The organism is Spirosoma litoris (assembly GCF_054776755.1).
In genome coordinates, this window is sequence record NZ_BAAHBI010000021.1 from 1 (window position 1) to 48,375 (window position 48,375).

Consider the following 48,375-nt stretch of genomic DNA (forward strand, 5'->3'; position numbering starts at 1 on the left):
GAATACCGGCAGGCGGCTTAAATTCCAGTCAAAACTGGCTCACCAAATGGGGTAAGGACAAAATCACTATGATCCAGTGTTAGATCGCTGGCTCTGGATATTAGTATTAATCCAAGTTGCGAGATATGAACCCCGTCCGCCAGTGAGGTCGTTTTAGAGTAGCTTACACTTTAAACGATCACTCACATGACTGACAAGGCACTGGCAATTTACTGCCTACTTGATGATATGTTTCAAATTATGGGCCTAAAAACAGACCCTCATTGTAAACTCAATGATGCTGAGGTAGCTACCACCGCCCTGATGGCAGCCCTGTTCTTCTATGGTAATCAAACCACGGCTTGTGACTATATGCAACACCATATGGGTTGCCAAATGATTGATAAATCTGGCTTCAATCGCCGACTGCATCGATTAGAAAACACCTTGCTGGTTGTCTTCAGGGCATTAGGCCTAGCCCTAAAAGAGCTTAATACCTCTGCTCGCTATATCATTGATTCTTTCCCAGTGGCTGTCTGCCGCAATTGCCGTATTCCTGTTTGTAAGCTGCTAAAGGGCAAGGCTTATCATGGCTACAATCAGGCTAAAAAGGAGTATTTCTATGGTTTTAAAGTCCAGCTTATCACGACGGCGGCTGGTCAACCAGTGAATTACTATGTTAGCGCAGGTAGTTTCCACGACAGTACAGCCTTCCAATCGATGCAGCTTGATTTACCAGCGGGTAGTATGCTATACGGGGACAGCGGCTACACCGACTATGAGCAGGAGGAGCTGTACGCTGATTGCGAACAAGTTACCCTGCTAATTCATCGTAAGCGTAATTCAAAACGACCCGATGAAGCTTGGCAACGATTTCTCAAGAAATATTTTCGTAAACCTATCGAGACGGTCATCAGTCAGATCGAGACGCTTTTTCCTCGCAAGATTCATGCTGTCACTGTAAAAGGGTTTCTGTTGAAAGTCTTCCTATTCGTGCTAGCCTACGCTATTGACGAGGCTTATATCAGTCCAAGCAATCACGCAACTTAGATTAGTATTACCATTTTGTGCAGTTGAGGTAGTACTAGTTCGGCCAGTGGAAAAGTAAATAACTTGGTGAGGATGGTTTAGACAAGCTTATTGATTCAATAGCTTTTTCTTCTGGGTAGAGTTGCTTCATGGCGTGGTTATTTCTTAATCAATCGTTTCAACTCCTCAATTTCAACCTTCATCTCTTCAATCGTCTTTTCCTGCTTGATCTGATGCAGCGTCAACTCCTCCACTTTCTCAAGTAGCTTCGCATTCATCTTAACCAGGTCAACGCCATCTTTCGCCACCTGCTCGGCCGAGGGTACGCCTGGTAAATGTTGATTTGCATCAATGTATTTCTTTACCTCGGCTAGGGGTGTCAATCGGTAGCCTGGCATAAACACCTTATCACTCCACTCTGACGGATTGCTTATACGTAACTGATACCGAGCTTTGACAACCTCCCCTTTTTCATTGACGGATAGGAACTGGTCGGTTGACTGAGTCGCAGGACTGGAAGCGGTTAGATTGGATAGGGTTAGGCCGCTGGCATTGGGGGTTTCGCTGACGACTTCTAATCGGTTTGTGGGCGCTGATGTACCGATACCGACATTAGCGTTATTTCCCAGTATTAGGGCGTTACTGATAGCGACGTGTGAACCAGATCCGATAGCTGTGGCATTGTGGAGGCCATCTTCTGCCTGGCTGTTGTAGCCCATCAGTATGTTATCGTCTCCTGTGGTGATGTTGGTTCCTGCATTGGGACCAATGATAATATTGTGGGAGCCTGTAGTATTGTTGGAACCAGCCCCATGGCCATGAAATATATTATAACTACCGATGGTAGTATTGTACCCAGAATTATTACCAATGAATGTATTAGAATTTCCATCATTTCTGTATCCGGCACCATCACCAATAATGACATTATTGCCTCCAACTTCATTCATTGCCCCAGCAAAACTTCCAACAAATGTATTCGAGGAACCAAACTTATTACTTGTACCAGAATAACTTCCAATAAGCGTATTGTTAGAACCTGGACCAGCCTTAAACCCTGCATTAAATCCAAAAAAGCTATTATCTGAACCCAATAAATTGGTAGATCCAGCACCAGTGCCAACTAAGGTATTTTCAAAGCCAGGCGTATCAGAATTAGACGTGTTTGCTACATAATTCCTCTGCGCCTTAACAGAGTAAATGGAAATTAATAAGAGGAAGGTAAAGAGTTGTTTCATGGCATAGTAAGATTTAGATGGAAGGAAGAAGAGAAGCGTAAAACTTGTCTTTTGGGTATGAACATTAAAGGATTGTCATTTAATTTTGATCTATTGCATCTTTAGAAAAACTTTTCATCATGAACGTCGAAGCCCCTATTCAGGAACCTATACGGGAGGATTGGCAAGCCGATCTGGAAAACCAAAAGAACGTTTCGCTGGATGATCTGAAGTTTATTTTCGCCCAGGCCGAAAAGCGGCTGGATGATGGTATAAAGAACTTCGATGCCACAACTACTAAGTCCATTTCCTTTATCAGCTTAACCGCCACACTGCTGACAGCCCTTACCGCTTATTTTTTCGCTAACCATGACCCCCAAGGCGTCTTTAGCCCAAAGCTTTTTACGGTCTTCTGCTGCTGCCTGTACACATTCTTTGTGCTTTACCGATTTGTTCGGATTGTATTACCGACATCCTATCAGCCAATTGGAAGTTACCCTCAAGATCTTTACCAGGATAAGTTCTTTACGGATCAAATCAAGGAAAAAAGCAAAACGATCAGCCTATCCACTGTTTATTTGTACTTAGGTGAATTGGAGAACTACAATTGCCGAATCCATCACAACTCAGAAGCGAATAAAGTACGACTAGCGATATTCAACAACTCGACCAAACTGATGATTTTCATGCCCGCTGTTGGGATGACCATCTATTCGGTAGTGCTTTTGTTGTCACCTTTGTTTTGATCGTCTTTATATCGATGGGTGGGTCGATTGGTCTGGGGCTTGGGTCGCTCTTCTTTTTGATTAAGCTACCCAGCTTTAGTTTCCCTGGTTGACTTTACAGGTTTGTGTGTTTTAGCCATGTGTGGATAGGTTCAGAATTATTTGGTACGCCGTTCTACTGGGCGCGGATCGTTTCGTTGCTCCTGTCGACTGGTGTCCGTGCGTGGACGAGGCTGATCAACCGGCCTGGGAGCCTGTTGGCTTGGCTGCTGCGTTGCGGGCTTAACGGATTCGTTTGGCATAAAAATTAATACTTTCGCCTTTCAAACCAACTTGAAAACGTTCGAGGCCTTTCATCATCCTTTTCCTTGTCTCTTAATTTTTGCAGCAAAAGTTCGTACTCGGACTGACTAAGATGGCCCTTGTTTAGCCTCTCTTTCAAATTCTTTACTTTATCTTCAAAGGCTGACATGATTAAAAAAGATTGAGGTTGAAGTAAGAAGTCTGTTAGTTAAAGTTGGTGTGTGGGATGGTCCTATTTATCCGGACAGTCAAGTAAGCAAGTTTTGATTTAAATTTAAATAGTAATTCTGTTCAAATTGCTCAGGGCTTATATTGCCCAGCGACGAATGTCGCCGTTTACGATTGTAATAGCATTCAATATAATCGAACAATTCTATTCTGGCATCTTCTAAGAACCAGAATACGCCATTTTCAATTAGTTCGGCTTTTAAACGCGACCAGCAGGACTCCATAAATGCATTATCATAGAGATCATCAGGTCGGCTCATACTTTGCCTAAATTGATGATCGGTTAAAGTTTGGCGGAATTCTTTGCCAACATACTGGCCACTCCGATCCGAATGAATAATACTGCCAGCTGTTAATTGATTAGAGTTAATCGCTTTCCGTAAGGCACTGTGCACCAACTCTTCTTCCATATTGTCTGCCACAGACCACCCTTTGATCTTGCGGCTGAACAAATCCATCCAGGCGGCCAGATAAACCCACTCACTGCCCGCCAGTGGGATATACGTAATGTCACCAACTAGGACTTTACCCGGTGCTGTAGGAGACTCCATTTCCAATAACAAGTTGGGGCTAAAGGGCCCATTGTGCCAGCTATCCGTATGTCCGTAGTGCGTGGAATAAAGCTACGGGGCTGAATGGCTCGTAGCCCTTCGGCTTGCATAAGTCGCCTAAGCTGGTGACGCCCTACTTCAAAGCCCTGCTCCTGTAGTTCAGTTAACAACCGTCTACTTCCATACCGCCGACGATGATCTGTAAAACTAGTGAGCATTGCTTGCCGTAATTTTTCTTTCCCTTCAGTCAGTTGATAGCTTTGTCCGCTCTGATAGGCGTAATAGGCGCTTCGCCTAATACCAAGCGTATTACAGAGTCGTTCTATGGGGAAATCACCTGCCAACTCGGCCACAAGTTGATAAGTCAATGTCAAGTCATGCGACTGAAAATGGCTAAGGCTTTTTCTGTACAACTGGATGCTACGTCACTGATAACGAGTGCTTTGAGAATAGCTTTTTTAACTCTTCCTGGGTTAATTGAAGAGCATGCAGTTTCTTGTCTAAGTGCCTCAACTTAAGGCCACGCTGCTTTTCCTGATTGAGCGCCACTCGCTCTTTTTGATAGGCCGCCCCTTTACTAATCATATTCCAGATGATAACCGCCAACTTACGCGCCGTGGCGATAATGGCAGCAATCCGACCTTTCTTGAAGGCAATGCGCTTAAAGAAAAGTGTTAGCTCATGGTCTTTCTGGTTGCCAATTGAATTGGCCGCATGGCGCAAGGCCTTGGCAATCGTATTGCGACCCGAAGGCCTACGATTACTGATGACTTTTCCTCCGCTGACTTTATTATTGGGCACTAGGCCCAGCCAACAGGCAAAACTCTTGGCATTGGGAAATTTATGAATATCATGACCTAGGCTGGTCAGCAAGCATAGCACCGTATTATAGCTGACGCCGGATACGGCAAACAGGTCGGTTCGGAAATACTGATAAACTAACTGCGAGAGATTAAATCCTGGAGCATGTTTACTCGCTCGCTTGCGATGAGTTTTTAATTGCTTCTGTTGCTCTGCCCTTACTTCAATTTGGGGAGCATATTTGACCAAAAACGTTTCGATGACCCGGTCGCATTCTTTAATCTTGCTTTCGTAAAGCCGATAAAAATCCAGCGAGGCCTCTAACTCGAACAGCAACTCCGGCCGCCACCAGCCTTGTAGAGCATCAGCAATCTCCTGACGAGACTTTTTGAACCGATCACCCACCCGCGATACCAACTCATCAGCGTCCCGATGCCCAGCCAAGATGGCTTCAATAACAGCCATGCCTGATTGACCGGTGATATCACTCAGCACCACATCCAATCGGATATTCATTAGCCGGAGCGCCTTCTGCATCTTACTGGAGTAGCGAGCCGACTGCTGAACCAGATGCTGACGATGGTAATAGTAAGTTCGTAGCTGTTGAAAAGTGTCACTTAGCAGCAAACTGCCTGATAGCAAACCCAATGAGTGAAGTTTTTGAATCCAAATGCAGTCGATGACATCGGTTTTGCGCCCTTTCACATTTTTGGTCTGGCTACCGCCCACTAGCAGCACCTCAAAGCCAGCCTGCTGAAGAGCATTGAACAAGGTTTGCCAGTAGCTGCCGGTACTTTCCATAGCGATCGTAGTGATGCCGTGTTGACGAAAATAGTCAATAAGTTGCTGATGGTCTTTGGTGTAAACGCCAAATTCGCGAACGTTGTCTTTGTTGTGGTTAGGCCACCAGATGACTGCGTGAGTCCACGTCAATGCCAGCGGCATGAGCATGGATAATGGTAAAGGATGCTTGACTGTTTCCCATAGTACAGTAGAGGTTAGTGACTTCTAGGAGCGCACTGGGACTGTAAGAGTTTTCTGTACGGGATTCGCCGAAGCGATCACCAATTCATTCACCAAATGCTTTTCAAGAAGAAAAGGCATCGTGCGCTCCAGCCCAGATTTTAAGGAAGGACTCGGTTAGGTACCAGTAAAAGCGGGAGGCTTGGTTCAGAAAGTCGGCCAAAGGTAGAGCTTCTAATGGGGAGATAAGTTGTAGTGGCTATTCAACTAGGGCAAACGCATGAAGGCTAACAAATGACACTTAGTTGATAGCTTTGGCCTATGAGCCAATCTATTCGCCACTTTTTCCTTCAAATCGAAGACTTCCGCCAGCCGGGCAAATGTTCCTATCGACTGGCTGACCTTCTACTCACCGGTCTTTGTACCCTACTTAGCAATGGACAAGACTACCAAGACATGGTAATTTTCGCCCAAACTCGCGCCCCCCAACTGCCTGAGCTGATTGACCTTTCAGGCGGTATCCCCTCTCATGATACATTCAATAGAGTTTTCCAACTCCTTGATCCAGATAGGCTTCGCTCATGCCTGGAGCAACATGGTAAAGCTATTTTGGATCTGTTAGCCCAAAAACAGCTCTGTCTGGATGGTAAAAAGTTACGCGGGGCTGCCCCTCGCAGCAAAGGCACTGAAGGCCTCTGGATCGTCAATGCTTGGGTGGCTGAGAATCGACTCTGTATTGGCCAACAACGGATAGAGGATAAGAGCAATGAGATCGATGTGCTGCTACCACTGATTCAACGAATCGACAGCGAAGAAGCTATTGTTACGATTGATGCCATCGGCTGTCAAACGGCTGTTGTTCAGTAAATTATTAAGCAACGCGACCACTATCTATTGGCTCTCAAAAGCAATGGCAGCGGCCAACCGTCAGGAAACCCTGTGGGAAGAAGTCCAGTGCGCTTTCAAAGCCAATGCCGGGCTCAGCGCAGAAGAGGAATGGTGTTATGATCGTGCTCGTTTTGAACAACGCCGGTGTCGTATCCTAGTGGCTGCTCAAGTGCTTGACAACTGCTTTATTGAGCAATGGCCAGGCTTGCAAACTATAGTGTAGATCGAAGCTAGCCGGCATGTAGGGGGCAAACGGCAAGGGGAAGTTCGGTACTATATCAGCGACGAATTAGAGTTAAATCCATTGTATTACAGCAAATTGGCTCGTGGTCATTGGAGCATAGAGAACCACTTGCACTGGCATCTGGACGTGACTTTTACCGAGGATGCCAGCCGGGTACGTCGGGGAAATGGTCCTGAAAATCTCTCTACACTTCGCAAGTTAGCTTTGCAGTTATTGACTCAGCAAACAGACCGCCTAAGCTTACAAAAACGGCGCGTGAAGGCATCGTTTGATCTGACATATTTAAAGAAGATCATTTCTTAGCATTCATGCGTTTGCCCTACTATTCAACAGCGTGCGCGCTGTATACTGATTTTAATATATCGCGTTCTTGTTCGGTTCGACGAAGTTGGTCGTATTCTTGTTGAGAGACACCATTTTGGGGGTCATTCGGTTTACCATGCCCTTTCCAACGATACAGGATATTTTCTGAAATATCCAGGGCACGGGCCACATCGGGGACACTCCGTTGCCCAATAGTCACTAGGCGAACGGCTTCATTTTTAAACTCATAATCGTACTTTCGGCGTGGCTTTGCCGGGTTGTGCTTTTTGGTCATGGTACAGCTAAGTTAAGCAACTCAACTGTCCGTCAAAACCGGGCCACCCCATTGAGCTTTTTATTCTGCTCTTGAGCCCAAATAGATTTTCCCTTAAACGTTTGGTTCTCGGGTCCCATTGGAATTCTCAACATTCAATATGTGGAGATCCAAATTCATCACATTCAGCATTATAGGTGACTTGCATTTGGATAAAGCCTTGTGAGTCTTCCAGGTTGTTATCATTAGAGGTGGGTACTTTTTTAATGTCGGTGAGTAATTGATTATTCGTGGTGGATTTACGAAACCAGAAAAGAACGCACATTCTGTTAATATGGTACATGGTAAGCGAGCTGTGCACCCTCAGGTGGTCGCTATACCAAAATGATGCCTATGTAACCGAGGTGCTAAATGTAACCCAGCGCGCTACCGAGTTAAAACCGCATGGAAATGCAGTGAAGGCGGAAAATGTGGCTTTAAACAAAAATAGCCGCACTTTTGGGGGTGCGGCTCGGTACTAGTCAATGAGTTAAAAAACCTTTCAGCAGAGAGCGAGGCATTGGAACCCCTCCCCTCTAAAAATCTATAACAGTCTCATTTTAACCGAGTCACGGAGCTAACAGCTCTATGACGAATTTCGACGTAACCGCATCTGTAACCGCGTCGCGAGCAAAAAAAGGGTCTCCCCTCTTTTTAAGCAACAGCTCCTGTTGTCTCAACCAATAGTTGAGTTGCAGGATGCATACGAATAACAGACCGGCGTGCAGCTACGTCGTTAAGAAAATTTCCGGATGGCGTAACTGGCCGACTAATAAGAGCGTCAATAGTACGCTGTAAACCTTCAGCTCTTTTGTCTGCTGCTTCTAACTGGCGGTCTTTTATAGCAAGTTGCTCACGAAGTTTTGCAAATTCTTCAAGTAGCCGGTCTGCAACTTGATTGCCGAATGATTCCGAGCTTATTACCTTTTTTGTTTCTGTTTGGCTAACTCCTCTAAATTGATCAACAGTCATCTCAAAAAACTCGGCAATTTGCTCTAATCTACTGGCTGTATACGAGCTATGTTTTACCATGTAATCAAAGCCCGGAGCTGTCATACCTAAAAACTCATAAAGGGCCTTCTTAGTCTCCTTCTTTTCTTTCAAGAGTTCTTCAATTCGATCTTTAATTGGGTAAATCATTGCATTACAAGTCGTTAAGTGTAATTAATGAAAACTAAAGAAATATATTTAAAGAGAACTTTGTTTTTAAATTAAAGAACTCTTTATATTTGCCTTGTAATTAATACAAGGTCTGCTACAATTCTTGTAACAAATCTTGCAACAAATAAAGGTAAATACAAAGAAATGTTTGTAAACGGTTAAAAAAGCCTATGAACGAGCGTATTGATCCACACTATCATTTTCTAAAAAAATATGATAAGGAACGCTGGAATAATTTTAGAGCTGAATTGATGAGGTTAGAGTTGTTTACGACTTTTGAACGCTCAATCCTTAAAAATGAGAAGATTACGCTAGTAAATATTCCTTCCTGGGTTCGCACCTGCATGGTGCGTTTTATGCCGTGGTGGAGTCAAGAAAATTTTGATTCACTAACCTGGCCAGCGCTGCCAGCGCTAGAAACAGTCGAGTAATTTTAAAATCCCTTTTAACATGTTTCAACAATACTACCTAAGTCGGGAACAGATTGCTGCGCTTTCCATTGACGAATTAGGCCAAGAGTACGAGAAAGCAAAGAATCACTTAGATGGTTTGCTTAAAATCGTGGAAACGAATAACGCGGCCAAAGTACCGCTGTTGGAACTGATTAAAAAGGCACGAATCCAGTACGTGCTTTTGCGTAGTCGGGAATATAGCCCCATCTATTTCAGACATTTAAAACTAGCTGCCTAGTGTCACGAGTTGCGGCACTGGCAGAGATGGAGAGTAAGCTGCAAAGTGGGCTCTCCGATATAGGGAACGAACATAAACAGAGGGTAGCTCTCCAGGCCATCATAGTAAAGGCCAGCATGGCCAAAGAGCCCGTACTGGAATGGCTGGCAAAGCAACTTGCAGGCCAGCCGATTAGCCAGGGGCTACCCACTGTTAAACAGTTTAAGTGCCCGATTTGTAGCCGTGAGTTCGGCTCTCATCATGCACTTTGTGGCCATCAAAAAAGCCACAAATGAGTCAAGGCAATCAGCTCCGGCGGGGAGCGCTCCAGCTAAAACTGGTGTATGTAGGTTCGACTCCTGCACTGCCTGCAATGGCATAGGGCCATGAGGTTAAGAGTTTAGGAATTGAGTATGGTGTTAACGGCCTGGCAATGATCCAGGCCATTAAACTCTCTCTTCTAAACGATAACGTATATCCTATACCGTTATAAAATCTATCACCTGCCTGGTGCACCTGGCAGCAATCCCTTTACAGTTTCGCCCCGAACAGTCCTAAACGGCTGACGGTTAGACTATTGCCCAAAAATTATTTTTTTGATCCTGGGCTTTCTATAGAGACTCTAAAGAAATACTTACGGTAAATCTATAGACCGTTAAAGCGATGGATGCTGGATAGTGCTTTAAATACTATAGAAAGAAAAAAACTCAATTCCACCATGAAGCGCGAAAAGTCCTCAAAATCAGCACTTAAACCCGATTTAGAGCAATCATTATTCAAATTTCGGCTATTCTTTCACGAATCCACCGACGAATACAAAGCCAAAAACGGCAAACCCTGGCTCTGGTATTCTTACGACATGCCAGAGGAGCGGGACATGTTCCCTCCAGGCCTGGCTCCAGATCTCAGATACCTCCATACAGAACTCCTGAAGCGAGCGTATAAGTGGCCGGATCTGTTCAATTTCCTTAAAGAGTGTTATCCTGTTTATCACCTGAATGCCAATACAGATCCAACCCTAAAGTATTACCTGCCAAAGCACCAGATTCCGTTTCTAAATGATATTTCAACCCGTTACGCGGAAACCCTGGAGGCTCTACTGGCTCAATTAGGTGTAATCGACTGGCAAATAAGACACGCAACCCAAAGCCGCACATTACCAGGCTTTTCTCCGATCAAATTACCGAACTATGAGTTTTATGGAACGTCCTATTTTGAGCGAAACCCACAGATAAGCTACTGGTTTAGCACTCGAAAACTCAAGCTGGTGGAGGTATTTGATAACCGATGTTATAGCCCTCAAAATAGAGTTGGAACCATTGGCCAGGATGAATTTCCAGAACCGAAAGGAGTGCTCTCACCACCACCCAGAATAGTACGGCCAGGCCAGGCCTCCAATGGTCGAACTAACCAGCCTATAACGGTTGGATCAATCTTAAGCCACGTTTCACAATCCTAACGTAAAGCCATGCAGGTAGAACTTTTTCCAGCAGCCACAGCTCCAGAGCCAGCAGCTAAACCCCGAAAAAAAGCGGCTTCAATTCCAATAAACCGCTCTGTATTAGGCACATTTTCCTTTGATTCCTGGGTGAGTTATCCAGCCAAAGCAGTAAACGCAGAAGATGGATTACGAATAGAGTTTTCGGTGCCTGTTCACTCGGATTTATTGGCCGCAATTAATAACCCAGAGAAAACAGAGATCCTTTGTAAGTATCGGGTAAAAAAGGGCTTTAAATGGGGCGAACTTGGCCGTAGAGCCGCTATAAAAATTGAGGCTGATTTAAGCCAGGGGCCAAAGGGAGGGCTTTATTTACACTGCAAAAGCGTTGAAATTCTCCAGCCGGTGGCCATCAATCGCTCCAAGCCATCCAGCGCCCAACTCAAAAAATGGGCAAAAGCAGCAACCGCTTAAAAGATGCCCCAAAAAAGGCCGAAAAAGTAAAAATCTCCACCAGAAACCCATGCGCTGCCGTAGTTAAGAGATCTTTTTTTGCTTGATTTCAAATAGGGGCAATAGGGTTAAATGTCTTAAAATCAATCTAACAGCCTACTTATTTCCACTATGTCAGCTCTTGAAATTGCCCGAATCACGGAAAGCCTAAACGGCCTGAACCTGGAGGGTTTAACGATCCAACAAAAGCCGGATAAAATCCACGTAGCCATCTCTCACGGCCTTATCGGTGGCACCGAATTAGACAAGATCCAGCAAATCATTAAAGGCTACTGCCTACTGTTGGAGGGAGATAGCACTGGCCTATCCTGGCTAATCTGGGGAGACTTACCAACCGCCTAAAAGATGCCTGAAAAAAAAAGCAAAAATCTCCACCTGGAGCCAGTAAGCTGCCATAGGCAAGCGATCTTTTTTAGCACCTAATAAAAAACCATGAACCAGGAAGAATTTACCAGAATAACCCTAGAGGTTCATAAGCTAAAGCTCTACGGAACACAGACAGAACGGCAAGGCAGTCAAATGTTTATAACCTTTCCCGATGGCATCATAATGAGCTATCAACTGGCTACGCTGCTAGAGATTGTAAAGGGCTACGCAATGAGCATCCAGCCCAAAGGAGCAGCCCTTTTTATAACGGTTTGGTAGGATCTTCTAACCCCTTAGAATCAAATGCAGAAACTTAAACTCCTGCTCTACCGAGAGCAGTTTAGGCAACTCGTTTTGTTTGTCCCAGATCCTGGACATATCAGCAATTGGAAAACCATAAATGAAAGCCTGGCCATCCTCCTGCTGCTAGAATGGAGAGTTAAATTAAACTCCCTCCAGATTCTTACCTGGCAAAGACGACCCGCTAACAAACGCTATCCCTTTACCATTCCGCTCACCGTTGGGCTGGCACTCTGGCAAGAACTCCAGAGACAAAGAGTAAGTCCCGAGCTGCTCGCAGTCATTGCCGAACTAGACAAAGCTCTAATGAACGCAGGCCTTAAATCTTAATCCTTTAATCAATTACCCCCATGTTCAAAATCCTGTTTACCTGTTCCCTGCTGGCAGTCCCTGCCGTAATTATTTCGGCCTGCCTGGCCATTGTCATTGCCAGCTTTATGCTCATCTCCCTGCTTATCAATCCCCTGTTCAGACTCCTGGACAACTCAATAAATCAATTCGCCAAACCAGCAAAATTTAATCCGTATGGACACGAGTAAACAAAAATTAGCGGTGAGCACATTCCTCCAGGAAATCGCTCTTTTACTGCTGGCCAGCCAGCCAATTAAGAGCAAACTTCAGGAAGCTGCTGACAAAAGCCGGGGCCGAATATTGGCCGATCTAAAACCGGAGGAGCGTGAGCTTTACCTGGCCAGCCGGGACATAATCCTAACATTATCAAGGCAATTAGCTAACTGTCAAAATATGGACATGCTAATGAAGGTACTCCAGATCGTGCAAGGCATCACAGAGGGCAGCGTAACGGAATATAAAGAGGTAGAAAGCCAACTAATAGAGGCCTAAACCGATGGCAAAGGCACGAGTAACGCCAGCACTGGATGCTATCACAAACGCACTCCAGCCAACCGGGAAGCTAACCGGCTGCATTCAGGCCGGATTTATGAAAGCCATTGTAACATCCGCACAAGCCCAAGCCCTACGGGAGCACATCCTGGCCACCGTGGAGCTCTGCAAGAGCCAGGCCAAAGAACTAGATGAGCTACGGGCTCAACTGGAAGAACAAAAGCAAATCTCACTTTTCAAATAACACCAGAATGAAATTAAACCAAATCCAGGCCATTGGCCGAATCGGCAAAGATGCTGTCATTCACGACTATCAGGGAAAGAAATTTTTAGCCTTTAGCCTGGCCATCGATGAGAGCTACAAAAACAGCGAGGGCACAAAAGTAGAGCGGGTAACTTTCTACGATTGCACCACCGAACAAGAACGCTTTTTCAAGATCGCAAGCTGGCTAACAAAAGGCCGCGAGATTCTGGTGGAGGGTAAACCATCGGTTCGGACGTATGAGAAAGATGGCAAAGCCTATGGTGCCATTAAAATCCAGATCGCTAATATCTCATTAGGAAGCTCTCCACATGATGAGCGGCCAGTGGCTGCTGGACAAGCACCCCAAACGGCAAGGCCAGCGGCCACTACGGCAGCAGTACCTTTCCCTGCCGAGGCAGAAAGCGACGACTTACCATTCTAATCCATCCACCTGGCCAGCTCCAGATCTGGAGCTGGCCGCAAACCACCAGAATTATGCCATCTGAACTAACGGTGCAATGGGCACAGGCAATAGTGAGGCAGGAGGAGGAGAAAAGGGAATTTATGGCCACCGAATTTAAGAAAATGGTGGGCAAAATGGCAAAGGCAAAACGGGCGGGTAGCCTCACGTTTTTAATCAGAGATCAGGAGCCTACGGTGCAATTAGAGTTCCCCGATTTTAACACCTTCACCATTTACCAATTTTCTGAGCTGGAGCACATTAAGGCCAGCTTTGAGCTCATCAATAAGTACATCTGTTCAGGTGAGCAAACTCAATACTACAGCTCTGTAGACGTAGGCAGGAACAAAACGACAAGCCAATACTAACAATGCTTATTGATTCACGAACAGAGGAGCAAATTCAAGACAACAAAGAAATACAGGACAGTTTATTAATCCGTTTCAATCTGCCATTAAACAGTAAAAGGAACTGCGACTGTAGCCACTGCAAACGGCTAAACCAGATCTCTGGAGAGATCCTGGATAAACCAAACGACACCTACGGGCCTGACATTCTCCCACAATTCGGAGGTAAAGTTTCTACTAAAATCCGCCGATAACCCGACCAAAACAATGGAAACCATCACAATCACTTTAGAGCAATACGTAAATACATTCCCCGATGAAGAAAAGTGGTATTTCAGATCTCCAGGACTCAAAGCGCTGGAGCCAGCCGAGGATAGTATGATAACGGCGCTACGCGGCAAATGTGAGTTTAAAGGCCAAGAGATTAACATTCCACGGATCTGCAAAAACGTAGTAGACCGAGCGCAAAAGGGAATCCTGCCAAAGCCTTACCACCTGCTTTATGTGGCCAGTTGTCTGATACGAAAAGCGCCTTTCATTAGCCACACAGATGCCTTTGAGTTGGTCATGTGGCACATTGTCCAGAATCTAAATGAGCGTTATAAAAAGGATAAAATCCAGCTAGTTCTGGAGCTTGGAGAGAAAGAAAAAGTAAGAGCCGGAATAGAATAAACCACCAGCCTGGCCATTTGTTGATGGCCAGGCACGAACCATACAACAATGATTACACGCGAACGAGTACAACAGATAACCGACGAATTAAAAGCATTTGGAAAGGAGGTAATCCAGACCCGAGATAAAAGCGAGGATGTGGATGAGATCTTTATTTTATACGGAGTCGCTAAAGAGATCGACAGTTTAACCGAATCATTAGAGCCACTACTTTAACTACCAGCCTGGCCAGAGCTAGCCAGGCTTAAACTTTACCATTATGCCAAAAGGATACAATAAAGATGGCTCCAAAAAAGTAAGGCCAGCCAACTCTGGCCGGAAAGCAAAAGAAGGCAAAAAGATTCACTCAAAGTTGGCCGCGGATGTAATTCAAATACTCTCAAAGCTGGAAAATCCAGTGGCGTTTATTGAGAATGCTATTAGGGAGAAGGCGGTAAGAGGAACCGGCAAACGTCTGACGGAGCTATCTGGCAGTATTCAAAAAGGCACCCAGATTGATTTAATAGATATGCTGGAGCAGATAAGGCTAGAAAATCAACAGATTAAATATTAATTGTAACTATATCGCCTTAGTTTGGTTGGATCTCGTGTTATTGTTACATAACCAATCGAATTTGACTCAAGAATTTGTTCATAGGGGTCATGCTCAGTCTGATTATATATTCTCTTTGAAACCCAATTATTTGAGAGAGGAGTAGTACCAGTCGAGTATATGGTATTGAATGGATAGGTAAAGACAGTAAATAAGCGCAACTCATATGAACAAGCATAAGGATTGAACTTAGACAGATCATACCTATACTCTTGCATTCCAGGCATTTCCATTGTTATATTACTATTAGCATCATATGTAATTCTAAAGTCAGCTTCTGGATCTGGGGTATAACCCGTTCTACGTAAAACTTTACGAATAGGTAAGCGATTTTCATTTAGCTCAAACAAGAAATTTAGCTTTAATCCATCAGCCTGATTTACAATAGCTATTATTGAGTCACTCGCCCATGAATAGGTGAATACAGCATTAGACGTTTTAAAATCATCCTTTATGTAGTTAAGGGTAATTTTATTTATATGCCCATTAGCATCATATTCCGCCTTATACGAATGGGAAATACTATCTCCATATACTACTCGCTTTTCAATTGGACGACCTTGTGAATCGTAATAATAATCTTCGTGATAAGTTGGATTCAATGAACTGATAGCTTGGTAGATAGAAGATAAATCTACGCCAAAGCCATAAAAATATTCGACCTTAGTTAATCGGATAGAATTAGGATCAAGATCAGGAGATTTTTTACAACCAAAAGCTATAAAAATTACGAGCGCTACCAGTAAATACTTTGTAAACATTTAATAATAAACTGTTTAATTGTTAATTTCTATCAAAAGCCTTCTTTTTATTTTTAATATCTATCAATCCTATTTACAACTACAGGAGAGGGGGTTATTATTACCAATCTTCGAGCAATAATAGGAACCGCTTCAGATTTAAGCAAAGTGTGATTAGTATAAAATAACTTCCTTTTTCGTTGTTTGAAAAAGCCACGGCCAGCCAGCCGTGGCTTTTTTATGCGGTAGCCGAACCTGTCCTTTTGGCTGGCCAGATCCGATGCCAGCTTTGGACTATGAACATTCTAAAAGCTATCTGGGAATTTATCAAAGGCAATTACAAACGCTTTGCCTGGGAGGTTGCGGCCATCCTGCTCTCCATTGTTGTAACCTGGCTTATTAGTCAGCTCACTGGCCAGGGAGAGCTCAAGGCCTGCCAGGATGAGCGTACCATTTTACTCCAGGAAAAGGCCAGCGCTCAAACCGTTTTAGACTCCATCAAATGGAGCAAGGTAATCAACCTCAAGGAAACACAAATTAACTCGCTCCAACATGAAAACAACCGATTACGGGAAAAGGCTGCTCTGGACTCTGCTGCTGCTCATTCAGAGCTGGAGGCTATGCGCTCAATCAACAAAAGGTACAAAGGCCACTGATAGCCTGGTGGTGGCCGTGGATTTCATCCAGAACGCTAAAAAAATTGAGGCTGATTTAGTCAAAGGAGATTGGGCCATCAAGCGAGAGGTGGTTTATGTGAGCCAGATCCAGCAGCAGCAAACCACCTTACAACAGCAGGCCGGTGAGCTGGCCGCTTACAAAGTGCAAAATGGCAAGCTGGCTGGAGAGCTGGCCACCAGCAAACAGCAAACCGGGGAGCAGGCACTTAAGACTAACCAGGCAAGGCTGGAAGTTTGGGCCATGCGGGTGGCCGTGGTGCTCTACATAGCAAGCAAAATAAAGGGCATTTTACCCTAGCTAAACCGTCCTTTCTGGAGCTGCCTGGCCGGTGCAACTTTGGCCAAGAGTTAAGCAAACAACACAGATGCAACTAGTCAAATTTATCACTAATTCAGACGGGCCAGTACGAGAGATCCACATTAACCCGGAGTTCGTCATGGACGTAGAGCAAAGCGTTACCAGGCCAGCCGATGAGAGTTTTATTACCCTCATGGATGGCCGCAATTATCGGGTAAATGTGTCGGTGGCCGTGGCCGTTAAACGCATTGCGTTAAATGGCAAGTAATCCCAAAACGATCACCCGTAGGGCCATGTTTGCCGAAATCCACCAGGATACCCTGGAGGGTGGAAAAAGCCATATTTTCTCGCTCAAGTACACCAAAAAAGATAGTACGGTAGGCTATAAGGCCAGAGTCAGAAAGTGCTCCAAAAACCTGCCAGGGGCTCAAGGCTACCGGGGCAACATCAATTTAAACCACGTGCTCCTACTGGAGAACCTGGATAACAACAATCCCGGCGGGGCACCGCAGCCATTCGAGATCTGCATTGATCTGATTCTGGAGTACAACGGCCAGCGAGTGGTGCACACGTATTAAATGCTATGGAGTGGATTAGTGATAATGCGGTATTGATACCGAGCGAAAAAAACGGCTCTTTGCTCCAGCTAGTCGATGGCCGGGATCAGGTGTATGGCTCCCGGTCGATGCTTTCCCAAAGCGGAGGGCGGGACTGGATACCCTGGGGAGATGCGGACAATCAGCCCAACCAGATGGCCAAACTGGTGCAGAATAACAACCAGATCAGGCCACTCCTGGAGGCCACCAGAGATATGATTTACGGCTCTGGCATCGGCTTTTTTGAGCGGATTTTTGAAGGCAAAACCATGCGGCTAGAGCCCTTTACGGATGCCAAGCTGGAGGATTGGGTGTATGAAACGGAGCTAACGAATTACATCATTGCAGCCATCAATGAGCGGGTAACAAATGCCAATCATTTTACCCGCTATGAGTTTACCGTGGATGGGACTCCAATGCTTTCCATTTCAGACAGTTTTACCACCCGGATAGGCCTGCCTAAAAATGGGAAAGTGGTCAACTACCTGCAAAATCCATACTTTGGCGAGGGCCGGGGGTTGGTAGGCAAAAGTGACTCGCTACCGGCGTATAACCGGAAAGATCCAACGCGGAACATAGTAAGTCTTTTTCACTCCAGAGAGCACATTAGTGGCAATCCATTCTATGCATTTCCCTCCTGGTGGTGTTCCCGCGATTGGATCGAAGTAGCCAACCTCATACCGCTTTTCCATAAGTCGGGGCTCAAGAATGGGTATAACATTAAGTACCTCATTCGGATGCCGAAAGACTATTTCGACCAGGAAGGGGGCAAGGATCTGCCACCCGATAAGATCCGGCAGAAGTGGGCAACCTTTGGCGAAAATCTCAAACAGTGGCTCTCCGGCGTGGATAACGTCAATAAGTCGCTCCTAGTGAGATACCTACGGGCCGACGATGGCAAAGCACTGGAAAGCATTGATGTGCAACCACTGAAAAACGAAATGTCCGACGATGCCTATGCGAAGGTTTGGGAAATGGCCGGGGTTTCCATCACGAATGCCGTGGGCATCCTGCCGGTTCTGGGTGGCGTTACGCCAGGCTCAAAAAGTGGCGACTCTGGGAGCCAGGTAAGAACCGTGGCCGATTATCAGCAGCATTTTAGAACACCCGTACAGCGGCAGATTTTGCTGGAGCCAATCCAGATGGCACTCCGAGCCATGAATTACACCAATATCATTCCCGTATTCAAGGAGGTACAACTTACCACCCTGGACAAGAATCCAACCGGCAAACAGGCCGTAGTTAATCATTCTGCATAATGCTAACCGCTGAGATCATTAAGAGCCAATTGGGCGGCATCCAGGCCTCCATCAACTTTAAAACCCTGGAGCCGTTTGCCAACTTTGCCGAGCGTTGGTTTACCGAGCTGGTGGGCAAGTCGCTCATGGACTACCTCCAGGAAATTACGACTCCAGCCGCTGGCAGTGATGCCGCCGACCTGCTGTATTTGGCTCATTCCTGCATGAGCTGGAAATGTTACGAGCTGGCATTTCCCCACATGAAATTTAAGGCCGGGGAATTAGGGCTGCAAAAGGTCAACGGCCAGAACGCGGTGGCCATTTCTAAATGGGAATACGTGGACTCAAAGGAGGCAAACCTGGCCATGTTGGATCTGGCTCTGGAGAACTTCTGGACGGCAATGGAATCCATTAAACCAGCGGCCTGGACGAGCTCCACGGCCTACGCCAAACGCCAGCAGGTGTTTATCCGCTCTGCCGGGGAGTTATCCGAACAAGTACCCACATTGGGCCGCAAAAACCGACTCTTTGAGCAGCTCCTGACCTACATCCGTAGAGCGGAACAAAACTACATTCGGCCAATCCTGACCGATGCCGATTATGTAGCCCTTAAAGTAAAGTGGCGAGATCCAGCAGCCACCTGGAGCGTAGAGGAGCAGATGCTGCTGGACTTCATTCGGCCAGCGGTGGCACATATGGCACTCTTTGAAGCCTACCCCTATTTACCCCTTACCCTGGATAGTACCGGCATCACAGAAAGCCGCTCGAAGGATGGCACACTGGAGCAGGTGGCTCCGAGCGATAACAAAACAGGCACCCAAAAACGGCAGCTCTACCAGGATGGTCAGCAGTTCCTGGCCGATCTCACCGAATACCTCCAGGCCACAGCCACGGCCAGCCTATTTCCCGCCTTTTACCAGGCCCAACTGGCCAAAGTGGGCACCCAACAAACCGACGATTTTACCAACGAGTCCTTAGTTATTTTATAAACCATGAACACACAAAACCAATTACCCGGCAACCAAGTAGGTGGCATAATACGAACGTTGAACAAGGATGAGCCACTGGCTCCCGTGCTCTCCCTGGAAGAACTGGCGCAACAGCTCCAAGCCCAAAAAGAAGCGCTCCAGGAGCAGGAGAATGAGCTGGAGCTAAAGATGCAACAGGCGGCAGAACAAGAGCAGGTCCGAAAACTGGAAGAATACAACCATTTACGGGAGGATGCTGCTGGATTCCGATTAACAGCCGCCAAAGAGGAGGATGAGGGGAACAAACGGATGTATGTGCAGTGGGCGCTGGATGCCGATAAACAAGCCAACCAACTGGCCAGAGAGTTAGGCCTGGCCGTGGAGGAGCCCGAAGAACAGCAGCAGGAAAGTAAAGCCGTTAAAGCCGTGGCCTCCCTGCTGAAACACCGTCTAGGTGCCATCGTACAGATCTCGCTGTTACTGCTGGCCATCTGGGTTGCCAATCACTATTTCAACAGTACCGGAGAGCATATCAAAGAGGCAAATAAGGTACTGCCAATTGAGCAGCAGATGAGCGCTTACGACGAAACATCTATCCAAAAGTTCTTTTTTGAGAAATGGGTGGAGTTTTGGGATCTGCCGGTGGGATTGCTCAAACTATTGATTATAGTGCCTTTTGTGGCCTTTTACATGCTGCCGTTTATACGTTCCCGTAAGGATTTTTTCACCGAGTTTTTTGAGGATTTAACCCCCTATCAGCGATGTTTAATAACGCTTTCCTTTATTGCCTTGTTTGTGTTACACTCGGCGTTAACGCATGGAGTCAAACCCTAAAGAAGCAGCCTAAAAAGGCTATCGTGCTGGCCACCTACCCAGCCAAACCCATTACCCTGGATGAAACGAAATTACGGCAGGCCATCTACGACTCAGCGGCCACGTTTTTAGGCCTTAAGGAGCTCACCGATCACAACGATGCCGAATGGATCAGCAAAATTAATCTGTCTAATGGCCTGCCTGAACGCTCCCTGTATTGTGCCAGCGGCTTTTATTTCGCTCATCGAATCAACGGGGTAAAGCTGCCAGTTCGGGCGGTGGGTATGGTGGCCAGTTACTTTGCCGATCCGAAAAAAATCATCTACCGACGAAACCAACGAGGCAACCAACGAAAGGGCATCAAACCCCGCCGAATGGATGCCGTTAGTTTGTACGCTTCACACATCGAAGGGCTTGCCGTGGAGGAGTGGGATATGGACGAAGAGGAGGTTTACCTAATCGGATTCAATACCACTGGAGGCCGTGGCACCGTTGGCGGCTGCTACCGGAATCGGCGCAAAAAGTCGGAGATAAAACTGATTGCCAACTGGATTACACCCTATTTACGTGGACAATGAGCGAATGAGTGAAAGAGTGATTGAGCGAATACCTTCAATAAACTAAGTTCTCGCCATTCATTCACTCAATCACTCATTCGCTCTTTCACTCATTAAAATATGCAAGAGATCAACTTTAACGGCCAGGCTAAAACACTACCCGAAAACTGGAAAGAGGTTAAACCGGAGCACCTGCCAAGACTTCTCCAACTGGTGTACTTTACGCCCGACACACCCGAAAAATTCCACCACCTACTCCAGATCCTGCTGGATATGGGTGGAAAGCAATGGAGGGCGTTAATGCGTAAACATTTCGGGCCAGGTATCCGCAAAAAAGTGAAAGAAGCCAATGCCATTGTACTCCACGAACTCATCCACCAAGTACGGTGGATGAGTAAGGAGCTCACCACAGAGAAACCCTTTCCTTTGCTCCAGTATAAGGAGTGGAGTCTACTACTGCCGGAGGAGGATTTTCTAACCATGAGCTTTGGCGAGTTGTCAGATGCCTACATTCATTTTTTAGTGTGGATCAAACAACTTGTACCCGGAGACACTCACTTAGATCTGTTAGTGGCCACCATCTGCCGACCAGAGCGAACGGGCGAGTATTGGCTGGAGCCCAATTGGAACGGCGACAAACGGGAGCCCTACAATGAGTTTATGGCCAGGGAAATGGCCAAGAAGCTCTCCGGTCTGGAGTTGAGCCAAAAGCAGTTGGTGCTCCTCTATTTTGCGGGGAACATGCATAAAGTGCTGGCCAGGTACGAGCTGTTTGATGGCGAGGGCGGAGATCCAGAGGAATACCCTGGCCAGGGGTGGCTCAAAAACCAGCACATTCTGGCCGAAAAAGGGATTTTTGGCACCATGCAACAAGCCAAAGAGGCCAATTTGCACGATGTACTTTTATTCCTGGAGGAGAACAAAAAGGACATTAAGGCAGCTAACGAACGAAATAAACGGGAGGAAAATTAATGAGCTGCACCAAGCTATTTTATGAGTTTTTTGAGCCGATAGCGGCCAGCGTTGAGGGCGTTAACACAGTGCATCAATCAGGTGGCGATAAAATGGATCGACTCCTGGCCAGGAGCACATCCGAGGATATTTACCCGGCAGTGTTTGCCTTACGGCCTAAATACGCGCTGGAGGATAATGGAGCGGATAATGTGCTAGCCTGGTTCGACTCCACCTATTACGTAATTTGCCGGGGCGAAATGGGCCAGGAGGATCTGGAAGATGCTGCCTTTGATGAGGCCGAACGAATAGGCCTGGCCATCTCCCTAGCCATCCGAGCAAACCACGGCATTACTTGCCTAGTCGATCCATCCACAAAGGTATTTATGGAGCCGATTACAATGATTACCTTAGAGGCATCATGTGGTTATGAAGTTCGTATGCGAGTTGGGTTAATGGCGAACAGTATCATCTATGCAAACAGTTAAAAAAGTGCGTTTCTATCTGGTTTGGGTTTTAGCGTTATGAACCTTTACCAAAAGTAAATCATTTGATTTTACAATCTTCAAAGATTACTACAAAGTAGCTGTACAATTATTAGATGGATCAATATATGGCAACTGCGTTCACCTATATTGCTATAAAAGTAGGTGAAAAGATTTTTGATAAAGCTTTAGATTTTGGGATTGAAAAGATCCTGCCAAAACAAAAGTTTCAAGAAAGGCTTAGAGTAGTTATTCAGAAAACTGCGGATGAGTTTGATTTAATGATGCCAGAATTGAAGACTAAACTCTTCCCTTTTACATCATCAGAAATTATTTTTTCAGAAATTATTGAAAAAGAAATTTATACTAGCAAGGAAAATTTGTTAAAAGTTGATGCATTTACTGATAATGAAAATATCATTCAGCCAGATCAAAAGCAATTAGATTTGTTCTATGAGTTATTTATTGTCAATATAAAGTCAGATACTGAGCTACGGAAGCTATATGTAGAAGAATATTATAAAGAAACAATTTTTAAGATTAATGAATCTATTAACAATTTAGGATCTAACATAAATCAAATAGTTTTAAATACATCAATCAATCCCCAACTAACTAAAAATGTTGAGAGCGAAAAGAAGTCGATGCATTACTTTAACTATCGGCTTCGTAATACTTTGTTTCTTGGGAGAGATGCAGAAATTCAAAATTTAAATGATTTCTATTATCATGAAAGTAATTTTAGTTGGTGGGTAATAACTGGGCGTGGTGGAGTTGGCAAAAGCCGTTTAGCACTAGAGTTTTGTATTCGGCTAGAGCTATTAGGTGTCAAAGCTGGGTTTCTTTCTTTTCAACAAATCAGAACAATAAATTGGAATAGTTGGTCTCCAGAAATCCCTCATTTCTTTGTCATTGATTTTGCTGCCAATGACTATAGATTGGTTAGTGAATTTATTGGAATATTAGTGAATTACAAAAAACAGGTTAACATAAAAGTACTCTTAATTGAACGTGAAATTAACGATGAGTGGTGGAAGAAGTTAAAGGGGGATTTTGACTGTAGTAGAAGTCTATATAATGAGGAACCTTTAAGTATTGGAGGACTGTCCGATGATTATCTTATTGAAATAGTTAAACAAATATCTGGAGATAAAATTTCAAAGATTGGCCTGAAAAATGAAAATTTAAAAGATATTCAGATTTCAATTGACCCGTTCAAACGTCCATTATTTTCTATGTTTATCGGAATTGCCCTTGCAAATGGTAAACACATTAGAGATTGGAATCAATTTGAATTATTAGATTTCCAACTCGATTACGAATATGGTATTGTTACTAATAAATACGCTATTTATGAAGAAAATATCTTTTATCAACATAAAAATTTGCTGATACTGGCAACAATATGTCATGGACTAAACCATTTACAATTAGATGAAATATTTTCTTTAAATATAAGCTGGCTGCCAGCTAAAAATACTTTAGATCTAGAATTATACAATTCTTTGGCAGGCAATATTGATATTAATCAAATGGTATCATCTGATAATCACTTTCAACCTAATAAAAACTATTTAATTAAAGATCCTAACCCTTATAAGCCTACAATTATAGACGATTATCCACCTATATTACTTTCACCATTGCTTCCGGATCTTTTAGGCGAATATTTTGTTTTAAAGAACGTTGAAAGTGATGGTAGGTTTATTTATAAGGATAAAGATAGACTCGATAGTATTATAGAAATTACTAATCGATTAAACTCTTATTATTATTTAAATTTTACTGGGCGTATATTACAGGATTTTCCTTGCCATAAAAAAGTATCTGAGTTCTTAAAGGATCGTTTAGCCTTCCATACAAATAATCGTGGACTAAATGGTCAACTTATTTTAACTTTAATGAGGGGTGTTTATTTTAAGCACCCAATAGAGCTTGAAGCACTTTGGAAGCATACTGAAAATTTATATGAAGATGAGAAAAAAGCACCTGCCAAGGCTGTTTTTATTGATAATCCTAATAGGGTTTATCAAGATGCAACTCTATTAATGATTTATCATTACTCTAATAACCTAGAAAGACAATTGTACTATCATGGAATTATGCGTAAGATAAGCGATGAATACCAAAGTAAAGGTATTTTCTCTTGCATTGTCAATAGAGATTCAATAGAAGAAATCGAAAGATTTACCCAGCTATTGAGTTCAGGAAAGGAAATAGATCCAAGTGAAGCAGAAAAATGGTATAAAAGAAATTTAGTATCTGACGAATTAGTTTTTCAACTTGAGGCATCCGCAATTGGTCATATTTTAAAATCATGCATTAATATTGAGAAAGAACTTTATCCTTATTACTTATTAGAAAGATTGTACGAATTATCATGTCAATTTACTGACCCAAGAATACTAAATACAACTTTGCAGGTTTGGATTGATCTTGGCACTGAAAATATTTCTTTTTTTGAGGAAAAGATAAAAACGATTTACAGTAGAATAAAAGCAACCCCACCCCAATATCAGCCGATGAATATTGAGTTAGAGAAATGTAAATTCATTGAAATTATAATTCGACATTATTTATTCGATATAAATAAAGTTAATTATTACTTCGAAGATTTAATGATACATTTTCAAATGCGAGATCCAAGTAGAGAAATAGCTTTTGCTTTTATTGAAATGGCAAAATTATCATTTTTCCTTTGTGGCTATTATTATGATTTAAAACAATTTTCAAATGGCGGATTTTATGCTATGAGAACAAAAAGAATTTCATATATTTTTGGACCTAACATTCCACAAGCTATCCAAATTTTATTAGTTCAAATTGAGCAGAAAAATATTGAAATACAGAAAAATTTGAAAATGTAATTTTCAGTATTGTATTTTTTGTCCTTTTACTTCCAGTATCAATGCCTCACCTTCGCAAGAAAGTGAGGCATTTTTATGATAGATCCGTTAAAAACAGGCCTGGTATTCCTGCCGGTGCAATTCTCCAGAAATAAAATTGAGCACGTGCTGGACGCTGCCGATACCAGTCTAGTCTCTAGGGCTGGCCTCCGTTACTTCCTGGAGGCTTTGGTGCCTACTTCTCCAGGCTCCACCACCTTTAAGCGATTGGTAAAAATGCCAGGAGCCGAAAAGCCACCACGCACAGAATTTGGCTCAACGGTGTACGAGGGCGCTTTCTTTCGATTGGATGAGCTCCTGGATGGATTCCTGGAGTACCAAAAGCCAGCAGCGGAAACGGTCGATATGTGTATTATTTCCAGCCTGACCATGCCCTATATGTTGCGCGAATCCATCCTAAATAACGGGGCACTCCTGGCTGGCTCATCCAAAGAGCTGCAAAACCAATGGGTACTAAAAGCAGGGCTCTCTGATCTGGATTTTGCCACCTGGGGGGAGGTATTTTTTACCACCTACATGAGCCAACAGCGGCCATTTTTGACCTGGCAACTGGATAACAAAGTAATCGGGGAGCAGCAGCCAGAGTACTTGTTTTACCTGCTCAATTTTTCGCCTACTCCTGCCACCATCCGGCGACGGGTGGAGATTACCTACACCGATGGCAGCGAGGAAACCCTGGATAAAGGCCTGTTGGCTGGAGGGCAAACCTACCAGGTGGTTTGTGTTCCCACAGGAGCCAAAGCGTTAGGTTTATTGGGCGGAGCCAAAACCGTGGCCAGCTATCGGGTATGGCTCACCGATGGCGAGCGCAACCGATTGAGCGAGATAAGGAGCTACATCCTGGATAGAAAGTACAGAGGGCAAGAGCGCTGGATTTTGTACTCAAATAGTTTAGGTGGGTGGGATACGCTCCGACTAACCGGGGCAGGCTCTGAAACCCTGGAAACCCTGCGAACGATGGCCGCAATGGAACGGCCTGCCGGTGCTCCTTCCGACTTCTCAGAGCTCAAGGTGGTGCACGTGGAGGGCAAACAAACCCTTTCGGTGAGTACGGGCTTTTTTGAGCGATTTGCAGAGCAGCAGCTTAAGTGCCTGGATGAGTTATTGCTTTCTCAAAACATCTACCTATTGAGTAAAAAAGGCCATCAAGCGCTGGAGCTCTTAACCACTACTCTGGTGGATGCCGAAGATGGAGCGGATCTGGTGGCCAGGAGCTTTACCTTTCAGGTGGCCGCGCCAATTCTGAATTACTCCAGCCTGCCGGTGGCCAGCCCTTCACCAGCCAGGCCCGTAGGTTGGAAAAGTATTGGCGTTGTCCAGGTACTGGATGAGTTTGGCAAGCGAACCGGCAACGGCAGGCCGCTCAAATTCCAGAAATATTACCTGGATGATAATACGATTTTTAAGCCATTGACCGAAAAGCCGAACCAGCCAGGTGACCCGGATTATATTGCCAGTTTGCCACTACCAGGCATTACGGCTGGCTCTACGCCCTATCCGAGCCAGGCCATCTCCAGAGCCACCACCTTTAAACGCACAACCTGCACAGGGGGCGATATTGGGGAGGCTGCTATGGTGGTGATTGCTGCTGGAAAGTACGGCTCTGAAATTAGCCAGGCGGAGGCCGATGCCAGAGCGGAGGCCGAATACACCAGCAAGAACACCCAAGCCTATGCCGACCAGTACGGCTCCTGTACGGTGGCTCCAGAGCTCTACACGCTGGCCGTACCCGCAGGCCAGTGGCATTATCGGGTTAATGACGCTAATCGCTTTGAGGTGGAATGGTACGAGGCAGGCGGCTCCTCCTTAAAGATTGGTAACACCTGGGATCTGCAAGGGCAAAGCCGACCCTATGTTTATCAACGCTATTCCAATGATTTAAACTTTCCCGTTTATCCAGCCGATTGGCGGTTTATCGTCTATGGTACGGCCACTAGTTCCGTTAACGTCAAAATCTACCAAAACGGCACGCTTCGCTATAATGCGAACGTAGCCATGAACTCAGACGGTTACGCGTACTTAGGCCTATCCGCTTTACTCACGCTGGCCTCAATGGATAAGTTATACTTTAAAGCCACCCAACTCTAGCCATGAGCCTGCAAATACGAATCAACGGCGAGGAGATGGATCTGGCTCCCAACATGAGCACAGAGCTGGAGCTACTCAATCCGTACCTGACATTTGAGGATGTTCTGTCCAGCAAAGCCACCATACCCGCGCTGCCGATTACGGGCAAAAACCGGATCATTTTAGGCTTTCCAGAGCAGCTCCAAAACGATGCCGTAGGGCTCCGCTACGAGTGTGAGAAGTACTATAATGGCCAGCTCCTCCAGCAAGGCGTGGCCATCCTAACGGAGGCCTCCGATAGTTACACATTCCAGGTAGTGCAGGCATTGGGTGAGCTGTTTGGTGATCTGCACACCACCCCACTCTCCGAGGTGGATTTCGGCAGTATTGCCCTACCGGCTACGCTGCTGCCGGTGGTGCAGCAGTTTGGCCGAAACGTGGCCGCTTTCCCTACTATTCTCAATCCAGATTATTACGGATCTAATGGGGCATCCATTTCCTACTCTGGCAAAGTGAATGAGTACACCGCTGGAGCCTACACAGCAGCGGGGCCAAAGGTGCCAATGCCGTTTTTAATAGAAGTCGTAAAGCGCTTTTTTGAGTTAACCGGAGTTACTATTTCGGGCTCTTTTCTAACTCATACGGAGCTGCAAAAGCTGCTTTTCTACAATACCAGGGCATTAGATGGCAGTTCGACACTCATTTTGAGCCAGCACCTGCCAGCGCTCACCATGCCGGTGCTATTGCTGGAGCTCCGCAAGATGTTTGGCCTGGCCATGCTGATAGATCCAGCAGAAAAATCCATTAAGCTGGATTTTTTAGGCGACTTTTTAGGCAACACGGCCAGCAAAGACTGGAGCGAAAAGGCCGTAAAGACCTACAAAAAACGGCCAGAGTTAAACCGGAGGCTCTTGCTCTCCAGTGTGGTAGATGGTGGTGATGGCCTGGCTAAAGACAACCCGCCAGAGCTGGCCGATTACCTAACACCCGCACTGGATGGAGAAACGGGAACCACGCCAATAAGCTGCCAACTATCCACCCTGCTAACCGACCGGAGCGCCGGACCATCCACCACAGGCCTAGCCATTACCAAACAATTAGGCCGAACGGCACAGTTTAGCCAGCTCGCCAGTAATTTTAGTCCACGACTTTTATTCTGGAATGGACTCACAGCAGGTACTCCAGTGGCCACGGCTAAATCAGGTGGTTACTCCCTGTACTGGACTGGAGCCGATGGCCTGGCTGCTAGATTCTGGCCAGCCGTGGAGGCCATGCGAAAACGGATGTACTACCTGGAGCGGCAGATGGATCTGGATGAGGTGGATCTGGCCACACTAGACTGGAGCCAGAAAGTGCACATCAATGGAGTGGATTACTTGGTTGCCAGGATTCAGGTGACACTGCCGATAAAGCAGCCAGCGCAAGTGTTGCTGGTGAGGGTTTGAGGTTAGGGGCTTTAAGTGAAATTTTAAACTATTGAGGAATTATATTTTGATATAATTCCTCAACTCTTTGTGAAAGCTCCACAAAGAGTTTTTCTTGGTCATTTTCTATCATACCGCTAATTGTATCTGATGGTGAATTGAAGCCTTGATATTGAGTAATGTAGTCGAATTTGTTTAAATTAGCTGGCTTTATAAATACGGGTAAAATAGATGCGCCTAAATCTGAACTTGCCTTAAGTAATTGCGGAAGTTCATTATTGACAATATAATCAGATGCTATAAAGTCGGCACTTACTAATAATATAGCAACTTTAGTTTGTTCCAGTGAGGTTTCAATTTCGTCATTCCATTTATCTCCAGGCTTTATTCTCTTATCAGACCAAATATCAATAAGCCCATCGCGAAACAAGGGTTTTAAATGTACTAATATCCTCTCAAGTACTGTCGAATCTTTATGACTATAACTAATGAATACTCGTTCCCGATTCTTTGGTATTTTCTTTCCTGCCATTTTAGCTATCATCTCATCTGGAGTGTTGTTTAAATAAAATAATAATTGTGGATCATCAATGACCAAATCTTTAGTTACCCTATCGTAGAATAAGTAATTATTGCAATCTACTTCTTTTTCTAATAGATTCTCAATGTGTTTGTTTGCTATTAACTTATTAATACTACTCTCAAGTTCAGGTTTAATATGCGCAATTCTTTCTAAATTAATTGAGCCATTTTCTGAAATAGCAATTTCTTTCAAAAGTTTGACACAAGTCCTATCTCTTGGTCCACCCAGTTGTGAAAAATAAAAAATAAAATTATCAAATTTCCTACTCATTACTCTCCTGACTTCCGCTATTATATCGCCAATATTGCCTTTTACTATTTTTGTAACAGGGACAGTATTATTGATATTGTCGTCAATAACTGAATGATAACAAATGAATTGTGCAATACTCAAACTTCCATTCGATAATACAATCAAGTCGCTCTTTTTTTCAAATTTAATATTTAGGGCTTTCTCGCCTTTTTCGATCAGTTCATTAATCTTTTCATTATTGACTTTACTTATTTCAAAAATATCTATTCTTGTAGTCAAATCATGTCCGAAACTAATAAGTTTCCTTCCCGTGTTTGGGATTCCTATAACAATTAATTTTTTAATAGATGTTTCAACATCAGCTAAATATTTGAGATAATTTGAAATGTAACTTTTTGAATATTCATCAAGTCTATGGAAGTCATCCAAAATAACAATATTATTATGCCACTCAGGTAGATTCATGATTTTATCAATGTCTGTAGGGTTTCTTGCGGACAAGTAGAGAAAATCAGCTTCCGTTAAATTTAATCTTTCTATAGCTTTTTTTATAGCCGTTGTTTTCCCTATTCCTGAAGGACCTTCAATAACGAGACCTCTTCCTTTATGCCTTATGGAAGCTACTATTTTTTTAAAGTTACCTGGTTCGATAAACGTAATCTTAGGTACTCCATTTAAAGGGAATACTTCATCGATATCGTAAACAGGCAAATGTCCTATATTTAGACTTCCATTACTCTCAATTATTACATTGTCAATTCCAAAATCAAAAAAATCTATATCTTTTACTATTCCATCATTTTTGTTGATATTAAATGTTGAGCTATTTCCTTCAATGGTATAATTTATGATTTGAGAAATTTGGTAAAATATCTCATCTGGACTTAGTTTTTGCCGACTACTATAGATCGGAGTTCCATTTGTTGGTAAAATTTGATATGATTTAGGTAAGACATCTCTCCAATAACAATCTCTAATAAGTATTGGAATTATTTTTACATATTCTCTATTTTTATTGGTTAGTATTAGTTCTAACTGTTGATAAATAAAATCTGAAGCTAAAAAATCTGCACTAATCAATAAAATGAAAATATTCGATTCTCGTATCTTGTCGGAAATTATATCATTCCAGTTGTCTCCTGGTAATACTGAGTAGTCATACCAAAATTCAATATCCTCTCTTCTTTTAAGAGGGTTTAAATGTATCATTAACCTATCAAATGCATACCTGTCTTCGTGGGCGAAACTGAGAAAAATTCTATTCAATTTATTTCCTAAAGCCATTGGGTCTTTATATGTTTTTAAAGGTATTTACAAAGAACTATAAATTATTATTGGTACCCTCAATTTGAGTTTTAGTAGACATTATGTACTCTGTGGGTTCCATAGATGAAGCTATTGCGAGATAATGTCTTCTAGCAAGTTAGCGAAATATCGAAAAGAATAAATTCTTAATTATTTTTTTTCGCGTTAACAACTCCTGAACGCAGACGATCTTGTCCTTTTGGCCTCCTAGCTACCGCTTTAGCTTTCCGAAAAAAGCTAAACAATGGAAGCAACCAACGGCATACGGGGAGATGCCAGAGCCGAATGGCTCACCAATAACCGAGATGCAGCCAAGATACTAGACGGCTACACGATCCAGGCAGAGCGGGCTTTTATTCAGCGAATAGAGCAGGCAGGGCTTAAGCTAACCGGCGAACTGTTAAACTCATTTCGAGCCACAGCGGCCAAAGAAGCCGGGATTTTTGTGGAGTCCAGGCTGGAGATGGCTGGCCTGTTTCGGCTCAAAGATTTGCGGTCGATGAACTACAGCCGTACACCACCACTGGTAGCAATGGAGGCTTTTGTGGAAAAGGTAGGACTCTCAAAATTTGCCTATGTACCAGGCTACCCAACGGCTCACAAAGCGAAGCCTGCCAGTGAGCTGGCCAGTGTGGAGCGCATTGCCTGGGCCATCAAAATTAACCGGCAGCGCTACCGTTCCATAAAACGGGAATACCGGGGCATATACTCAGATCCGCTCCTAAAGGATGTACTCCCCTATCTGTATCGGGATCTCTCCACGGCCAGCAATCTAACCGCTCTACGGGCCTACAAAGCTGTTTTCTCACAATCTTAAGCCCGCTTCGGCGTACCGACTCTACTAATGGTAAATTTAAACGAGGTGGCCAGCCTTACCCTCCAGCTAAACCAGGGGGATGTGGGTAAGAGTATCGACACGCTCAACTCAAAGGCCAAAGAACTAAAAACCACCCTTAAAGACATTGAAAAAGACGGAGGCAAGGGCTCCGAAAACTGGCAGAAATACAAGAACGAATTAGCCGACGTACAGAAAGCCACGGCAGCACTCAAAAAAGAGGTCGATCTAACGACGCTCAATTATGGCCAGCTAGATAACCTCATTAAGCAGCTCAATAAAGACCTTAAAACCCTCAAGCCTGGCACCGACGAATTTATTGCCGCAGCCAAACGGTTAGGTGATGCCGAGAAGCAATTTAAGGGCGTAAAGGATGAAGTTGCCAAGATTAAAGAGGGTGGTGATGAGCTGGGTAAGCCAACGCTCTGGAATAAAATAAGTACGGGAGTGGGCACGATGGCCAAAGCCTTTAATGCCTTTATGGCCCTCCAGGTGATTGGCTTTATTATCGACATTGGTAAATCCATTTTTGAGACAACGGCCAAGTTTGAGAAGTACGGCAAAGTCCTGGAAACGGCACTAGGGAGCCAGGAGGAGGCAAAGGCCGCAATGGGAGCGCTTAAGGAGCTGGGAGCCAAAACAGCCTACTCCGTGGATGAGCTGACGGAGGGTTATGTAAAAATGGTGAACCGGGGCTTACGACCCTCCCAAAAGGAAATGGTGGCCATGACGGATCTCGCAGCCAGTCAGGGTAAAACGTTCGATCAGTTGGTGGAGGCTGCACTGGATGCACAGACTGGCGAGAACGAGCGATTAAAGGAGTTTGGTATATCGGCCAAAAAGGCCGGGGATGAGGTCACGTTTAGCTTTAAGGGGGTCAATACCACCGTTAAAAACACACCCGAAGCTATACAGGGGGCCATTATTGCCTTTGGGCAAATGAACGGGGTGGCAGGCCAAAACGCCAAAATGATGGAAACCCTGGAGGGGCAGGCCTCCAATTTGGGCGATAACTTCGACAGCTTAAAAGTGGAAATTGGCGACAAACTAAAGCCGGTTTTCTCTGGATTGCTTTCGCTCATGGGCGTAGGGATTACGGTGATTCGGAACCTGGTGGGTGTACTGGCCACGTTGATTACGGGTACCGTGAGCTACTATAAAACCCTGGCTGATTTTGCGGTAGGCGCTGGTGGGGTAATGAAAAATATGGGGGTAGCCATCAAAGAGTTCTTATCTGGAAACTTTGAGGCAGCAGGCAAGGCCTGGGATCAGACCAAAGCAGCCGGTGCCAAAGTCATTACGGATGTAAAAACCAACGTAAAAGCAGGAGCTGCTGCCGTGGTGGCCATCTGGAGCGATCCAGCCAACGTACAAAAGGCTGAGTTTGCCGGGAAGAAACAGGGAGCCGCACATGGTAAAGGCCTGACCGATGAGCAGAAAAAGGCACTGGACAAACAAGCCAAAGAGGCCGAGAAAGCCCGGAAAGCCGATCTTAAAGAGCACGAAAAAGCACTCAAAGAAAGCGAGAAAGCGCTGGAAGAGCTGGCTAAACTGGAGGCTGCTGCTCACGTAGCCAGCATCAAAGACGAACTACAACGCGAGTTTGCCAAACTAGGCTCCGAGCGGGATCTAAAGGTGGAGGCCATTATGCGGGGCATCCAGGATGAGAAAACCAAGAACCTGGAAATTGCGGCTCTGGATAAGAAACTGGAGGAGGATGTGGCCAGGGTGGCCGGGGAGTTTGCCGAGAAGAAACGTAAAAAAGCCGAGGAGGAAGAAAAGGCCAAACTAGAGGCTAAAAAGTTCATTCTGGAGCAGGAGCGGCTGGCTGAAAATGCGCTACTGGATTGGCGGGAACTCACGGCCAAAGGCAATGCCAAAGTACTTGCCGATGTGCACAAAGACCGGCTCAACATCCAGTATAATGTCACGATTGAAAAGCTCAACGCGGAGGAGGCTGCTGAGAAAGCCAAAGCCGCCAGGGAGATCACCGATCAGGGCCAACTGGCAACCGCGCTTACGTCTATTGAGGAGCGTTACCGCAATGAGCGCCAACTGGCCAGCGCCAGAAACGCGGCTGAGATTGAGAAAATAGAGAAAGAGCTTAAGGAGAAGAAGAACGCGATTTGGTCGGAAACCAGTAACGCATTCGGGGCACTCTTGAAAGGCGATCTCTCTGCGTTCGTTGACCATGCCAATAAGATAGTCCAGGGAGAACAAGAGGCTTGGCAGAAACGACTCCAGGAAAATACGGAGAAGTATGCCGCCGTGGGTCAAATGGCTCAACAAGCGGCACAGTTTCTGGCTAACCTGGCACAACAACGGGCTGACAAAGAAATTGCCGAAGCCAAGCGGGAACGGGATGAGAAAGTGGCCATTTTAAACGACCAGTTATCTACCGAAAAGCTGGCCGTGGATCAGGCCACCGAGGCCATTAAAACCACTAAAGAGCAGGCCAGCGAGAACATCAAAACCATTAAGCAGACCGAGGCCGACAAGATTAAAACGCTGGAAACGCTCTACTCCCAAATGAGTAATGCTGAAAGCAAGGCCGATCTGCAAGCCGAAATCGACCGAACCAACCAGGAGGCCACCGAGAAAAAGACAGCCGCCAAAGCGGTACATGATGATGCGGTGGACAATGCGAAGGATGAGAAGCAGCAGAAAATTGACGCTGCCGAAGCCACCCGTGATGCTGAAATAGCCAGCATCAACAAGCGTACTGAGTTGGACTCAGCTACCCGGAAAAAGATGATCGAGGAAAGCAAGGCCAGGGCCGAGCTGGAGATTAAGATGGCCAAAGAGGATTTTGAGACAAAAACCCAGCTCTCAAAGGATGAATATGAGGCCAAAACTAAAGATGCCACCGACGAAGCGAAGGCTAAAATTAAGCTGCTCAAAGAGCTGGAAACGGCGGATAAGGATCGAGCCAAAGAGCTCATCCAGCAGGCCAAAGATGAGGCAGCGGCAAAGGTCAAAACCGCCGAAGAGGAGAAAGCCAAAAAGCTCAAATTGCTGGAGCAGGAGAAGGCTACCCGAATCCAGAATAAAAAGGATCTGGAGGCCGCCATTGAGGCCGAGGACAAACGCGCCAAAGCGGTGGAGGCAGCGGCCAAACTCAAGGCCTGGAAAGCCCAACAGAATGCCGATATTGCGAGCGCCGTAATCACGGGAGCCCTGGCCACGTTAAAGGCGCTGGCCTCTGGTTTCTGGCCGGTGAACCTGGTGTTTGCGGCTGCTACTGCCGTAATGACGGGCATCCAGGTGGCCATGATTAAACGCCAGCCACAGCCAAGTTTTGACAAAGGCGGATTCATTCCAGGCGGTGGCCGACACGGCTCCACCTATGGTTCTGGAGGGCTGGCCATTGTGGATCGAGCCACAGGGCGGGAACAGGGCGAAATGGAGGGCGGTGAGGCCATTATTAGCCGAGAGCAGACCCAGGCAAACCTGCCGTTTATCCGTCGGATGTTTGCCAATGCGAGAACGCCAGGCAAGCGGAGCTCACCAGTCACCGATTTTAAAGCGCCAGCATTCCGAGAGGGGGGGGTAATGGATGGAGGAGCCTGGAGCGGCAGAATGTTCCGCTATGGGGGTTACGTACCGAAACGCTATGAGGATGGCGGAGTGGCCGATTACTCCAGTGATGGCGAAGGGCCATTAGGCGGAGCCGATCAGGCCAACCAGGCACAGGCGCAAGCCGTGGAGCAGGGCAAACAGCAGCTCAAAGTGTTGGGTGAGATCCAGGAAGCCATCAAAGCCGCCGACACCAGCCAGCAGCAGGCCATGAGCCGACTGGTCAATTCGGTGGCCTACTCCCTGGATGTGTCCACCCGATCCAATGTGCAGGCAATGGATAACCTGGCCACCACCACCAAAAACGGTTTGGAAAGCCTGGCCTTTAGCACCAAAACGGGGCTAAACGGAATGGGTAGCCAGGTGGCCAGTTTAAAGGGCTCTATCAATGCCGTGGAGGGGGCAGTGTACCAGGTTCGGGATGCCGTGAACGGCACCACCAGCGCCGTTTACAACACGAACCAGGCGGGGCGTTTAGATAATCTCATAGGGGCCATTTCCGTATTTGGTCGATTGAAATAATTCGTATTTTAAATAAATGACTCACAACTGTATTGCTGTACAGTTGTGAGTCATTTTAATTTCACAGATTAATCAATAAAATATTCTCTATAAAAATCACAAATACAATTGCCAAGACTCTGTAAATCCATTCGATATATCTACATCAAACAGTAATTTATAGTTACTGATAGTATTTTTGTCTAGTGTAGATGCTGGCACTATGCGTGTCATTTTTAAATGAGTTTCATCAAGTTGCTGAATGGAATAATTATATATTTTTCCATTATCTATTTTCAAGTTTAGTGTCTGGTTCTTCAATGACCATGTGCCATTAAAATCTGGAATAAATGTAAATGTTCCACCTTTTTTGAACTCCCATTTATATTTCCCATAATCTATTACTGGAATAGGGTATGGGAACCCTTCTTTCTGATACATAACCCCTGTTTTATTACTACCAATGAGCTCTAGTCTATCAACCTTCCATGCTTGAGTAAGTAATCCAGCCCAAGAACTTGGGGTATTGTCCTCTGAGCTACAGGAAAATAAAACGACTGTGAGAAAAAAAATAATGTGGTTTTTAATCTTCATACGTAAAACTCTTCTTTATACCATTTAAAAATATTTAAAGCAGACGATCTTTTATTTTTACTATAATTACATGCGATCTTTTCCTTAAAGGATAGCCTACAAATTGTATAAATATTATTTTATGTTCACTAATTAATTAGTATTTTTAACCTCCTGACATTAACCGCTATAACTATGAAAAACCAGTATTTATTCCGTGAGAAAAAAGGTAGTTGTTTCAGTACCCAAGCACTTAAAAAAGTATCTTTTAAATCCTGAATTTGGCACCCTAGAGCCAGATGGTGGCCTCTATGTGGGTGGGCGTTCGTTGATTCGCGCACAAATCTCCAGTATGATTGTAGCGATCCCTTACGTTTATCAACGAGTAGAGCCAAGTGGCAACAATCTAACCATCTGGTATAGTTGCCGGGATAAAACCCATGAAGTGCCACCCGAAAAAATCAGCATCCTGGCCAAAGCGCTGGATGAGCTCTTTAGACGTTCGCTGATTATTGAAGTACGAGCCTTACATGGGCTTTGTGGAGGAGACTACTCCCGATTTATTCGGAGCTTTCTGGAGCGTTACCAAATCGAGCCGGATGTGGATGTGGATTTTGAAACCATCCGTAAAATTTATCGGGATTATCTGGAGCGAGTGGACAAGCAAACCAGAGCTGCCGAAAAAAATATTTTCGCCTAAAGTGTCCGGCTGGGCGCAACATTGTCCGGCTGAGCGCAATAGTGTCCGACTGATAGCAAACCTGTCCGGGCTAAACTGGCCCCAAAAGAGCCCCTACAGCGCGTAGAGGCTCTTTTTGTTTTGGAAAGTGGCCTAAAATCCAGTCCTTTCCAGCGCCTACGTAGGTGGCTACTTTTGGCTATGCAAGTAACAGAGAGCCGAATAGGCTTAACGCTCCAGCAGCCTAATGCTGGCCAGGTGGCCAGGCTCAAGCTCCTACCCATTGAGCAGGTGCTGGCCATCCTTTCGCCCGATGAGCTCCCGGTGGTGGGCTCTCCAAAAACCGTTTCTAAGAATGCCCTCAATGTGGTGGCAGGCGCTCCCCTCACGGAGCTGGTATTTCCAGCGGGTGGCTGTACCATGCAGGAAACCAGCCAGGCCGATCCATCGGGAGCTGGCACCATTTGGGAGCTGACCCTGGAGGCAGCACTACCCCGAAACCAGCCAGCGCTCACCGACTGGCTAGAAACGAATCAGGCCAGGAGATGGCTGGCCCTTTGGCTGGATCGCAACGGCCAGGCCTACCTGGCAGGAGAGCCATGCAACGGCCTCCGATTGGAAATTAACCGAACCATCGGAGCTCTCAACTATGTGCAAGTAACAGCCAAAGCCAGGAGCTGGCACCCTGCCTGGTTTCTGGAAACCTTCGACAGCACCACCCTCTTTGCCGATGTTGATTTTGACTTAAGTTTTGAAATTTCTTTTAACGCGTAATCACCACTTATAAACAAGCCGATGGCAGCACCAGACGACAGCGCTTTAAAGGCGCTCATTGATTCAAACATTCCAGATGCCACTCCGACCCAACAGCGGAGAGCAAAAGCCTCCTTTGTACGCTATGTACTTTATCAGCTCATTGATTGGGTTAAAACAGCCATCAATGGCAACCTATCCACGTGGCTCCGAAACTCTGACAACCAGCCAGGCGGAGCCAATAACGAAGCTATTTACCGAACTGGATCTGTATGGGCGAATGGGGGACTTTTTGCCAAAGGTATAGGAACCGCTACCAATATGGCCGACACCAGTAGCAGCCAGGGAGGCCTCCAGGTTATAAGTTCAGCAAACAATAAGGCGGCTTATATGGAGTTCCACATTACTGGCCTGGCTATTCCACAATTAGGGGTTGATCCCGATTTAGTTTTAAAGTGGAAGCCTTACGGCAGTGTATCCTGTTGTTATAGACAAAATCACGAACTCCTTTCGACTGGCCACTATTGCCGCCAATAAAAAAATAGCCTTGTATGATGAAACGGGCAACGACCAGCAATTTTATGGATTTGGGGTAAATGATGGCAAACTACAGTATCGAGTTGACACCACGTCAGCCATACACGTATTCTACGCGGGTACATCTCCAGTGACGAGCCAGGAATTAATGCGAATCCAAGGAAACGGAAACGTAGGCATAGGGATAGCAGCGCCAACGGAACGGCTACACGTTGTTGGCAATGCGTTAGTTCAAGGCGAAATCCAGGCGGGGAGCCTTGCCGCACCAACCAGCGTAAGGACTTACGGCTACTTCATTAATTATTTTATGTCGGCCCTTAGGGCGTTTAGAATAGGCGGAGCAACAACCACAACGGGTCTGACGCTAAAAACTACCCAATATATCAATATTGAGATTGATGGCACGGCCTACAAACTTGCCTTAGTCAACTAATCATATTTTAATCCTTTTTAACCAATGAATGCAATACATGCCAATATTTCCAGTGAGGCCATCACTGGCTTAAGCCGAATAGGCGAACATGAGAACTTTGTGATTACGCGGGATCTCAATATGGTGCAACAGGTGCGAATCATTACGCTGGATGCCTCCAGCGGCCTGCCGATTACGGAGCAGATCCTGGCCGACGAATCATTAACACCCGACCAGAAGAAAGCAGCACTCCAGCGGTATGCCGATCAGATTGTTACGCGCAATACGGATGGAGCGTATGTCAATGTGATTGGCCAGGTAGTGCCAGCGGACTACGTTGGCGAGTCGATCAGCCAGCGGGATTTTTTTCAATCTATTACGCTGGGAGCGCTCAAGCAAATGGGCGTAACCATTAACGATTCCACAACTGTGGCCAGCCTCATTTACCTGCTCATTCAGCGGGAAATTGCCAACATTGATAGCCGAGGAGGCCTGTAATGGAGCAGCATACAGAGGCCTTATTAATAGCCTTCACTGATTCGTATTACTGTCTGCCGGTAGTTATCGACAGCCGATTAAGTAAGTCGGATCAAATGGCTGTTTTGCAGGATGTGCTGGTGGAATTGGCAGATACCAGGCGTGTACTGATAAAGGCTAACTTTCTGACCGATTGCCACAGCACTCCACCCTGGAGCCAGAGCCTGCTGCCTGCTTATAATAACCGCACCAATTTAGCGGCCATTACCCACGATTGTCTGTACATGGAATGGGAGCGGTTTATAAATAGCTACCCTGAACTTTCGGGAGTCGATGGCCGGGCGTATTCCGATACTGCATACCGGGAGCTCATGGAACGTTTTAACCCTGGCCATTGGCGAAACGGGCTCTATTACCGCGCCGTTCGGCTATTTGGTGGCTGGAATTGGCGCAGATTCAGAGATCAAACTGGAACGGGGTAAAATGCAAAATGGTCAGTCCTAGATGAGACTGGCCGTTTTGCATTTTACATAAATCTGTTGAATAACTCACTTTATGTTATTCGAATAAAGCAAGAGCATTGGTAACCATCAACAGGGCTCAGTCTTTATTTTTTAATATATACTCATGGCTTTAAATAGAGAAGCCCAGATAACTATTATATATATTATCTGGGGGTGAAGCCTGCGTAAAGCTAGGAAAGGCAAGCTCAAACCAAATGTCATTATTGAAAATTTATAGCCTATTTTTATCTGGCCACCATAGTAAGTAAATAAAAGATATTGTAGTAATACGCTTAAGCCAGCTACTCCCCAGAATACAATCCAGAACTTAGTCTGTGACATATTTAAAGAAGTACGAGTATAGCCTTCGTACCAGTGTATAATCTGATCCTTCCAATTAATTGTCATGATAGATAGGTTTGTTATATAAGTGGCACTATGTAAAGCTAGCATCTGACAAATGCTTTTCCCCTTTTGCTGTAACGCGGTAAGCTGTCCACGTTTTGCCATCAGGTTCTTGTACATCCTTGAAATCAAGGTACCCTTGCTGAGTCAAACGTGATATACTATTCTCTATCATTTCACGCTGGTGAACAAAGTCATCCCAATGATGGCGATCTATCAGGTGTATTAATCTAGTCATACCCACGTTTTTACCCTGTTCCTGTTTTTCAAATAGGAGTCTAAGTATAATAAGGCACTCTTTACTCATGCCATTTCTGTTGTATAATCTAACGTTATGTTAAAAATCTTCAAATCGACAATATCTAATTAGTCGCCACAAGCTACACAATTCAATAACGAAATCAATAGTCAGTTCTAGCCAAAGCTGGCATTTTTTATGTCCTTTTGGCTATCTCCAAAGAGCCTCAATTTCGTGGCAGATCGAGTAATTGTCGATCTACAAAACGAATGAGAGGAGTAAATTTTTCGGGCCTCTGGAGCCTTGACACAGCCTTTGCCATGCAAATGCAACGCATTATCCAGCCACGGCTGGCTAGTGGCAAAGATCCACTACCTACCTCCTATATCACCACTCATCCATCGGCCCAACTGCCAGCCGATAGGCCAAACGTACTGGCAGGCTCCTCCTCCTATTACAGTTACGTGGCCGATGTGTACACCAGCTCGGGTGTGTGTGTCATCCCGATCCAGGGAGCGCTTTCGCGCTATGGCTTATGCGCTTGGGGGTATGAGGATTTAGCGGGTATTCTGCAAGCGGCAGAACTCTCCGAAACCGTACAGGCGGTACTGCTTAAGATGGACACGCCAGGCGGGGCCGTGGATGGCCTAAAGGCGGCAGCGGAGGCCATACGGGCTATGACCAAACCCGTAAACGTCTGGACGAACTTTTGTGCATCGGCAGGCTACTTTCTGGCCAGCCAGGCCACCCAGATCTGGCTGGAGGATCAGACGCTGCCAACCATCGGCAGCATCGGTACGATGATGGTCTACGAGAACCGCAGCAAGGCACTGGAGATGCAAGGGTTGGACATTCGGATTTTCAGAGCCAGCGGCTCCACGGAGAAAAACCTGGCTAACGGTATCGAGCCACTCGCTCCCGAAGTGGAGGCCGACATGCAGGCCATGCTGGATAGTGCCCAAACCGAATTTGTGGGCTACGTAAGACGCGGCAGGGCTGGCCTGCTGACTTCCGATCAATGGAGCACAGGTAAAATGTACGGGGTTCGGGATGGGATTAAGTTAGGCCTGGCCGACAAGGTGGGCTCATTTCAACAGGCTTTTAAAGCCACAGTTCAAGCGTTTAAACAATCCAAATAGATGGCAGCAGTAAAGCAGACGGTGGCCACGTTTATGGCCTCCTTTTTCGGAAAATCCGAGAAAGTGATTTCGGAGAAGCTCTCCACCGATGAGCACAACGAGTTCACCAGTGAGGTGTTAGGCCTTACGCAAAAACTGGAGGAGCTCCAGGGGGAAAAAACCACCTTGGAGGGCAAGATTACCGGCCTAGAGAGCCAGGTTACGGAGAAGGCTGGGAAGATTACTGAACTGGAGGGCAAGGTTACAGGCCTGGAGAGCAAAGTTACCGAGCTGGAGGGCCAAAAGACCACCGCCGAAACCGAGGGCGGCAAATACAAAGCCTGGTTCGAGAAACAAGCCGGGGTAGGTGCCCAACTGCCAGAAGCCGATGCCAGCAACGCCGGAGGAGCTACCGAACTCACCAGCTACAATGCCGCAGCCGTGGAGGTTTACCGACGAGCGCAGAAATAGCGCCCTTAGACGGATGACTATCCAATAAGTAACAGCTTTTCAACTATTTTTTTTAATCACTTACATGCCACAAACAACAGGTTACGATTTTAGTAAGTTGCCATCGGCCTTAATGCAGGTTTTCGATGGCCGAAAGGAGATCATTACGGACGTTTTAACCGATGGCGAGGCCAAGATCCGGGAGCTCTACCAAATGTTAGTCACCGACAATAAGAGCCCGCTCATCAATCTCCAGATCATGGATATTTTACGGGCGGCATCGGATGACTTTAACCCAGCAGCGGGTGCCCTCCAGTTCGGGGCGCGGATTCCCACCTTTGAGGATGTCGATATTGATTTGCAATTCACGACCGGGGAAATTCAAACGCTATTCCGTTCGTATTTGCAATACGTGAAAGGGCTAACCTCGGAGAAGGAAGTACTGGCCAATCCGTTCGAGGTGTTTTTCTTGCAACAGATCTTGCGCACGGCACGGGCTAACCTGGTGGAAAAAGCAAGCTGGAAAGCCGTTAAGAACGCCAGCAATACGGGTTCTGTATATGCCATCACGGGCTTACTATCCAAGCTCACGGCGGCACGTACCGCGCTGGAAATTCCAGCGGCTCAAGTGCTAACCGCAGCCACGACCATCGACGACACCAACAGCTACGAACAGGCCGTTTTGTTGTGTCAATTGGTCGAAGCACAAAACCAGGCCATGCTGGAGATCCCGCTGCAATTCCGTTGCTCTCCGGGTATGGCCCGTAGCATCAACCGACGACGGCAGGCCAAATTTCCCAACACGGTGCGGCCTAACGAGATCATGCGCCAATTCGATAACTATGAGAACATTACCCTGACTCCCGATGTGGGCTTAACGGGTAAATCAACCATGTTGATCACGCCAGGCTCAAACATGAATTTCGTCTGTAACGAAGATGTGAGTGCCTACACCTTAACGGTGGTGAAGGATGTAAAAGCCATCAAAATCAACATTCGTATGAGCGTTGGCTTTGACTTCGGCTTTGGCAAATTCGTTTTCCAAAATGATAAAGTGTAACCCTTCGGCCTGGCTGCTAGTCGGTGGCCAGGCCACTCATTTTTTACTATCTCAAATTTTCTCAAATGAAGTTATCTAAGTTTCTGATGGCCACGGCCATTCTCTTCATCGGGGCGCTGATTATGGCGGCTTCCGGTAATGCCCTGGCTGGCCTGATTGCCATGCCAGTAACCTCTTACGCTTTTCAAAGCGTTACGGGCATCAGCCTGTTTGATAGCCACGGGCTGGCAATGGCTACCCTGGCCGCGATTCCCCGCACCCCACAGCAAACCGTCAACCCAGGCGGTGGCCGGAGACTGTTTTTGATTGCGACCGATCAAATTACGGGCGAATGGCCAAAACGGGCGGATATACTAGGCGGTGAGGTAACGACGGCCCCCACGTTGGTAACGGGAACCCCTGCCGCCACCTTTATCGAGGTATCCATTTCGGACAATAGCTTAAAGCTGGACGAAGCCTTAAAAGGCGCTACGGGTTATCAATCCTGGGAGCAAGGCCTGGAGCTTAAGGTGGCCGGTTACACGAAGGAGCAGGTAGCCGCTATCGAAAAGCTGTTGAATACGGATGTGGTGGCGGTGGTAATTCTAACCGATGGGGTACGGGTAGTATTGGGTACGTCCTTAATGGGCCTCCAGTTCGAGATCACCCACACGACTGGAGCCAAAGGGGGCGACCGGCGAGAGTGGACGTTAAAGGCCAAAAATGACGGCTATCAATTTGGCTATGTGCCATTAGGAGCAGCACTGGCCATTCCAGGGGTAACGCTGGTCTAATCACTCAATCAATTGTTTAACCACGGCCTCCTTTGCTGGCATTGGAGGCCGTACTGTTTAATTCACCATGAAAGTAGTACGTGTATTGAATGAAGCCGAGGGGGTAAAGTTTGGCTTTGGCGAGCGGGATGTGGTAGTAGGTGAGTCAATGGCCATAGCCGATGCCGAACGAATCCAGAGCGATTATCCAGGGGTTTACGTGGAGGTGGTGGAGGTAGCCGATGAGCCAGCAGTGCCAGCAGGAGCAGCCGCTAAAGCCGTAACTCGCGGAAAGCAATAATCTGATTCACTCAACCAACAAATCATCTTATCACAATGAACGATAAATTAAAACAACTTAAGGCCGCTTGCCAATTGGCCGAAATGGAGCACAATGCCGATCCAGAGCATCCGGTAAAAAAAGGCAAATTCGAGAAAGCACAGGCCGACTTTGAGCAGGCACTGGCCGAGGAGCCAGCAGCCGATGGCCAGACAGACGTAAAAAGTGAGCTGGATACGTTAGTAGCCATCATTGACGAGCTGGACACCAAAAATCAGGAACTGGCTGGCAAAAATGAGGAGCAGTTTAACGAGATCGCTTTACTCAATGAGCAGCTAAATGAGAAAAGCCAAAAATTAGAGGAGGCACTAAAATCGGCAGCTTCAGCAGAAACTGCTTTAGAAAAAGCCCTCAAAGCAGCGGCAACTCCCAAAGCAGGCGCAGCCAAGCCAGCAGCAGCGCAACCAGCCGAAACTCCAACAGCCACGGCTCCCGTAGCCGACGAAAAAAAAATTAGTAAACAACGGCCTGCCCGTTGATAGCGGCAGCAATCCGATAAAAGAGCAGCTCATGCTGGAGGCCGAAGCGCTCCACCGTGAGGCTGCTCTTTTGTCTAATAGCCTGGCCGATTTTGCGGATAACGATGTGGAGGGCCGTAAGCCATTGGTGGAGCAGATCCTGGCCATCCGGGAGCAGTGGAAAGATGTACGCTACGAGATCCAAACGGGGCAAAAGCGGAGGGAAGAAAAAGAAGCCAAACCCACCACGGCCAGCCAGGGACTGCATTCCGCAGAGATAAAGGTGGAGCTCCAAAAAACGCGGGTAAACATTTCCAAAAACGAGAAAAAGCTACGCGAGCAACCCGACCACGCCAAAGCCAGCGTTTGGGCCACGGAGCTGGCCAGGCTAACAGCCATCAAAGACGAGTATGAGGATCAACTACGACTATTGAGCTATGAAACAGCTAAAGGGTAATAACAAGTATTTAGAAAAGGTACGGGATGAGCTCACGATTTACCAGCGCTATCTGCTGGAGGATGGCCAGGTACTGACACCGATCCAAGCCGAAACCTTTAAGCACATCAATGATACCCGCGATTGGTTAAAGCAGGGCTTTAATGATAGCCAGGTGCTGGCCATGATTAAAAAAACCACCTCGCTCCAGGATCGACGGGCCAGGGAAATCCTGACCATGAGTTACGTGGTGTTTGCCGAGCTCCGCAGCTCCCGCGATAAAGAGGGGATCAAGTACCTCTATTCGGAAATGTTCCGGGAGGCCGCTAAAAAGGCGCTGGAGGCCGATGATTTTTATAATTATTCGCTGCTGCTGAAAGAAGCGGCCAAAATCGACGGGGCTTACGATAACCAGAAAGTGGTGGATGCTGATGCCTACAAAAAGCCCTCGAAAGTCACCTTTAAAGTGCGTCAATTAACGATCAACAACAATACGAGCCAGGAGCCTAAACCAGTCGAAACTACCACCTATGAAATCGGAGAATGAAACGCTGGGCACTGACCATGTCGAAGTGGAAGTCAACGAAAAACAAGCCATTTTCCTGGAGGCCGTTTGTAACAATCGCTATAAAATGGCGGGGATGATTGGCGGGCGGGGCTCTGGAAAATCCATTACGCTCTCCGATTTCCTGTTATTGGCATCGGATGAATTACCCAAAGCCAAATGTGGTTGGGGCGTTCCGACGATCAAAAAAGCCAAGAGCAAATTAACCTCCGGGTTAAAAGCAGGTTGGAAACGACACGGCATTACGGAGTATGACTTTAAAACGGGCAATGGGCTAATGGTGATGTGGCGGGAGCCACCTGCTCATTTTGACCGACCCCACGAAGCGCCCGACATTTGGGAAAATTGCATTAGTTTCCCGAATGGCTTTGTGATTGAATTTGAGAGCTTTAAAATGGCCGCTGCCGAAAACCGAGGCTCAAACTACGATCTTTACGTTATTGACGAAGGGTTGAATTTTAAAAAAGAGTGGCTCAAAGTAGTCGTACCGACCTTACGGGCTAATGAGGGTAAGTATGATTCGACGTTCCACCAGATGCTGGCCGTTTTTAGTTCTCCTCCCTGGGATATTGGGGGGCAATGGATGTACGAAATTGAGGAGCTGGCCAAATCCGAGCCAGAGAAGTACTTTTTCCTGGAAGTAAAGACCCGTGATAATTTGGCGTTTCTACCAAAAGACTATTTAGAGACGCTCAAAAAGAGCCTTACCAAATTGGAGTATGAGGTGGAGGTGGAAGGCAAGCGGCTTTCCAAAATGCCCCATAATTTTTACCCGTCTTTCCAGCATCACATCCACGTAATCAAGGAGGAAAGTGATGAGTTCGAAAAGAGGGCGACCTGGCAGGATGAGCTCCTTTACAATACTACCACTGGCCTGGAAATAAGCCTGGATTTTAACGCCCATTTTACGAGCTGCACCATCTGGCAAAGTGATATAGTGCAGGCCAGGCTGATAGATAATCTATACTGCAAGGAGCCAGCAGTGGATGCCAACGGGGTGGCCATGACAATGGCTCAAACCCTGGCCACGCTAATATCCACGGAATATGCAGACCATAAGAAAAAGGTGGCTGTTTTAACGGGGGATAGAAACGGGCGCAATAAATCGGCAGGCTCCACAAAAAGCATGTTTGAGCAAGTCGCTGAAATTTTAGAGCTTTCTGGATGGCACGTTTCTACAGCACCCCTTAATTATAACCCTCCCCACATCGAGAAGTTCAAGGACATTAACAACGTGTTCGCCGAGCGTAATGAGCAGCTCATTCGTGTACGTATAGACGGGATCAGGTGTAAGGCTACGGTGATCAGTATGGACAACAGCCCACTCAACACCGACTACACGAAGAGCAAGGCAAGTGAGAGCAGTGGCATCGACCAAGAGCGAGCCACGCACTTAAGCGACACGGTGGATTACTATATATTTTGGAAATTGAAAGGCGGTCGCATCCGTTCCGAAATTGATTTCGACCTAGAGTATTTCTAATACAAAACTTTCCAATAACCTGCTTTCAGATATTCGCGGTAGCCAATTTTGGAAAGTTCCAAAATGCTAAAGGGCGGGGTCAAGAAAGAAAAAAATCCCTCAAAACGGGGGGTAGTGAACAGTAAACAGCCTCATCTTGAGACTGTTTACTGTTTTTGAGGGTGCAAGTTTAGTTTAAATAGGTTTTGTTGTACTTAAAATACTGACATTCAGGCTGCTTGTTGGTCAGACTGATGCAAATGATTAGAGAGACTTTCCCAACTGGACAAGAGCTTTGCCAATCGGTTCCGCCTTGGCCTAGCATAGTGTTTAAGTCGCTCCGTTGATGTTAGGCCTAACATAGTAGCTACATCATCGGAGGGGATTAACATTTCATTCAGTGCTAAATCTGCAAATGTTTTACGGGCTATTTTTGTGGATAGGCGTACCGGCAAACCCACATAGGCCGCAATGAGTTTTAACGAATCGTTTCTTTTCTGGTTCGACTTTACGGGTAGTGCTTCCAGGCTCTCCCCATACTTTTTTAATACGGCCACTCCTGGCTCAAGGATTTTTAGAAAAAACTCCTTCTTCGTTTTCTGGCGCTTACCTATTAGCCAGTAATCTGCTTTTTGATCTTTATCAATTCTGAACTGTTTAGATGTATAGTCACAATGGTGCATTCCAGTGAAGCAGTTAAACACAAAAGCATCTCTTTCTTTATCCAGAGATTCTGCCGCTGCCGGGTGTAACTCTCCAGCTCTGGACATGACAAAGAAATCGAACTTTATAAGCCGTTCTAACTGCTCAATGGTTAAATGTGTAGTATCTGGCTCCTCATCACAGCCCTCAATTCGGTAGCTGGCAAGTGGATTTTTAAGGATTAGTCCCCTTTCGGTAGCTAATTTTAAAACCTGCTTTATGTACTTTTGATGGTTTTCAATATGGCCAGCCCCAAACTTTTCCACACTGGTAAAATGCAACGCTAAATCATCCATAAAGTCTTGATTTAAAGACGTTGCAGGTAATTTATCCCGCTTGGAAATCTTTAAATAATCGGAAATATTGGCGGCATAGTTTGACTGAATTTCTAAGGTGGATTTTGAGAGCTTACCTAGCTTGTTCCGCTTTTCCTGTTGCTGATAATGGTAGGCACAAACTTCGGTTAATGTAAGATGGGGTGGTCCTATTTAGCCGGACACTTCACTTTTGAGAGTTTGATAAAACAGTTTGGTA

At 45.8% G+C, this 48,375-nt stretch carries 61 protein-coding genes; 49 read left to right on the plus strand and 12 right to left on the minus strand.

The window, feature by feature from the left end:
* The first annotated feature begins 186 nt into the window (after positions 1-186).
* Complete coding sequence (locus ACYVGR_RS14500; RefSeq protein ID WP_460957812.1) at positions 187-1,029, plus strand: IS982 family transposase; 843 nt, start codon at positions 187-189, stop codon at positions 1,027-1,029.
* 137 nt (positions 1,030-1,166) lie between these two features.
* Here the strand turns inward: ACYVGR_RS14500 and ACYVGR_RS14505 are convergent, their stop codons facing one another.
* A complete protein-coding gene (locus ACYVGR_RS14505) occupies positions 1,167-2,246 on the minus strand; it encodes a hypothetical protein (protein ID WP_460957814.1) in 1,080 nt (359 codons plus the stop codon).
* A 119-nt stretch (positions 2,247-2,365) separates the two neighbouring features.
* On the opposite strand from ACYVGR_RS14505, the gene ACYVGR_RS14510 reads away from it, so the two are divergent.
* On the plus strand, positions 2,366-2,971 hold the full coding sequence (locus ACYVGR_RS14510) for a hypothetical protein (protein ID WP_460957815.1): 606 nt from the start codon (positions 2,366-2,368) through the stop codon (positions 2,969-2,971).
* Positions 2,972-3,108: 137 nt separating this feature from the next.
* On the opposite strand, the gene ACYVGR_RS14515 is transcribed toward ACYVGR_RS14510, so the two are convergent.
* The 4 genes from ACYVGR_RS14515 to ACYVGR_RS14530 all read right to left on the minus strand — a co-directional run bounded on the left by ACYVGR_RS14515 (position 3,109) and on the right by ACYVGR_RS14530 (position 5,784).
* Positions 3,109-3,252: a hypothetical protein gene (locus ACYVGR_RS14515; protein ID WP_460957817.1), complete on the minus strand. Its 144-nt coding sequence runs from the start codon at positions 3,250-3,252 to the stop codon at positions 3,109-3,111.
* Between the two features lie 249 nt (positions 3,253-3,501).
* Positions 3,502-4,032, minus strand: coding sequence for an IS3 family transposase (locus ACYVGR_RS14520; RefSeq protein ID WP_460957819.1), 531 nt, complete (start codon positions 4,030-4,032; stop codon positions 3,502-3,504).
* Positions 3,999-4,400, minus strand: a complete 402-nt coding sequence (locus ACYVGR_RS14525; RefSeq protein ID WP_460957821.1) for an IS3 family transposase — start codon at positions 4,398-4,400, stop codon at positions 3,999-4,001. Before ACYVGR_RS14525 ends, ACYVGR_RS14520 begins: the two co-directional genes overlap by 34 nt.
* A 52-nt stretch (positions 4,401-4,452) precedes the next feature.
* Complete coding sequence (locus ACYVGR_RS14530; RefSeq protein WP_460957823.1) at positions 4,453-5,784, minus strand: IS110 family RNA-guided transposase; 1,332 nt, start codon at positions 5,782-5,784, stop codon at positions 4,453-4,455.
* Between the two features lie 333 nt (positions 5,785-6,117).
* Between ACYVGR_RS14530 and ACYVGR_RS14535 the strand changes: the two genes are divergently transcribed.
* Entirely contained in the window at positions 6,118-6,663 is a 546-nt protein-coding gene (locus ACYVGR_RS14535) for an ISAs1 family transposase (protein WP_460957825.1), read from the plus strand.
* Between the two features lie 244 nt (positions 6,664-6,907).
* Positions 6,908-7,231 (plus strand): ISAs1 family transposase, encoded by a 324-nt coding sequence (locus tag ACYVGR_RS14540; protein ID WP_460957925.1) that lies wholly within the window; start codon positions 6,908-6,910, stop codon positions 7,229-7,231.
* A gap of 19 nt (positions 7,232-7,250) precedes the next feature.
* On the opposite strand, the gene ACYVGR_RS14545 is transcribed toward ACYVGR_RS14540, so the two are convergent.
* Entirely contained in the window at positions 7,251-7,526 is a 276-nt protein-coding gene (locus ACYVGR_RS14545) for a transposase (RefSeq protein ID WP_460957827.1), read from the minus strand.
* 672 nt (positions 7,527-8,198) lie between these two features.
* Entirely contained in the window at positions 8,199-8,684 is a 486-nt protein-coding gene (locus ACYVGR_RS14550; protein WP_460957829.1) for a hypothetical protein, read from the minus strand.
* 191 nt (positions 8,685-8,875) lie between these two features.
* Between ACYVGR_RS14550 and ACYVGR_RS14555 the strand changes: the two genes are divergently transcribed.
* Together ACYVGR_RS14555 and ACYVGR_RS14560 are read left to right on the plus strand one after the other, a co-directional pair.
* The gene (locus tag ACYVGR_RS14555) at positions 8,876-9,136 is read left to right on the plus strand and encodes a hypothetical protein (RefSeq protein ID WP_460957831.1); all 261 of its coding nucleotides are present in this window, start codon (positions 8,876-8,878) and stop codon (positions 9,134-9,136) included.
* Positions 9,137-9,155: 19 nt separating this feature from the next.
* Entirely contained in the window at positions 9,156-9,395 is a 240-nt protein-coding gene (locus tag ACYVGR_RS14560; protein WP_460957833.1) for a hypothetical protein, read from the plus strand.
* A 182-nt stretch (positions 9,396-9,577) separates the two neighbouring features.
* On the opposite strand, the gene ACYVGR_RS14565 is transcribed toward ACYVGR_RS14560, so the two are convergent.
* Positions 9,578-9,754 carry a hypothetical protein gene (locus ACYVGR_RS14565; RefSeq protein ID WP_460957835.1) on the minus strand — a complete coding sequence of 59 codons (177 nt, stop codon included), beginning with the start codon at positions 9,752-9,754 and terminating at the stop codon, positions 9,578-9,580.
* A gap of 338 nt (positions 9,755-10,092) precedes the next feature.
* On the opposite strand from ACYVGR_RS14565, the gene ACYVGR_RS14570 reads away from it, so the two are divergent.
* From ACYVGR_RS14570 to ACYVGR_RS14630, 13 genes are all read left to right on the plus strand, one after another.
* The gene (locus ACYVGR_RS14570) at positions 10,093-10,833 is read left to right on the plus strand and encodes a hypothetical protein (protein ID WP_460957837.1); all 741 of its coding nucleotides are present in this window, start codon (positions 10,093-10,095) and stop codon (positions 10,831-10,833) included.
* 9 nt (positions 10,834-10,842) lie between these two features.
* A complete protein-coding gene (locus tag ACYVGR_RS14575; RefSeq protein WP_460957839.1) occupies positions 10,843-11,286 on the plus strand; it encodes a hypothetical protein in 444 nt (147 codons plus the stop codon).
* 150 nt (positions 11,287-11,436) lie between these two features.
* Positions 11,437-11,667, plus strand: a complete 231-nt coding sequence (locus ACYVGR_RS14580; protein ID WP_460957841.1) for a hypothetical protein — start codon at positions 11,437-11,439, stop codon at positions 11,665-11,667.
* 90 nt (positions 11,668-11,757) lie between these two features.
* Positions 11,758-11,970 carry a hypothetical protein gene (locus tag ACYVGR_RS14585; RefSeq protein WP_460957843.1) on the plus strand — a complete coding sequence of 71 codons (213 nt, stop codon included), beginning with the start codon at positions 11,758-11,760 and terminating at the stop codon, positions 11,968-11,970.
* 24 nt (positions 11,971-11,994) lie between these two features.
* The gene (locus ACYVGR_RS14590) at positions 11,995-12,321 is read left to right on the plus strand and encodes a hypothetical protein (RefSeq protein WP_460957845.1); all 327 of its coding nucleotides are present in this window, start codon (positions 11,995-11,997) and stop codon (positions 12,319-12,321) included.
* Between the two features lie 20 nt (positions 12,322-12,341).
* Entirely contained in the window at positions 12,342-12,530 is a 189-nt protein-coding gene (locus tag ACYVGR_RS14595; RefSeq protein WP_460957847.1) for a hypothetical protein, read from the plus strand.
* Positions 12,517-12,834: a hypothetical protein gene (locus ACYVGR_RS14600; RefSeq protein WP_460957849.1), complete on the plus strand. Its 318-nt coding sequence runs from the start codon at positions 12,517-12,519 to the stop codon at positions 12,832-12,834. The genes ACYVGR_RS14595 and ACYVGR_RS14600 overlap by 14 nt, the downstream gene beginning before the upstream one ends.
* Positions 12,835-12,838: 4 nt before the next feature.
* Positions 12,839-13,078, plus strand: a complete 240-nt coding sequence (locus tag ACYVGR_RS14605) for a hypothetical protein (RefSeq protein ID WP_460957851.1) — start codon at positions 12,839-12,841, stop codon at positions 13,076-13,078.
* Positions 13,079-13,085: 7 nt separating this feature from the next.
* Positions 13,086-13,520: a single-stranded DNA-binding protein gene (locus tag ACYVGR_RS14610; protein WP_460957853.1), complete on the plus strand. Its 435-nt coding sequence runs from the start codon at positions 13,086-13,088 to the stop codon at positions 13,518-13,520.
* Between the two features lie 53 nt (positions 13,521-13,573).
* A complete protein-coding gene (locus tag ACYVGR_RS14615; protein ID WP_460957855.1) occupies positions 13,574-13,906 on the plus strand; it encodes a hypothetical protein in 333 nt (110 codons plus the stop codon).
* 246 nt (positions 13,907-14,152) lie between these two features.
* Positions 14,153-14,557, plus strand: coding sequence for a hypothetical protein (locus ACYVGR_RS14620; protein ID WP_460957857.1), 405 nt, complete (start codon positions 14,153-14,155; stop codon positions 14,555-14,557).
* Between the two features lie 48 nt (positions 14,558-14,605).
* Positions 14,606-14,773 carry a hypothetical protein gene (locus tag ACYVGR_RS14625; protein ID WP_460957859.1) on the plus strand — a complete coding sequence of 56 codons (168 nt, stop codon included), beginning with the start codon at positions 14,606-14,608 and terminating at the stop codon, positions 14,771-14,773.
* A 43-nt stretch (positions 14,774-14,816) separates the two neighbouring features.
* A complete protein-coding gene (locus tag ACYVGR_RS14630) occupies positions 14,817-15,110 on the plus strand; it encodes a hypothetical protein (RefSeq protein ID WP_460957861.1) in 294 nt (97 codons plus the stop codon).
* Here ACYVGR_RS14630 and ACYVGR_RS14635 read toward each other — a convergent pair.
* Positions 15,107-15,910: a hypothetical protein gene (locus ACYVGR_RS14635; protein WP_460957863.1), complete on the minus strand. Its 804-nt coding sequence runs from the start codon at positions 15,908-15,910 to the stop codon at positions 15,107-15,109. The genes ACYVGR_RS14630 and ACYVGR_RS14635 overlap by 4 nt on opposite strands.
* A 275-nt stretch (positions 15,911-16,185) precedes the next feature.
* On the opposite strand from ACYVGR_RS14635, the gene ACYVGR_RS14640 reads away from it, so the two are divergent.
* The 13 genes from ACYVGR_RS14640 to ACYVGR_RS14700 all read left to right on the plus strand — a co-directional run bounded on the left by ACYVGR_RS14640 (position 16,186) and on the right by ACYVGR_RS14700 (position 28,890).
* Positions 16,186-16,545: a hypothetical protein gene (locus ACYVGR_RS14640; protein WP_460957865.1), complete on the plus strand. Its 360-nt coding sequence runs from the start codon at positions 16,186-16,188 to the stop codon at positions 16,543-16,545.
* Positions 16,546-16,561: 16 nt separating this feature from the next.
* Positions 16,562-16,864 carry a hypothetical protein gene (locus ACYVGR_RS14645; RefSeq protein ID WP_460957866.1) on the plus strand — a complete coding sequence of 101 codons (303 nt, stop codon included), beginning with the start codon at positions 16,562-16,564 and terminating at the stop codon, positions 16,862-16,864.
* Positions 16,865-16,931: 67 nt separating this feature from the next.
* Entirely contained in the window at positions 16,932-17,132 is a 201-nt protein-coding gene (locus ACYVGR_RS14650) for a hypothetical protein (RefSeq protein ID WP_460957868.1), read from the plus strand.
* Entirely contained in the window at positions 17,122-17,442 is a 321-nt protein-coding gene (locus tag ACYVGR_RS14655) for a hypothetical protein (protein WP_460957870.1), read from the plus strand. The genes ACYVGR_RS14650 and ACYVGR_RS14655 overlap by 11 nt, the downstream gene beginning before the upstream one ends.
* 5 nt (positions 17,443-17,447) lie before the next feature.
* Positions 17,448-18,719, plus strand: a complete 1,272-nt coding sequence (locus ACYVGR_RS14660) for a hypothetical protein (RefSeq protein ID WP_460957872.1) — start codon at positions 17,448-17,450, stop codon at positions 18,717-18,719.
* Positions 18,719-19,687: a DUF6712 family protein gene (locus tag ACYVGR_RS14665; protein WP_460957874.1), complete on the plus strand. Its 969-nt coding sequence runs from the start codon at positions 18,719-18,721 to the stop codon at positions 19,685-19,687. The genes ACYVGR_RS14660 and ACYVGR_RS14665 overlap by 1 nt, the downstream gene beginning before the upstream one ends.
* A 3-nt stretch (positions 19,688-19,690) precedes the next feature.
* A complete protein-coding gene (locus ACYVGR_RS14670; protein WP_460957876.1) occupies positions 19,691-20,500 on the plus strand; it encodes a hypothetical protein in 810 nt (269 codons plus the stop codon).
* A gap of 23 nt (positions 20,501-20,523) precedes the next feature.
* The gene (locus ACYVGR_RS14675; RefSeq protein ID WP_460957878.1) at positions 20,524-21,057 is read left to right on the plus strand and encodes a hypothetical protein; all 534 of its coding nucleotides are present in this window, start codon (positions 20,524-20,526) and stop codon (positions 21,055-21,057) included.
* 99 nt (positions 21,058-21,156) lie between these two features.
* Positions 21,157-22,008 (plus strand): hypothetical protein, encoded by an 852-nt coding sequence (locus tag ACYVGR_RS14680; protein ID WP_460957880.1) that lies wholly within the window; start codon positions 21,157-21,159, stop codon positions 22,006-22,008.
* Positions 22,008-22,475: a hypothetical protein gene (locus ACYVGR_RS14685; RefSeq protein WP_460957882.1), complete on the plus strand. Its 468-nt coding sequence runs from the start codon at positions 22,008-22,010 to the stop codon at positions 22,473-22,475. Before ACYVGR_RS14680 ends, ACYVGR_RS14685 begins: the two co-directional genes overlap by 1 nt.
* Before the next feature lie 125 nt (positions 22,476-22,600).
* The gene (locus tag ACYVGR_RS14690) at positions 22,601-25,339 is read left to right on the plus strand and encodes a hypothetical protein (protein WP_460957884.1); all 2,739 of its coding nucleotides are present in this window, start codon (positions 22,601-22,603) and stop codon (positions 25,337-25,339) included.
* A gap of 75 nt (positions 25,340-25,414) precedes the next feature.
* Positions 25,415-27,466 (plus strand): DUF5977 domain-containing protein, encoded by a 2,052-nt coding sequence (locus ACYVGR_RS14695; RefSeq protein WP_460957886.1) that lies wholly within the window; start codon positions 25,415-25,417, stop codon positions 27,464-27,466.
* Positions 27,467-27,468: 2 nt separating this feature from the next.
* A complete protein-coding gene (locus ACYVGR_RS14700; RefSeq protein WP_460957887.1) occupies positions 27,469-28,890 on the plus strand; it encodes a hypothetical protein in 1,422 nt (473 codons plus the stop codon).
* 28 nt (positions 28,891-28,918) lie between these two features.
* Here the strand turns inward: ACYVGR_RS14700 and ACYVGR_RS14705 are convergent, their stop codons facing one another.
* Entirely contained in the window at positions 28,919-30,988 is a 2,070-nt protein-coding gene (locus ACYVGR_RS14705; protein WP_460957889.1) for a TIR domain-containing protein, read from the minus strand.
* A gap of 265 nt (positions 30,989-31,253) precedes the next feature.
* On the opposite strand from ACYVGR_RS14705, the gene ACYVGR_RS14710 reads away from it, so the two are divergent.
* Both ACYVGR_RS14710 and ACYVGR_RS14715 read left to right on the plus strand, forming a co-directional pair.
* Positions 31,254-31,826: a hypothetical protein gene (locus ACYVGR_RS14710; protein ID WP_460957891.1), complete on the plus strand. Its 573-nt coding sequence runs from the start codon at positions 31,254-31,256 to the stop codon at positions 31,824-31,826.
* Between the two features lie 27 nt (positions 31,827-31,853).
* Positions 31,854-35,942 (plus strand): hypothetical protein, encoded by a 4,089-nt coding sequence (locus ACYVGR_RS14715; RefSeq protein ID WP_460957893.1) that lies wholly within the window; start codon positions 31,854-31,856, stop codon positions 35,940-35,942.
* A 96-nt stretch (positions 35,943-36,038) separates the two neighbouring features.
* Here ACYVGR_RS14715 and ACYVGR_RS14720 read toward each other — a convergent pair whose 3' ends face one another.
* Positions 36,039-36,515 carry a lipocalin-like domain-containing protein gene (locus ACYVGR_RS14720; protein ID WP_460957895.1) on the minus strand — a complete coding sequence of 159 codons (477 nt, stop codon included), beginning with the start codon at positions 36,513-36,515 and terminating at the stop codon, positions 36,039-36,041.
* 196 nt (positions 36,516-36,711) lie between these two features.
* Between ACYVGR_RS14720 and ACYVGR_RS14725 the strand changes: the two genes are divergently transcribed.
* The 15 genes from ACYVGR_RS14725 (at position 36,712) to ACYVGR_RS14795 (ending at position 47,160) form a co-directional block, all read left to right on the plus strand.
* Positions 36,712-37,194, plus strand: coding sequence for a hypothetical protein (locus ACYVGR_RS14725; protein WP_460957897.1), 483 nt, complete (start codon positions 36,712-36,714; stop codon positions 37,192-37,194).
* A 180-nt stretch (positions 37,195-37,374) separates the two neighbouring features.
* Positions 37,375-37,947: a hypothetical protein gene (locus ACYVGR_RS14730; RefSeq protein WP_460957899.1), complete on the plus strand. Its 573-nt coding sequence runs from the start codon at positions 37,375-37,377 to the stop codon at positions 37,945-37,947.
* Between the two features lie 21 nt (positions 37,948-37,968).
* Positions 37,969-38,463, plus strand: coding sequence for a hypothetical protein (locus ACYVGR_RS14735; RefSeq protein ID WP_460957901.1), 495 nt, complete (start codon positions 37,969-37,971; stop codon positions 38,461-38,463).
* Positions 38,399-38,896: a hypothetical protein gene (locus ACYVGR_RS14740; RefSeq protein WP_460957903.1), complete on the plus strand. Its 498-nt coding sequence runs from the start codon at positions 38,399-38,401 to the stop codon at positions 38,894-38,896. The genes ACYVGR_RS14735 and ACYVGR_RS14740 overlap by 65 nt, the downstream gene beginning before the upstream one ends.
* A 24-nt stretch (positions 38,897-38,920) precedes the next feature.
* Entirely contained in the window at positions 38,921-39,373 is a 453-nt protein-coding gene (locus tag ACYVGR_RS14745; RefSeq protein ID WP_460957905.1) for a hypothetical protein, read from the plus strand.
* Complete coding sequence (locus ACYVGR_RS14750) at positions 39,373-39,834, plus strand: DUF1353 domain-containing protein (protein WP_460957906.1); 462 nt, start codon at positions 39,373-39,375, stop codon at positions 39,832-39,834. The genes ACYVGR_RS14745 and ACYVGR_RS14750 overlap by 1 nt, the downstream gene beginning before the upstream one ends.
* A 933-nt stretch (positions 39,835-40,767) precedes the next feature.
* Positions 40,768-41,637 (plus strand): S49 family peptidase, encoded by an 870-nt coding sequence (locus tag ACYVGR_RS14755; RefSeq protein ID WP_460957908.1) that lies wholly within the window; start codon positions 40,768-40,770, stop codon positions 41,635-41,637.
* The gene (locus ACYVGR_RS14760; RefSeq protein WP_460957910.1) at positions 41,638-42,087 is read left to right on the plus strand and encodes a hypothetical protein; all 450 of its coding nucleotides are present in this window, start codon (positions 41,638-41,640) and stop codon (positions 42,085-42,087) included.
* Positions 42,088-42,151: 64 nt separating this feature from the next.
* Positions 42,152-43,126: a hypothetical protein gene (locus ACYVGR_RS14765; protein WP_460957912.1), complete on the plus strand. Its 975-nt coding sequence runs from the start codon at positions 42,152-42,154 to the stop codon at positions 43,124-43,126.
* A 65-nt stretch (positions 43,127-43,191) separates the two neighbouring features.
* On the plus strand, positions 43,192-43,899 hold the full coding sequence (locus ACYVGR_RS14770) for a hypothetical protein (protein ID WP_460957914.1): 708 nt from the start codon (positions 43,192-43,194) through the stop codon (positions 43,897-43,899).
* Positions 43,900-43,966: 67 nt separating this feature from the next.
* Positions 43,967-44,179: a hypothetical protein gene (locus ACYVGR_RS14775; protein ID WP_460957916.1), complete on the plus strand. Its 213-nt coding sequence runs from the start codon at positions 43,967-43,969 to the stop codon at positions 44,177-44,179.
* Between the two features lie 35 nt (positions 44,180-44,214).
* Positions 44,215-44,697: a hypothetical protein gene (locus ACYVGR_RS14780; protein ID WP_460957918.1), complete on the plus strand. Its 483-nt coding sequence runs from the start codon at positions 44,215-44,217 to the stop codon at positions 44,695-44,697.
* Positions 44,698-44,728: 31 nt separating this feature from the next.
* Positions 44,729-45,133 (plus strand): hypothetical protein, encoded by a 405-nt coding sequence (locus ACYVGR_RS14785; RefSeq protein WP_460957920.1) that lies wholly within the window; start codon positions 44,729-44,731, stop codon positions 45,131-45,133.
* On the plus strand, positions 45,114-45,659 hold the full coding sequence (locus ACYVGR_RS14790) for a hypothetical protein (RefSeq protein WP_460957922.1): 546 nt from the start codon (positions 45,114-45,116) through the stop codon (positions 45,657-45,659). Before ACYVGR_RS14785 ends, ACYVGR_RS14790 begins: the two co-directional genes overlap by 20 nt.
* Positions 45,643-47,160, plus strand: coding sequence for a terminase large subunit domain-containing protein (locus ACYVGR_RS14795; protein ID WP_460957923.1), 1,518 nt, complete (start codon positions 45,643-45,645; stop codon positions 47,158-47,160). Before ACYVGR_RS14790 ends, ACYVGR_RS14795 begins: the two co-directional genes overlap by 17 nt.
* 209 nt (positions 47,161-47,369) lie before the next feature.
* Here the strand turns inward: ACYVGR_RS14795 and ACYVGR_RS14800 are convergent, their stop codons facing one another.
* A complete protein-coding gene (locus tag ACYVGR_RS14800; protein WP_460957927.1) occupies positions 47,370-48,329 on the minus strand; it encodes a phage integrase SAM-like domain-containing protein in 960 nt (319 codons plus the stop codon).
* Positions 48,330-48,375 lie beyond the last annotated feature (46 nt).

Bases quoted from the DNA above. Each gene is read 5' to 3' on its own strand.
- ACYVGR_RS14500 (WP_460957812.1), top strand. From the start codon at position 187: ATGACTGACAAGGCACTGGCAATTTACTGCCTACTTGATGATATGTTT.
- ACYVGR_RS14505 (WP_460957814.1), bottom strand. From the start codon at position 2,246: ATGAAACAACTCTTTACCTTCCTCTTATTAATTTCCATTTACTCTGTT.
- ACYVGR_RS14510 (WP_460957815.1), top strand. From the start codon at position 2,366: ATGAACGTCGAAGCCCCTATTCAGGAACCTATACGGGAGGATTGGCAA.
- ACYVGR_RS14515 (WP_460957817.1), bottom strand. From the start codon at position 3,252: ATGCCAAACGAATCCGTTAAGCCCGCAACGCAGCAGCCAAGCCAACAG.
- ACYVGR_RS14520 (WP_460957819.1), bottom strand. From the start codon at position 4,032: ATGGAGTCTCCTACAGCACCGGGTAAAGTCCTAGTTGGTGACATTACG.
- ACYVGR_RS14530 (WP_460957823.1), bottom strand. From the start codon at position 5,784: ATGCTCATGCCGCTGGCATTGACGTGGACTCACGCAGTCATCTGGTGG.
- ACYVGR_RS14535 (WP_460957825.1), top strand. From the start codon at position 6,118: ATGAGCCAATCTATTCGCCACTTTTTCCTTCAAATCGAAGACTTCCGC.
- ACYVGR_RS14545 (WP_460957827.1), bottom strand. From the start codon at position 7,526: ATGACCAAAAAGCACAACCCGGCAAAGCCACGCCGAAAGTACGATTAT.
- ACYVGR_RS14550 (WP_460957829.1), bottom strand. From the start codon at position 8,684: ATGATTTACCCAATTAAAGATCGAATTGAAGAACTCTTGAAAGAAAAG.
- ACYVGR_RS14555 (WP_460957831.1), top strand. From the start codon at position 8,876: ATGAACGAGCGTATTGATCCACACTATCATTTTCTAAAAAAATATGAT.
- ACYVGR_RS14560 (WP_460957833.1), top strand. From the start codon at position 9,156: ATGTTTCAACAATACTACCTAAGTCGGGAACAGATTGCTGCGCTTTCC.
- ACYVGR_RS14565 (WP_460957835.1), bottom strand. From the start codon at position 9,754: ATGCCATTGCAGGCAGTGCAGGAGTCGAACCTACATACACCAGTTTTA.
- ACYVGR_RS14570 (WP_460957837.1), top strand. From the start codon at position 10,093: ATGAAGCGCGAAAAGTCCTCAAAATCAGCACTTAAACCCGATTTAGAG.
- ACYVGR_RS14575 (WP_460957839.1), top strand. From the start codon at position 10,843: ATGCAGGTAGAACTTTTTCCAGCAGCCACAGCTCCAGAGCCAGCAGCT.
- ACYVGR_RS14580 (WP_460957841.1), top strand. From the start codon at position 11,437: ATGTCAGCTCTTGAAATTGCCCGAATCACGGAAAGCCTAAACGGCCTG.
- ACYVGR_RS14585 (WP_460957843.1), top strand. From the start codon at position 11,758: ATGAACCAGGAAGAATTTACCAGAATAACCCTAGAGGTTCATAAGCTA.
- ACYVGR_RS14590 (WP_460957845.1), top strand. From the start codon at position 11,995: ATGCAGAAACTTAAACTCCTGCTCTACCGAGAGCAGTTTAGGCAACTC.
- ACYVGR_RS14595 (WP_460957847.1), top strand. From the start codon at position 12,342: ATGTTCAAAATCCTGTTTACCTGTTCCCTGCTGGCAGTCCCTGCCGTA.
- ACYVGR_RS14600 (WP_460957849.1), top strand. From the start codon at position 12,517: ATGGACACGAGTAAACAAAAATTAGCGGTGAGCACATTCCTCCAGGAA.
- ACYVGR_RS14605 (WP_460957851.1), top strand. From the start codon at position 12,839: ATGGCAAAGGCACGAGTAACGCCAGCACTGGATGCTATCACAAACGCA.
- ACYVGR_RS14610 (WP_460957853.1), top strand. From the start codon at position 13,086: ATGAAATTAAACCAAATCCAGGCCATTGGCCGAATCGGCAAAGATGCT.
- ACYVGR_RS14615 (WP_460957855.1), top strand. From the start codon at position 13,574: ATGCCATCTGAACTAACGGTGCAATGGGCACAGGCAATAGTGAGGCAG.
- ACYVGR_RS14620 (WP_460957857.1), top strand. From the start codon at position 14,153: ATGGAAACCATCACAATCACTTTAGAGCAATACGTAAATACATTCCCC.
- ACYVGR_RS14625 (WP_460957859.1), top strand. From the start codon at position 14,606: ATGATTACACGCGAACGAGTACAACAGATAACCGACGAATTAAAAGCA.
- ACYVGR_RS14630 (WP_460957861.1), top strand. From the start codon at position 14,817: ATGCCAAAAGGATACAATAAAGATGGCTCCAAAAAAGTAAGGCCAGCC.
- ACYVGR_RS14635 (WP_460957863.1), bottom strand. From the start codon at position 15,910: ATGTTTACAAAGTATTTACTGGTAGCGCTCGTAATTTTTATAGCTTTT.
- ACYVGR_RS14640 (WP_460957865.1), top strand. From the start codon at position 16,186: ATGAACATTCTAAAAGCTATCTGGGAATTTATCAAAGGCAATTACAAA.
- ACYVGR_RS14650 (WP_460957868.1), top strand. From the start codon at position 16,932: ATGCAACTAGTCAAATTTATCACTAATTCAGACGGGCCAGTACGAGAG.
- ACYVGR_RS14655 (WP_460957870.1), top strand. From the start codon at position 17,122: ATGGCAAGTAATCCCAAAACGATCACCCGTAGGGCCATGTTTGCCGAA.
- ACYVGR_RS14660 (WP_460957872.1), top strand. From the start codon at position 17,448: ATGGAGTGGATTAGTGATAATGCGGTATTGATACCGAGCGAAAAAAAC.
- ACYVGR_RS14665 (WP_460957874.1), top strand. From the start codon at position 18,719: ATGCTAACCGCTGAGATCATTAAGAGCCAATTGGGCGGCATCCAGGCC.
- ACYVGR_RS14670 (WP_460957876.1), top strand. From the start codon at position 19,691: ATGAACACACAAAACCAATTACCCGGCAACCAAGTAGGTGGCATAATA.
- ACYVGR_RS14680 (WP_460957880.1), top strand. From the start codon at position 21,157: ATGCAAGAGATCAACTTTAACGGCCAGGCTAAAACACTACCCGAAAAC.
- ACYVGR_RS14685 (WP_460957882.1), top strand. From the start codon at position 22,008: ATGAGCTGCACCAAGCTATTTTATGAGTTTTTTGAGCCGATAGCGGCC.
- ACYVGR_RS14690 (WP_460957884.1), top strand. From the start codon at position 22,601: ATGGCAACTGCGTTCACCTATATTGCTATAAAAGTAGGTGAAAAGATT.
- ACYVGR_RS14695 (WP_460957886.1), top strand. From the start codon at position 25,415: ATGATAGATCCGTTAAAAACAGGCCTGGTATTCCTGCCGGTGCAATTC.
- ACYVGR_RS14700 (WP_460957887.1), top strand. From the start codon at position 27,469: ATGAGCCTGCAAATACGAATCAACGGCGAGGAGATGGATCTGGCTCCC.
- ACYVGR_RS14705 (WP_460957889.1), bottom strand. From the start codon at position 30,988: ATGGCTTTAGGAAATAAATTGAATAGAATTTTTCTCAGTTTCGCCCAC.
- ACYVGR_RS14710 (WP_460957891.1), top strand. From the start codon at position 31,254: ATGGAAGCAACCAACGGCATACGGGGAGATGCCAGAGCCGAATGGCTC.
- ACYVGR_RS14715 (WP_460957893.1), top strand. From the start codon at position 31,854: ATGGTAAATTTAAACGAGGTGGCCAGCCTTACCCTCCAGCTAAACCAG.
- ACYVGR_RS14720 (WP_460957895.1), bottom strand. From the start codon at position 36,515: ATGAAGATTAAAAACCACATTATTTTTTTTCTCACAGTCGTTTTATTT.
- ACYVGR_RS14730 (WP_460957899.1), top strand. From the start codon at position 37,375: ATGCAAGTAACAGAGAGCCGAATAGGCTTAACGCTCCAGCAGCCTAAT.
- ACYVGR_RS14735 (WP_460957901.1), top strand. From the start codon at position 37,969: ATGGCAGCACCAGACGACAGCGCTTTAAAGGCGCTCATTGATTCAAAC.
- ACYVGR_RS14745 (WP_460957905.1), top strand. From the start codon at position 38,921: ATGAATGCAATACATGCCAATATTTCCAGTGAGGCCATCACTGGCTTA.
- ACYVGR_RS14750 (WP_460957906.1), top strand. From the start codon at position 39,373: ATGGAGCAGCATACAGAGGCCTTATTAATAGCCTTCACTGATTCGTAT.
- ACYVGR_RS14755 (WP_460957908.1), top strand. From the start codon at position 40,768: ATGAGAGGAGTAAATTTTTCGGGCCTCTGGAGCCTTGACACAGCCTTT.
- ACYVGR_RS14760 (WP_460957910.1), top strand. From the start codon at position 41,638: ATGGCAGCAGTAAAGCAGACGGTGGCCACGTTTATGGCCTCCTTTTTC.
- ACYVGR_RS14765 (WP_460957912.1), top strand. From the start codon at position 42,152: ATGCCACAAACAACAGGTTACGATTTTAGTAAGTTGCCATCGGCCTTA.
- ACYVGR_RS14770 (WP_460957914.1), top strand. From the start codon at position 43,192: ATGAAGTTATCTAAGTTTCTGATGGCCACGGCCATTCTCTTCATCGGG.
- ACYVGR_RS14775 (WP_460957916.1), top strand. From the start codon at position 43,967: ATGAAAGTAGTACGTGTATTGAATGAAGCCGAGGGGGTAAAGTTTGGC.
- ACYVGR_RS14780 (WP_460957918.1), top strand. From the start codon at position 44,215: ATGAACGATAAATTAAAACAACTTAAGGCCGCTTGCCAATTGGCCGAA.
- ACYVGR_RS14785 (WP_460957920.1), top strand. From the start codon at position 44,729: ATGCTGGAGGCCGAAGCGCTCCACCGTGAGGCTGCTCTTTTGTCTAAT.
- ACYVGR_RS14790 (WP_460957922.1), top strand. From the start codon at position 45,114: ATGAAACAGCTAAAGGGTAATAACAAGTATTTAGAAAAGGTACGGGAT.
- ACYVGR_RS14795 (WP_460957923.1), top strand. From the start codon at position 45,643: ATGAAATCGGAGAATGAAACGCTGGGCACTGACCATGTCGAAGTGGAA.